The organism is Oceanobacillus bengalensis, from assembly GCF_003628445.1.
GTDB classification, from domain to species: domain Bacteria; phylum Bacillota; class Bacilli; order Bacillales; family Amphibacillaceae; genus Oceanobacillus; species Oceanobacillus bengalensis.
Genome location: NZ_RBZO01000030.1, coordinates 1 through 48,691 on the forward strand (window position 1 = coordinate 1; position 48,691 = coordinate 48,691).

A 48,691-nucleotide genomic window follows, 5' to 3' on the forward strand; every position below is an offset into this window, starting at 1 on the left:
TAATTCAAGAGGAATGTGCGAATAAAGTGAAATAACCGTAAATCCAATTTAAAAATCATGGATTCACGGTTATTTGTCATGTTTACTTTGAAAAGTGCACTTTTTTATAATTCGGGCTTACGTTCAAGAAAGGTTTAGAAGTGTTAAAGAACTAGGAGATAAGACAATACAACAATTGTCAGAAGATGATATACACTGGGCCTTAAATCAATCTTCTAATAATATTGCAATCATCGTGAAGCATTTAAGTGGAAATATGATTTCAAGATGGACTGATTTCTTAACTTCTGATGGTGAAAAGGTCAATAGGGAACGTGACCAAGAATTCGCAAACACTATATCTTCAAAGCAAGAAATGATTTCTATTTGGGAAAAAGGTTGGAGTACTCTTAATAAAACAATTAATAATTTAAATGAAGAGGATTTATTAAAAAATATTTATATTCGTGGCGAAAGCCATACGGTTATTGATGCGATTGAAAGGCAAATGGCTCATTACGGTTATCATATCGGACAAATTGTTTATATTGGTAAGCAAATTAAAAGTGAGGAATGGGAAAGCCTTAGTATTCCTAAAGGAAAATCAGAAGAATATTTGCGACAAATGCTAAAAAATCAACGAAAGTTAAAGTGATATAAGTTTTCTTATCCAGCTAAAAATAGAAGGTCGTTTCTTGTTGTATTATCTGGTGCATTAAATATACTAGGAGTGATTTTTTGAAAAAACATAATAGGACAGGAAAATTGTTATATTTTATAGGAATACTTCTATTCGCTATTGGATTTACACTTAATCAGACGATAGGAATAATAGAAGCACCAGAACCATACACATCATTTTCTATTCCCTTAATTGTAATAGGCATAATATTATTGGTAGCATCAAACTTCTTCAAGAGCAGCAAATAAAAACTTAAAATGTGTTAAGCTAAATTGCAGAATACTTAAACTAGATTATATGGAAAAATTACAATTGAAAAAGTTTAAGGAAGGGGTAAGCAATGTTAGGTGATAACTTTTATAGGCAAGTCCAAGAAAAACGATTAAGTTTTCTGGTTATGAGTATTATAGCAATTGTTTTTACTGCTAGCATAACCTTTACTTTTGTGATTCCTGGATTAAAAGGTTTTGAATGGTCTTTCTTATTTATTGCACTATTGTTTTATTTTGTTGTTGCGAATATATTCATAGGGTTATTTAAAGGGCGTCCTCTACTGATATTTATAGTTAGCTTATTACTTAGTGCTTTAGGAATGGGATGGCGTTTGTGGCTTGAATGGGGAGAGTTTAGTTTAGTTGAACACACGAATCCAATTGTGTTAATTAGTTATCCTTTTATTATCGCAATTATAATTTTACTTATTTATTATTTATCTTCCAAATTTAATTTAACAAGATAAAGTATGTGAAATGTTGTTCTGAAAGTAACTGGTGCTTTTCTTCAATAAGATTTTTTTGTTTATTGTTGCACAAGATAGTAAAAGCCGATTTTCTTAAAACTAGAAAAATCGGCTTGATCATTTAATTCCTTCTTGACTGTTCCCAAACAGGTAGTGACCATTGGGGGAGGTTTGTTGCTTCGAAAGTAATTATCCCATTATTTACTTCAAGTACAATTTCCCCATTATCCTCACTGTTATCAATTAAAACAAGGTTGTCAATCATATAGGCATAGTCATAAAGATGTTTAAAAGAAGTTTTATTCCTTCTGATAATATCTTCAGTTGGGATTTGATGACCACCATTCTTTACTCTCATTGCAACCCTTTCAATGTTTTGGTTGACATTACTAAGTGCAACATAAAACATCGTGATTTCATATCCCATCTCTTTTGCATGTTTCATTTGTTTAATAGCATTTTTACCAGCAAGGGTTGTTTCAATTGAAAAGTCTTTACCCTCTTTAATGTACTTATTGACAGATCTAATGACTTCCTTACCAGCTGATACTCTATTATTCTCAGGGTTTTTTGGATCAATTCTTCGAGCGATAGCATCAGGATCAATATTTATATCAACGCCAATTTTATCAATAATTAAGCTGCGTAACGTGCTTTTACCACTTCCGTTATTACCCGCAAATACAAAGAAAATTGGTTTGTGGCTATCCATTACGCTTCACCGTCTTTGTCCAAGGGAACAATGTCACCATTTGGAAATTCCTTTACTAGCTTTCCATCTTTTTCATATACGATATATGTGTTATTTACTTTTGCATCAATTCTAGCACGTTCACCAGTCATTTTAGCCCATTTACTTAACCATTCATATTTTCTTTTAGGTTCATTGTTTTGTTCTTCTAACATATGGAACACCACCTTTATATAAATTATATCAGATTAGTTATTAAATTTATAAGCGATTCTAAATCCGGTGGTACTATAAAATTGTGAAGATATTCACTTAAACGATCTGGTGAATTTCTTAAATAACAACAGGAATGAAGAGGAGGGCGGTTATGTTGAAAGAAATTACTGATACTAATGAGTTTGAAAGTTTTGAAAGTACTATTGATGCTGTTAAAAAACCTTACAGAAGAGGAAGCTAAATCACTGTTAAAGTTAATTTATGGATTTGTTAATAGTGCTATGACTGGAAATGTGGAGATAAAATGAAGTTAGAGGTTTATTTGGCATGTATTTTTAGTATGTCATGAGAAATTTAATATTTTTTAGAGAAAAATATTGACAACTATTAGCTGGTTTAGTTAAATTACATTTATTTAAGATACCGAAACACTAATCAGTTTTTTTAGGAATCTTATTACCCCTAAATCGTTTAAATCTGGAATGAGTTTAATAAATTCTAACAAACATATTCGTCTTGCATATCCTCGGTATAGACTTAGTTTATTCATTGGACAAACTAACGATAAGTTGTTACAATAAATATGTAAACAGTTACAATGAATGCATGCTGGGACGAAATAATAATGGCTTATTTTAATGATATTCATATTTTTCCTCCCACGATGTGGATACCGCACCAATAGGATCAACTTTAAGAGAGTCGAATCAAAACGTAGATATTATTGTTACAATGATCAAAGATGCATGAAAGATAGCAAAACAAAATTACTTTGGAACACAGGGAATAACTTCAGTAATCAACGCTTTGTTCAAGGTGCAGCAAATTCTAGCAATGCCGATGTCTTCGCTTAATCAGCTGCTAAAGTGAAAATAGGTTTAGAAGTTGGGAAAGTGTTAGGTGCAGAAAACGATGCATTCATTTATATACGACAACTCTAGCAATGTATGAAATTTTGAAAAATGGTGGACTTGGCCGTGATGGACAGCTTTGCAGTAGGTCTAAAAGTTGCGTAAAAACTAATTGATGATAACGTACTTGATAGTATTGTTGAAGATCGTTATAGCAGCTACAAAGATGGTATTGGTTTAGAAATCGTTGAAAACAAAACAGACTTCCATAAACTAGAAGACGATGCACTAGGACTAAACGAGATTAAGTATAAATCCGGTAAACTAGAACGCATTAAAGCTATGATCAATCCGCGCGTATGCTGAAGAGTAATCTATAGAATTGGTAGACCAACCAGACCTGCAGGATGCTGGTTCTACCACATATTGACATACGTTATTCATTTCGATTGCTATATAATAGGTTTTAAGAAAGCGCTTTAAAAGGTTGAAGCACAAGAACTAGATAAATATGCCTGTTTATTAAAAACTGAAAGCGATTTAATTAAATTAAAATAAATACAACATGTGATTTTATGACAAAATGGTAGGTGGAGATAAAAATGGAAAGCTTGAAACAAGAATTGCATGAAACAAAAAATACAACAACAGTAAGAACGCCAAAACTAAAAATGATGGAAAAGCTAACATTTGGTTTAGGGGATTTTGGAGCCAACTATAGCTGGACGTTTATTGCTTCTTTCATAACCATCTATATGACAGACACTGTAGGAATTAGTGCTGGTATTATCGGTACAATTATATTATTAGCTCGTGTATTCGATGGTGTTAGTGATATTTTTATGGGAACAATTATTGATAATACAAACTCTAGATGGGGTAAAGCAAGGCCGTGGGTGTTTATGACTGCACCAATTCTAGGAATCCTAACTTTTATGTTATTTAATGTACCAAGTGGATTTGGACAAACTGGAAAAATAACATATGTCTTCATCGTATATTTTCTTATTTCAGTAATTTTCTATACTGCAAATAATGTTGCATATTCTTCGCTGACTTCCTTCATGACAACAGATGAGAAAGACCGTGTATCACTAGGTAGTATTCGCTTTATTTTTGCAAACATTGCCGTACTATCGATTAGTTCTTTTACAACGGTTTTAGTAGATAACTTTGGTGGTGGACAACAAGGTTGGACAATTACAGCAGCAATTTATGGACTTTTATGTGCTGTGCCATTGATGATTACAGGATGGTTTGTAAAAGAAAGAAACGTTGCAGAGAAGAAAAATGAAAAACAAAAAACTTCATTTATTCCAATTATAAAAGTTTTATTTGCCAATAAATACTTTGTGCTAGCAATCATATTATACCTGCTCTGGTATTTAAGACAAACAGAGACAGGTGTACGTATCTACTATGCAACATACATTTTTGAGAATCCAAATGTAATGGGGATTTTGAGTACAGCGTCCCTATTGCCGTTAATTATTGGTTTGTTCTTTGCACCACAAATTGTTGGTATGTACGGACTAAGAAAAAGTGTCAATGCAGGGTTAATGGTTTCAGTAGTTGGTTCAGGTTTCATGATGATTTTCTCAGAAAACTTAACAGGTTTAGTAGTCGCTACTGTAATCAATGCGTTGGGATTAGTTTTATTACAAGCTGGACTTAGTGCAATCGTTGCAGATGTTGGTGACTTGGTATACTGGCAATCAGGTGTACCAGTTCAAGGATCCGTATTTAGTTTAACAAGTGCCGGTATGAAAATTGGCCAAGGTTTAACAGCAGCATTAGTTGGTTGGGCACTTCAATTTGGTGGTTACATCGCAAATTCAGCAATCCAGCCAGAAAGTGCTACCTTTGCAATAAAAGCAATGTTTATCTATTTCCCACTATTAATGATTGTTTTAATGATTATTACTGTTGCAGCAATGAATTATGAAAAATTCATGCCACGAATTAGACAAGAAATTCTAGAAGGTAGAGTTGGAGAAGATCGTGATAAAAGTATAATGTAACGTTTATTAGGGCCTTTGGAGGTAGTGCTGACTATCTTGGAGGGTCCTTTTTTTGTTTGCTGTTTTCTAAAAGATTGTTGTTTTTTCAGCTATTGTAAATTTAATTTATAGTTGATGTAAAATACGTAGTAACCTGAGATAGTACTCTACCACCGTTCCGGCAATACACTTCGCTTTCCGTGGGCGGCTGGTGAGCCTCCTCCGTGCTGACGCACTACGTAGTCTCACCTAGGCCTGTCCTCCCACAGGAGTCTGCGTGTATTGCCTCCACTAGGTTTGTGCTATTCAACTTACTAATAATATTATTGCTAGTATGTGGTTGATTGGAGCGGAGGGCAGCCAGTCGACTCCTGCGGGAAAAGCACGTGTCTGAAGACTCCAGAAGAAGCGCTCTTTGCTTCTTTGGAGGCTGAGGCCGTGCCCGCGGAAAGCGTACTGGCTGCCCGGAGCGGAAATCAACAAAGCACTTACTGCGCATTTTACATCAAATGTCAATTCTAAAAAAGCAACAAATTATGCGAAAAAAGCCTTTTGTTTAATGAATATAAGTGTTCCAGAATATACATCTGAACTAGTAGTTAAGTCCTCTTCGAAAAACATAATTTATCTAAATGTTTAAAAAATATATTGATATCTATAAAGTCATGAAGTGTAATAGATGTACGTATAAGATAATTAAAAGGTACATATTGTACGTATAATTGAATATATCTATTATAAGACCAAATGAAAGCGCTATCCAGTTTGGGTCTTATAATAGATATATAGGATGAGGGAGGATTTAATCATGAGAAAGATTGTCTTGTTTGTCTCAATGTTGGTACTATCATTGGCACTTGTAGGATGTAGTAATGATGCAAGTGGCGGTGAAGGTGGCGATGACGTGAAGACAGTAGGAATCGCAATGCCAACGAAATCTTCAGAAAGATGGGTTGATGATGGTAATAATATGGTAGAGCAGCTTGAGAGTTTGGGCTATGAAACAGATCTACAATATGCGGAAGATGTTGTGGAAAATCAAGTTTCTCAAATTGAAAACATGATCACAAAAGGGGTAGACATTCTTGTAATTGCTTCAATTGATGGGGAGGCACTTACAGAAGTGCTAGAACAAGCGAAGAATCAAGACATTCCAGTTATTTCTTATGACCGATTACTTATGAATAGTGACCATGTTAGTTATTATGCAACATTTGATAACTTCCAAGTTGGTGTGCTACAAGGTGAATACATTGAGGAACAGCTAGGCTTAGCTGATGGGGAAGGTCCATTTAATATCGAATTATTCGCAGGATCTCCTGATGACAACAATGCATATTTCTTTTGGGATGGTGCGATGTCTATCCTCCAGCCGTATATTGACAATGGGCAACTTGTTGTAAGAAGCGAGCAAACAACATTCGAACAAGGTGCAACATTACGTTGGGATGGTGCAGAAGCTCAAAAACGTATGGATAATTTATTAAGTGCGCATTATTCAGGTGAAAAAATAGATGTTGTTTATTCTCCATTTGATGGAATAAGCCGTGGAGTTATCTCTTCATTGAAAGCAGTAGGATATGGGTCAGCAGATAATCCAATGCCAATCGTAACTGGGCAGGACGCCGAGTTAGCTTCGATCAAATCGATAATAGCTGGGGAACAAACGCAAACTATTTTTAAAGACACGAGGGAATTAGCTAAAAGTGCAGTAAATATGGTTGAATCCGTACTTAATGGTGAAGAACCTGAAATAAATGATACAGAAACATATGACAATGGGGACAAAGTAGTGCCTTCTAACTTATTAATACCGGTTTCTGTAGATGTTGATAATTATAAGGAAGTACTTGTTGACACTGGGTATTACACAGAAGAAGAATTGCAATAAGAATCTCTCATTGTGATTGAGGATGGTTTAGCGTATGAGCTAAATCGTCCTAACCATTATCTTTTAAAGGTGTGATAAATGATGACCTCTACAATTTTAGAAATGAAAAGCATAACAAAGACATTTCCAGGAGTTAAAGCGCTTGACGATGTTAATCTCCAAGTACAAGAGGGAGAAATACATGCTTTAATTGGTGAAAATGGTGCAGGTAAGTCAACTTTGATGAAAGTATTAAGTGGTGTCCATCCATATGGTACATATTCAGGAGATATCGTTTATAAAGGGAATACATGTGAATTTAAGAATATTAATGACAGTGAAAATCTCGGTATCGTCATTGTTCACCAGGAATTAGCATTAATTCCTGAATTATCAATTGCAGAGAATATATTCTTGGGGAATGAACGAGCAAAAAACGGAATCATTAATTGGAATGAGACAAGAAGGAAAACGAGAGAATTACTTACGAAGGTAGGGCTTCATGTAAACGCTGAGGAGCAAATAAAGAATATTGGTGTTGGGCAACAACAGTTAGTAGAAATTGCTAAAGCACTATCAAAAGAAGTGGAATTATTAATTCTGGATGAACCTACAGCTGCATTAAATGAAAAGGATACAGAGAACTTTTTGCAATTATTACTAGAATTTAAAAAACAAGGTATTACCTCTATTCTAATTTCCCATAAGTTAAAAGAGCTATTCAAAGTATCCGATAACATAACCGTTTTACGAGATGGGAAAACGATTAGTTCCTATTCACTGAAGAATGGTGATATAACAGAAAAACATATCATTAAAGATATGGTTGGACGTGACTTAGCAAACTTATACCCAGAGAGAAATCCGAATATAAAAGATGAAGTCGTATTCGAAATAAAAGATTGGTCTGTTTATCATCCACTAGATTCCGAGAGACAAATATTACATGACGTTAATTTGAAAGTGAAGCGTGGAGAAATCGTTGGATTGGCAGGGCTAATGGGGGCAGGCAGAACAGAGCTTGCCATGAGTGTTTTTGGAAAGTCATATGGTAAAAAAATCACTGGACAACTATTAAAAGATGGGAAAGAAATTGTGTTAAATCATGTTGATCAAGCGATAAAAAACGGGCTTGCATATGTTTCAGAAGATAGAAAAGAGTATGGTCTGATATTGATTGACTCCGTTAAAGACAATGTTACGTTGGCAAATCTTGAAAAGGTATCAAAGAAAAATATGATTGATAAAAATCTAGAGGTCACTCAAGCAGAAGAAATTAAATCGAAAATAAATATAAAAGCGCCAACCATCTATCAAAATACGGGTAACTTAAGTGGTGGTAACCAGCAGAAAGTAGTATTAGGGAAATGGATATTTACCGACCCAGATATTTTAATTTTAGATGAGCCTACACGAGGGATAGATGTTGGGGCCAAATATGAAATATATAAAATTATTAATGACCTTGCTGAACAAGGTAAAAGCATTATTGTCATTTCATCTGAATTGCCTGAACTTCTTGGGATATGTGATCGGATATATACGCTATGTGAAGGCAGGGTAACTGGAAGCCATGATAAAGAAGATGCAAGTCAGGAATCACTAATGACGTACATGACGGAAGTTGGAGGTCATTATAATGGATAATATAAAACAATTCATTAACAATAATGTCAAACAATATGGAATGATCATTGCTCTAGTAGGTATTGTCATTTTGTTTCAAATACTAACGGATGGTATCTTACTAACGCCTCTAAATATAACAAATATAATTATGCAAAATAGTTATATTATCGTATTAGCTATCGGTATGTTAATTGTAATTATTACGGGAGAAATTGACTTATCAGTAGGTTCTGTCGCAGCATTTGTTGGGGCAATGGCAGGGATATTATTAGTAAATCAAGACTTGCCTATCATACTTTCGATTGTTCTATGTTTAGTTGTTGGTGCAGCTATTGGAGCATGGCAAGGTTTCTGGGTTGCATATGTAAGTATACCGTCATTCATCGTTACATTGGCAGGTATGTTGATTTTCCGTGGGTTAACATTGGTTGCGTTGCAAGGCCAAACCATCGCACCGTTTCCAGATGGTTTCCGTAGTTTAAGTTCCTCATTCTTACCAGAAGCGTTTGGTGGGGGAGAGCTTCATCTTCTAACACTATTAATTGGGGTAGTACTCTCGGTCATTTATATAGTAAATGAAATAAAATTACGTAAATCAGATAGACAGTACAATATACAAGTACCATCGGCTATTCTATTTGCTACGAAGCTCGCATTATTTGTTATCGTCATTAATTTATTTACGTATATGTTGGCATTGTATGAAGGAATCCCTTATGTTCTAATCATATTACTTGTCCTTGTTCTTGGATATACGTTTATGATGAATAAAACGATTTTAGGTAGACATATCTATTCCGTTGGTGGTAATGAAAAAGCTGCAAAATTATCTGGTGTAAAAACAGCTAAAGTTAAATTCATCGCCTTCGTTAACATGGGCATCATGGCAGCACTTGCAGGACTTATATTTGCTGGACGATTGAATGCAGCTACACCTCAAGCGGGTAACTTGTTTGAACTAGATGCAATTGCAGCAGCTGTTATCGGTGGTGCATCATTTACCGGGGGTGTTGGTCGAGTATTCGGTGCAGTCATTGGTGCGTTAGTAATGGGTGTACTCAATAACGGGATGTCGTTAATGGGGATTGGTATTGACTGGCAGCAAGCGATTAAAGGATTAGTTTTATTAGCTGCAGTAGCTTTTGATGTTTTAAGTAAAAAGAAATAAGATTAGTAGAGAAAGCTAGTAGTTTTATAGCTTTCTTTTGCTTTGTATATCATCTAAACTGACAGTATTAGCGTGGTTGTATTAATTTGTACAAACGTTTGTTTTAATTCATTGAGGAGGATAAGTCATGGAAAAAATAAAATGGGGAATTTTAAGTACAGCAAATATTGCGCAAAAGGAGTTGTTTCCTGCTTTTATGCGTTCAACAAATGCGGAGGTTGTTGCAATAGCTAGTAGAAACGGGAATAGAGCTAGAGCAGTAGCCGATAAGTTCCAAATTGAGACTGTTTATAATAGTTATGATGAATTATTAAATGACCCAGCCATTCAAGCGGTTTACATTCCATTACCAAATCATTTACATAAAGAATGGGTAATAAAGGCAGCGGAAAAAGGGAAGCATGTTTTATGCGAGAAACCAGCTGGCTTGGATGCAAATGAGGTAAAAGAAATGATTGCTGTTTGTGAGGAAAACAATGTTCTTTTTATGGAGGCATTTATGTATCATTTCCATCCTCAGCATGAGCGTGTGCGACAGATTATCGATGTGGGGGAAATTGGAGAGGTTAAGTATATGCGTGCTGCATTTTCATTCTACTTGCGTGACAAGGAAGACAATATTCGCATGGGTCATGTGAAAGGTGGAGGAAGTTTATATGATGTTGGATGTTATTGCATCCATTCCATCAGGAACATTTTTCGTGAAGAACCAGAAATAGTGTACGCTGATGCGGTAGTAGACCCACACTATACTGTTGATACGGATGTTTATGGGCAATTACTATTTGCTAGTGGAAAGAGAGCAACCTTTGATGCGAGTTTTGGATTGGTTAATCGGAATGAATATGAGGTTATAGGGACAAAAGGAAAAATTGTCGTTCCTAGAGCATACCGTCCTGACAAAAAGGGTGGAGATGGAATCGTAATTGTCGAAAAACCTGAAGTTACTCGGAAGGAAATCGTTAACGGTGATCAATATCGTAATGAAATTGAACATCTTTCAGAAGCGATTCAACAGGGGGAAAAGCATTTGAAGCTAAGTCATACAAATACGATTAATAATATGAAGGTAATGGATGCATGCTTTGAATCAATGAAAACCGCAGAAAAGTATAAAATGTAGTTTAGGAGCTGGGTAGGTGGAATTGTGTGGACGGGTGCGGTGAATTGGGAATCGCGTACGGCGAGGGGGGGGGGGGATCGAGCATACTCGTGGAAAAATCGCGCAAGGCGAGCGTGAAATCGAGCGCACTCGTGGAAAAATCGCGCAAGGTGAGCGTGAAATCGAGTATACTCGTGGAAAAATCGCGCAAGGTGAGCGTGAAATCGAGCATACTCGTGGGTGAAATCGCGCAAGGTGAGCTTGAAATCGAGCGCACTCGTGGGTGAAATCGCGCAAGGCGAGTGTGAAATCGAGCATACTCGGGGGGAGAAATCGCGCAAGGTGAATGGGAAATCGAGCGCACTCGGGGGGAGAAATCGCGCAAGGTGAATGGGAAATCGAGCGCACTCGTGGGAAAATCGCGCAAGGTGAGCGTGAACTCGAGCATACTCGTGGAAAAATCGCGCAAGGCGAGCGTGAACTCGAGCGCACTCGGGGGGAGAAATCGCGCAAGGTAAGTGTGAAATCGAGCATACTCGTGGAAAAATCGCGCAAGGTGAGTGAGAAATCGAGCATACTCAGTGAGAAATCGCGCATGAGCTCTAGTAATTCGCGCACCCTCATGAGAAAATCGATTGTGAGCTCCACAAAATCGCGCATGCACACTAATAATTCGAGTGTCATTAAATAAAAAATAAATTCTCTAAAATTAAAAAACACCAATTATAAAAAGATTAGTTTTCCTATTTCTCTTAAGTCATTACGCAAATTTCACACTGTTGAATCAACAAGAAATAAAGATTCCTCCTTTTGACGAATATGCACCAGTTGCTAAACTAAAAGAAAGGAGGAATTTTATGAATATCAAAAAGCTACGCTATCCAATCGTTCTAAGAAAATACGAAATTTTATATCAACGTTTAATTAATAAACAAGCAGAAATTGAATATGAATTGGCTAAGCAGCGAAAGGGTTATGCTGGTGAAGTTAATTTCAGCTATTATCTTAATCTTTTGGCATATAAATTTACAGCACTTCAGGATGTTTGTCTCGTGATTAATAGCCAGCAAACGCAAATCGACAACATCGTTATTAGCCCAAATGCTATTCACATCATAGAAGTAAAAAATTATATAGATATAATTACCTTTGACCACAATCTAAAGCAATTGATTCTTGCTGATGGCGAGAAGGAGAGTGGCATTACCTACCCCATTTCCCAAGTAGAAATTCAAGCAATAAAACTCAAGCTTTGGCTTCGGGAACAAGGGCTTCCTTCCATACCAATCTACTATTATGTTGCGATTAGCAAACCGAGTACAAAGATCAAAGTTATTGGAGATCAAGAGGAGGTTGCTAGAATTGTAACTCATGCAGAAGATATTCCTTCAAAGATATTACTGAATGAAGAAAGTTTCTCAAGCACTGCGAATTTTCCCCATCAAAAAATCGGCTACGCAATCAAAAACGCCTCCACTGAATACAATTTCGATGTGATGAAAAGACATGAAATAAACTATTCAGATTTAGTTAAAGGTGTAATCTGTCCTGACTGTAAAGCGATAGGAATTACGCGCGTACATGGTGGATGGTACTGCAGAAGATGCCAACGGAAATATAGGAACGCACATATTTCTGCTATTAATGATTATTTACTCCTGGTTAAGCCCTGGATAAGGAATTTTGAATGTGTAGATTGGCTAAATATTAATTCTAGGAATGTAGCAACAAGAATCCTAAGAAACGCAGCATTAACCTATGACTCTGAAAAAGGGTATTGGAGATAGGGTTGGGGGTTGGGGGTACAGAAAATGCGCAGATTTTAGGAGAATTCGCGCGAGATCATAGAAAGTTCGAGCGAGGAACGCGGAAACTCGCGCACCACCACCCACGAAAAATCGAGCGAGGGTCGCGGAAACTCGCGCGCCACCACCTACGAGAAAACGAGCGAGGAACGCGGAAACTCGCGCACCACCACCCACGAAAAATCGAGCGAGGGTCGCGGAAACTCGCGCGCCACCACCTACGAGAAAACGAGCGAGGAACGCGGAAACTCGCGCGCCACCCACGAAAAATCGAGCGAGGGTCGCGGAAAATCGCGCGTCACCCACGAAAAATCGAGCAAGGAACGCGGAAAATCGCGCGCCACCAACGAAAAATCGAGCGAGGAACGCGGAAAATCGCGCACTACCCACGAAAAATCGAGCGGGGATCGCGGAAACTCGCGCATCACCTCCCACGAGAAACCGAGTGAGGAACGCGGAAAATCGCGCATCACCACCCACGAAAAATCGAGCGGGGATCGCGGGAAATCGCGCGCCACCCACGAAAAACCGAGCGAGGAACGCGGAAACTCGCGCACAACCCACGAGAAACCGAGCGAGTATCGCGGGAAATCGCGCACCACCACCCACGAAAAATCGAGCGGGGATCGCGGAAACTCGCGCATCACCCACGAGAAACCGAGCGAGGAACGCGGAAACTCGCGCACTACCCACGAGAAATCGAGCGAGTATCGCGGAAACTCGCGCATCACCATCCACGAAAAATCGAGCGAGGATCGCAAAAATTCGCGCACCACCCACGAAAAATCGAGCGAGTATCGCGGAAACTCGCGCGCCACCCACGAAAAATCGAGCAAGGAACGCGAAAAATCGCGCGCCACCCAAGAAAAATCGAGCGAGGATCGTGAAAATTCGCGCACCACCCACGAAAACTCGCGCACCACCACAACCACATTCACCCGCCCGCACCACCCTTGCCCATCATCAAACCGAAACAATAAATAAAACCCAACTCCAAAACATTAATTAATTTAACTAACTATGATATAATAAAGCTAAGAGTAATCATTAGTTTGGAGGGTTTTTCATGCAGCAACGTGGTACATTTCAATTAATGAAGTCAGTAAATAAATCAATTATTTTAAATAAGATTCGTACTTCTGAACCAATTTCAAGGGCGCAAATTGCGAAGGAGACGAGTCTTACCCCTCCAACAGTCAGTAGTATTGTGAAGGAACTGATTGAGCAGGGATTGGTGAGGGAGAGTACGCTTGGAACGTCCAGTGGTGGTAGGAAGCCGACGATGTTACATATTAACAATGATGCTTTTTATGTTATTGGAGTAGATGCGGGGCCAGAGACGGTGGAATGCATTCTTTCTGATTTGAAGGGGCAGGTTTTTCAGCGGACGTCAAGTTCGATTAAGAGTCAGTTAACAAATGATGAATTTGTTTCGATTTTAAAACAGAACATCCATGCACTACTGCAGCTATCAAGCGTTGATCATGAGAAGATTATTGGTATTGGGGTTGCGATGCATGGGGTAGTTGATGTGGAGACGGGAATGTCCCTTGTTGCTCCAAATCTAAACTTACGTGATATCCCAATCAAGGATAGGTTGGAAGAGGAATTCCATATTACGGTTAAAGTTGAGAATGATGCGCGTGCGATGGCGCTAGGGGAATCCTGGTTTGGTGGCCATGATGATGTAGATAGCATGGTTGCTGTAAATATTGGACGTGGTGTTGGTGCGGGTGTTGTGATTGGTGGGAAGCTATATCATGGGGCACAGGATATTGCCGGTGAGCTTGGTCATATGACAATTGATTTGCATGGCGCCATTTGTGAGTGCGGAAATCCTGGTTGCCTGCAAACATTCGTAAGTGGAGATGCAATCGTTGAGCGTGCGAGAAAACAAGCAGAAGATATGAACATTCGAACTGGTCATGATGTGTACAAAGAAGCAAAACAAGGCAATGAGAGCTACATCCATATATTGCAAGAAACAGGTGGAATTATTGGTATTGGCTTAACAAACCTTATTCATCTAATTAACCCAAGAAAAATTGTGTTAGGTGGTGGGGTGTTGAAAAGTGAAGAATTTATGATGCCAAAAATTATTGAAACCATTCAGCAAAGAGCTCTAACCCATAAAGCAAGACAGACAGAGGTGGTAGTGACCCAGCTTGGAGATGATGCAACATTACTTGGAGCTGTGTCGTTACTATTAGTAGAATTATTCGATCCGGTTTGAAAATAAATAAGCGGAAGCCACTCAATAATGGCTTCCGCTTATTTATTTTAACCCTCTACACCAAACGTAAATACTGTCTGCCTCTTATAAACCTCTTCCGCATTCAAAATCACACTCGGAAAACCTTCATGATGTAAGGAGGCAGGGGAGGCTTGTGTCTCGAAACAAACTCCAAGGTATTTCTCGGAAAAAGCCTCTTTAAATTCTAAGCTATCATCTAGCATGTTGGAAGTATACATAACGACGCCTGGTTGATTTGTATGAACAGTTAGAACGCGTCCACTTTGCTCATCGCGCACAACGATCTTTTCTTCACGATTATCGTCAAAAATAAAGTAATGATCATAGCCATTTCCGGCAATTTTATTTTGCTCAAAACCAGACTCAAATCCAGTCCGAAGCAAATTTCCACGACGAAAATCATATGGAGTGCCATCTACTTCAAGTAGCTTGCCAGTAGGTATCAACTGTTCATCAAGTTCCACAAATTTACTGCTTTCCATTGTCACATGATGTCCTCCAACAGGACTCCTTAAATTCCCACTAAGGTTAAAATAGGAATGATTCGTCATTGTGAATGCTGTTTTTTGATCACTATTTGCTGTATATGTTAAGCTAAGCTGATTGGCGTTGTTTAATTCATAGGTAACGGTTATATCAACGTTTCCAGGGTATCCACCTTCACCGCAGGCACTATGATAATGAAGGTTCAATCCAATCGTTTCTGCTGTTTCAAAGGGCACAACTTCCCAAATGACGGAATGAAAACCTGCTGGCCCACCGTGTAAGTGGTTCTCGCCATCATTTTCTTCCAAATGGTATGTTTTACCATCAAGCTCAAAAGAAGCGCCTTGTATTCTTCCCGCAACTCGACCTACAAGTGCACCGAAAAAGTTCGAATCTGAAACATAATGTTGATAATCCTTGTACCCAAGGACGACATTTTCTAGCATACCGTCTCTATCGGGTACTAGTATTCTAGTAATGATCCCGCCATAGTTTAGAATACTAACAGCCATTCCCTGGTCATTTGTTAGCGTAAATTCTTTCCATTTTCCTAAAATTTCTTTCGTTTCTATCTTCATATTCACACCTACTTATTTATTTCTTTAATAAATCTTTTAAATGCTGCCCGGTCCTTGAACACACCAGCATCTTCTAGTACTCTGACAAATTTTTTCCCTAGTTCTTTTTCCACAACGTTCTGTGCCTGATCTAAATCAGAAAGGGTGCCATATTCAGCCTTTAGTTGTTCTGCCCATTCGATATGATAGTCTGCTACATCACAAGTCTCACCTAACAAAAATGCGCGAATTTCAGCTAGTTCATTTTTCAGGCGAGGTGGTAATACAGCAAGCCCCATCACTTCAATTAGTCCGATATTTTCCTTCTTAATATGATGCACCTCTGCATGTGGATGGAAAATGCCAAGAGGATGTTCAGCAGTTGTGCGATTGTTTCGTAACACAAGGTCGAGCTCGAACCTAGCCTCCCGTTTTCTAGCAATTGGTGTAATCGTATTATGTGGCGTATCCCCACTAAAGGATAAGATATCTGCAGATTCGTCAGAATAGTTTCTCCATGTCCTTAGAATATGGTCAGCTGCTTCTACTAAATGCTCTTTCTGATTGGACCTCAGGCGGATGACAGACATTGGCCATTTAACAACTGATGCTTCAATCGAAGGGAATGCATCTAATTCAAAAGTAAATGCATCGCGAGCCTGAGTCATTGCAAATTCATAGCGCCCTGCCTGGTAATGGTCATGACTTAAGATAGATCCACCAACTATTGGTAAATCTGCATTTGAGCCAATGAAATAATGTGGGAACCTTTCTACAAAAGTGAGCAGTCTAGTAAACGCATCTCGGTCAATCTTCATGTTACGATGTGTTCCAGAAAGTAAAATACTATGCTCGTTATAGTAAACGTACGGGGAATATTGTAAATACCAATCTTCACCAAGTAAAGGTACATGAATGATGCGGTGGTTGGCACGTGCTGGATAAGCCGTGCGCCCTGTATATCCCTCATTTTCCTTACATAACAGACATTTTGGATAGTTGACCGCTGTTTGCTTCATTTCTCGCTCACGCTTGATTTGTTCCGGATCCTTTTCTGGCTTGGATAAGTTAATGGTAATATCCATCTGGCCATAGTCGGTTTCTGCTTTATACGAAATATTTTTATTGATCCGGTTCATCTGAATGTAATTGCTATCCTTACTCAACTTGTAAAAGTAATTCGTTGCAGCTTCTGGTGATTCCTCGTATTTTTGAAAAAAAATTGCATTAACAGTGGAAGGACGCGCAACAAAACAGTTCATTATATTTGCGGATAAAATTTCTTTTTCATCAAAGACATCATAAATGACACCTTCACGTACCGCATAAGCAATGAGTTTCTCCAATATATCAGGAATCGTTTCATCTGGCTGAGATTCGACGTTCTCAGGAAAAGTATCCATTTGTAAAAGATGCATCACTTGGTTGCGAACGTAATTCGTATCTACGGATTCGATTAAACCTGCTTCGAGCGCCCTATGAATAAGTGCTGCAATGTCCTTAGCAATCATGTTACCCTTCCTTTCCATAGCCTTCTGGATGAGAGTGATGCCAGTTCCATGCATCTTCAAAAATCTTCGTGACAGAAGTGCGAGTCGGATTCCAACCGAGGATTTCCTTTGCTTTTTCCGAACTTGCAATTAATGTACTTGGGTCACCTGCACGGCGCGGTCCAACTTGTGCGGGTATTTCTTTTGCCGTTACTTTACGGGCAGCGTCAATCATTTCTTTCACGGAAAACCCTTCATTACTTCCAAGGTTGAAAATATTGCTTTCTGCCCCTTTACGTAAATAGTTAAGTGCTAATAGATGGGCATCAATCAAGTCTTCTACATGAACATAGTCACGAATACAAGTGCCGTCTGGTGTATCATAATCTTCACCAAAAATCGTTATATGTTCGCGCTGTCCAAGTGCTGTCTGTAAAATGATCGGAACCAAATGTGATTCCGGACGATGGTCTTCACCGATTTCTGCTGTTTCACGTGCACCAGCTACATTGAAATACCTTAACGAAACAAATGTAATGCCATGTGCTTGTTCCGTCCATTTCATCATTTTCTCCATTGTAAGCTTTGTTTCTCCGTACGTGCTTGTCGGATTCGCCGTCATTGTTTCTGTAATTGGTACCGTTTCAGGTTCACCGTAAGTTGCAGCAGTGGAGGAGAAGACGATATGTTTCACACCAGCTTCCACCATTGCCTGAAGGACAACTTGGGTTCCGTACACATTGTTATCAAAGTATTTTAATGGTTTTTCCATCGATTCCCCTACAAGTGAATTAGCTGCAAAATGAATGACCGCTTCTATGGATTCTTTTTCAAATACAGTACGAAGAAAGTCAATTTTACGTATGTCACCTTCGTAAAAGGTTGCTTTCGGATGTACGGCACTCCTATGCCCCGTTTCTAAATTATCAACGACAACAACTTCTTCACCTTGATCGATTAATTGGTAGACTGCATGGGAGCCGATGTATCCAGCCCCACCTAAAACTAAAATACTCATTTTAACACTCCTTCCGATATCTCTTTTGCACCATCACCGATTGTTGCGATATAGAATGTTGCATCATAGCCAACTCTTTCATGGTAGATGGCGTTTACATTTTCTTTAAACGCTTCGACCTTATCTTTTTCAACAATCGCAATCGCACAACCACCAAATCCAGCACCAGTCATCCGTGCACCAACAACGCCATCTTGTTCCCAAGCAACTTCAACAATCGTATCAAGCTCGGTGCCTGTCACCTCATAATCATCTCTTAAGGAAATGTGCGATGCATTCATCAGTTTTCCGAAGGCTTCAAGTTCACCTTGTTGTAAATGCTCTAGAGCTTCCACTGTACGTGCGTTTTCGTATACTGCATGTGTTGCGCGTCTTTGATTGGTTTCATTCGTAATGAGGTGTTTATGCTCCTCAAATGCTTCCTTGCTTAGCTCGCCTAAGCTATTAATAGAAAGTTCTTTTTGTAAATCCTTTAATGCTGCTTCACATTCGCTACGTCGCTCATTGTATTTAGAGACAGCGAGGGTACGTTGTTTATTTGTATTAATAATAACAATAACATGATTTTCTAACACGATTGGTGCGTATTGATAATCTAACGTGTTGCAGTCTAGAAGGATGGCGTGATCTTTCTTGCCCATTCCAATCGCAAATTGATCCATGATGCCACTGTTAACGCCAATGTATTCATTTTCTACCTTTTTCCCGATTTTTATCAGTTCGAAGCGGTCGATATTGAAGTCATATAACCCTTCTAATAAAACACCTGTTGCAAGTTCAATCGATGCAGATGAGGAAAGACCAGCACCATTCGGGATGTTTCCGTAAAATAATATATCTGCTCCGGTCGAGATGTCATATCCTGCTTGTTTTAGATAAAGTAGCATTCCCTTTGGATAATTCGCCCAAGTATCTGCTTTATCATAAGTTAAATAGGATAAATCACACTCGATGATACCAATTTCCTCGAAGTTTATTGAATAAAAACGGACAATTTGATCGTCCCGTTTTACACCAAGTGCATAGGTCCCGAACGAGATGGAAGCAGGGAAGACATGCCCACCATTGTAATCGGTGTGTTCGCCGATGAGATTGATTCTTCCTGGGGCGAAGAAGGTTCTTGGTTGTTTGGTTGTTTGGAAAATGTTTTTGAATGTTGATATTAGTGATGAAATATTCATAATGATTTTCCTCCATAATGTAATGAAAAGATTTTGTTACCGATGCCAGTTTAATATATTAATTAATTTAATTAAGTTTAGGTTACTATGTTTTTTATAAAAGTTCAAGAGGAAATGTTGTAGACATTATCTTGCAGATGCGAGAACAAGAGAGTTTGCTTTCCATAATTGCTTTATCCAGGAAATTAAGGATAGAGACGCATTTTTTGATTATCTCGTATTATCCTAGGACCTAAGTACCAAATGTATAGACAATGGGAAAACAAGACCTTTGTATAGATAAAATCAATCTTTATAATAGACTTTTAAAAAAATAAACTAAGCATCTTATAACACATAGGAGCAAGTATATTAATACTAATTTGCCTTTGTAATATTTCTTTTAAATTATTCTAATAATTATATTGACAAGTTAAAAAATTGCGTTTATCATTTAGATAGTTAATTAATTTAATTAATGTGATGATGAAGGTTTATTGTGACAGTCAAGGGTTTTTATTTTTTTATCCTATTTGGAAGCGGATTCATAAGGGAGGTCTGTCTATTCATTAATTTATAATCTTATGAAGGTAGTTAAAAAAAGAATCTATACATTTGTAATTATTGAATAAAAAGGGGAGATTCAATGATGAAGAAGAGGTTAATTTTACTTATTGGAATCGTTTTAACTGCTATCACACTTGCAGCATGTTCTGGCGGAGGATCAGATGATGCTGGTGGTGATGTTGAGGTGCCAGAGGGTGCTACAGAGGTTGTTATGTGGAACCTATTTGGAGGTGGTGATGCGGCGTTTATGCAGGAAATTGTTGATGAATTTAACGCAAGTCAGGATGCGATTTTCGTTAACAATGTTCAACAAGAATTTGAAGAGTATTATACAAAATTGATTACGAGTGTTTCTGCAGGTAAAGGGCCGGATTTGGCTGTTTCCCATGCGAGTGTACTTCCAGAATTGGTAAGTCAGGGACTTGTACAGGAATTAGATACATATGGTGAAGAAGTTGGTGTAAACTGGGGTGAATTCAATCAAAACATTCTAGAATCGACGGTTTTCGATGAGCAACACTATGCTATACCAATCGATACACACCCACATATCTTTTTCGTGAATAATAAGCTTGTCGGTGATGCTGGTCTTATGAATGAGGATGGCAGTGTGAAAATGGAACAGACACCAGAAGGGTTTGTTGAGTTCATGACCACACTTAAAGAAGAATTACCGGAAGATAAATTTCCAATGTCGTTTTCTACTGCTGGTGTAGATTCCTATCGGTTATGGTTTTCTTTCTATACCCAATTAGGTGGAGAAAATATTGTAACAGATGACTTAGAAAATCCTGAATATGTACTTGATGTTGACAAAGCGATTGAAGCTGCAGAATATATGCATGATTTATGGCATGAACATGAAGTAATTCCACTGAATTTAGCAGATTTCTATGCTGATTTCCAATCTGGTAATGCAGCCACTACATCTACTGGGGTATGGGCAACTGGTACTTGGGAAGCTACGGAAGAATTAGAATTTACAGCATTACCTGCACCAAATATATTTGGTCAGGACGCTGCATTTGGCAATTCGCATACCTTTGTGGTTCCTACTAGTCAGGATGCAGACCCTGAAGTTCAAAAAGGTGCTATTGAATTTATGGACTACGCCACAGATAAAGGTGTCATTTGGGCAGAAGCAGGACATATTCCATCAAAAACAACTGTTGTTGAATCAGAAGAATATGCAGAACTTCCATATCGTAGTGATTACGTAGAAGTAGCAAACTATGTTAATTTTCCAGACCAAACCGTTCATGCACGTGGTATCGAGGATATAATGATTCGCAATCTTGATCTTATCTGGACAGATGAGGAGTCTCCTGAAGAAGCATTTAAATTGATTGAAGATGAAGTAAAAGCGTTAATAGGAGGATAATTTAAACAGTCTTAGCTCCTAATTTCCTTTAGGAGCTTTTGACCTTTAATGGGAAAGGGGTTTATTTATGAAAAACAAGTTATTGTTACAGGATATGAAGGCAGTTCCTTTTCTTTTGCCCTTTTTTATCGTATACATGATCTTCACTATATTTCCTGTAATCAAAGGGCTGGAAATGAGCTTCTATGATTGGTCATTAATTGGAAAACTGGACTTCGTTGGGTTGGAAAACTTTACGGTCATGTTTAGTGATCCTTTTTTCTGGAGAAGTCTTTGGAATACAACATTATTTGTTATTTTAACAACACCAACAATGATGTTGCTTGCACTAGGGCTGGCATTACTCGCTAACTTAAATACGAAGCTTCAAACCTTTTTCAGAGGGGCTTATTTTCTCCCAAGTATTTTATCCGTTGCAGTTATTTCCTTTCTGGCAATCTTTATGCTGCAACCATATAACGGATTCGTTAATACCATTCTTCATAGCATAGGGATCGAAGCAGAGCCTTTTTGGCTGGCTGATAAATATCTGGCTTGGATTACGATTGTAGTTGTTACATTATGGTGGACGGTAGGAACGAATATGATTTTATTTCTTGTCGCATTACAGGATATTCCAGAATCATTGTACGAGGCAAGTGAAATCGATGGAGCAACTCGCTGGCAGCAGTTTTGGTACATTACATTGCCGCAACTGAAGCCAATTTCAAAAGTTATTTTGCTGTTGCAGGTCCTTGCCTCATTTAAAGTGTTTGCACAAATTATGTTAATTACTGGCGGTGGTCCTGGTGGTGCGACTAGACCTCTCATTCAATATATCTATGAATCTGGCTTTACACAAAATAATTTAGGGTATGCTGCTGCGATGTCCTTTGCGCTCTTCTTTATCCTATTAATTTTGTCGATTATTCAGCTAAGACCGCAGAGATCGGAGGAGAGTTAACATGGGACAACCTAATCCAATCCCAAATATAGATGTAGAAAAGCCATTAGAAAAAAGGAATAAGCAACCGAATGATAAAAAGAAACATTCAACACAATTGAACAGGAGTCGTGATCCTTTTCACCCTGTTAAAATTACGGTAGCGATTGCAGTTGGACTCTTGTTTGTTCTTCCTATTATATGGATGATCCTTGTTTCTTTGAAACCAGATGGATTCAGTACAACGAATCCACTTGAATGGTTTTTACCACCATTTACATTTTCTAATTACACAAATATTATTTCTGACACTTTAATACTTCGCTGGACGTTTAATAGTTTTATTGTCGCGCTTATTACAACGATTTTAACGTTAATCGTGACATCATTAGCATCGTTTGCAATATCGCAAATGAAATTTCGTTTCAAAAGAACGATTTTTATATTCTTCCTGGTAGGCTTAATGATACCAGGGGAAGCAACCATTATTCCGTTATATGAAACAGCGAAGAGTTTAAACTTGATTGATAGTTATGCAGGACTGATTCTACCGATGATTGCTTCACCACTAGGTGTAATCATATTAAAGAGCTTCTTTGATGGGATACCGAAAGAATTATTTGAAAGTGCAAAAATGGATGGATGTTCCAATATTAAACTGTTTTATAAAATAGCCTTGCCCCTTGCCAAGCCAGCTTTGGCAGCAATAGCTATCTTTACATTTATTGGGTCCTGGAATAATTTCCTATGGCCATACTTGTCTATCTTATCTGAAGAACTCTATACGTTACCAGTAGGTCTTCCGGTATTTAATTCTAGCTATTCGCAAGCCTATGTACTGCCAATGACAGCGAATGCCATTGCATCCATACCAGTTATTATTGTGTTCTTACTCTTTCAAAAACAAATTATTAAAGGAATTAGCTTCACAGGGCTTAAAGGATAAAACTGTGAGAATAAGAGGATATGAGCTTACGATGAAATAGCAGCATAGATAGAATCCATTAATGGAACGAGGAGAAACTTTCTATGAAAAAAATTATTTCACTGCTAGTTGTAGCAGCATTTGGCAGTATCTTGTATGCACCACAAACATCTTTTTCATATAGTAACCCTTTGGATATACCAGATTCTTGGGTATGGGATCATGGAGACTTTTATGGGGAAGGTGATCCATATATTCTAAAGCACAATGGAATATATTATCTTTATGCGAGTACCGTGGACGATAAAAGTGGAGTGAAGGCATGGTGGTCGACGGATTTAATCGACTGGACCTATGGTGGGCTAGTTACAGAAGAGCCTAGTACAAAAGCGGCATATGCACCTGAGGTAACGTATTGGAATGGAGCTTTTTATATGTACACATCTCCAGGTGGAAATGGACATTACGTTTATAAAAGTTCTAGTCCACTTGGGCCTTTTGTTAAGGAGACTAACAATTTAGGCATGGGGATCGATGGAAGTGTTTTTATCGATGATGATGGTCAGTGGTATTTTTATAGTACTGGCACGAATAGCATTATGGCAAGACCTATGGACGACCCATATACATTTGGGGAGGCTATCGATACGGGAGCATCAATGAATGGCTGGACTGAGGGATCAACAGTACTGAAAAGAAATGGAAAGTACTTTATGACATATACGGGAAATCATATTTGGAATAAAGCATATCGGGTTGATTATGGCAGCAGTGATTCACCAATAGAAGGATTTACAAACGAAACAGGGCAAAATCCTATTTTGATTAACACGGAAGGCTCACATGTTGGACTGGGTCACAATTCAATCGTCCGTGGTCCTGATCTGGACACACATTATATGGTATATCATAGTCATGCAAATCCCGGCCGTGAAACGAATCTCGATCGAATTGTCTGGAATGGTGACAAAATGCTTTTACTTGGACCAACGACTTTTAAACAACAAAATCCTGATATGCCGGATTTCAGTGATCGTTTCGGGCGTAGTGAAATAGGAAATGATTGGTTAACGGTAAATGGGGGAAACTGGAGTATTTCAAACGATTGGTTACAACAGGAATCCATTGGTGATACGAAGTGGTATCGGCAGGTTACAGCAAACACTACTGAAGAAAACTATACTGCAGAATTTAATGCGGAAATGATTAATCAAGGTTCCAGTTCCAATCCAAGATTTGGTGCAGTATTTTCTTATTCCGATGAAGATAACTATGGAATAGCTGTATTAAGTCCTAATAAAAATAGACTTGAAACATTTTTTCGGGTAGATGGAGTTGATCAGGGTTGGGAAACTTCTGAACTTCCGTCTGATTACGATTATTCTTACCTGCATCAAATAAGGGTGGAAAAAGCAGACACAGAATTTCGAATATATGTCGATGGAATGTTAAAACAAACGAGAGAAATTAGTGGACTGAGTGGTGGGAAAATAGGTTATACCACTTCCGATGTTCATGCAGAATTTGGTTTTATTGCTTCCAGTAGTAAAGTAGACGGAAGCAGTGCGTATGATGCATACAAACCTTTACCAGGTTCCATTGAAGCCGTCCATTATAATACTGGTGGTGAGGGGAAAGCGTATCATGAAATTACAAATGAGAGGAATGAGGAGTACAGACAAGATAGCGTAGACATTCAAGCAAATCCTGAGGGCGGCTTTAAAATAAGTTCATATCAGGAAGGTGAATGGCTGAAATATAATGCCAATATAGAGGAAAGTGGCGGATACGACGTCAGTTTAAGGGTAGCAACATCGGAGGAGGACGCCCGGGTCAGGCTTTGGTTAGATGACGATACGGATTTAACAGGTGTTGTTCCGGTTCCAAATACTGGAGGTAGTGATCAATGGGAGAACATATTCATTGATGGGGTTTCTTTGCCAGAAGGGAATCACACGATTAAGGTGGAAGTTGTCCAAGGAGAATTTGATTTTGCAAGTATGAGTGTTAATAAGCGCAAAATTGTATCTGTTCTCTTCGATGACTTTAACGATGGAAGTGATGATGGTTGGACACCACATGATGGTTTCTGGAAGGTGGGTACAAATTCAGATGCACCAAGTGTTTTTGATACCCCTAAACCATTACCTGGAGTAATAGAAGCCGCCTACTATAAGTCGGGGGGCGAAGGAGTAGCCTATCACGACACGACACCTGAAAATATTGGAGGAGCCCTTCGAGGGGATGCCGTTGATATTCGGAATAGGCCACAAGGTGGTACTGCTGTTGGCTGGAATCAGACGGATGAATGGTTAAAATACAATGTCAATGTAAAAGAAAACGGCCTATATAATTTAAGGCTTAATGCTGCAACCACTTTTACGGAGGCAAAAGTAAGATTATGGCTAAATGATGAAATTGATTTAACAGGTGTCATAGATGTTCCGAGTACAGGAGATTGGAATAACTTTCAGCCTATAACAAAGGAAGGGATAACCCTACCAGAGGGTGAGCATACGATCACAGTTGAGTTTGTTAATGGAGAGTTCGATTTTTCTGGATTCAGTTTCACTTCTTATGATATCCATAAACCATTGCCTGGAGTAATCGAGGCTGAGGATTATAATCTAGGTGGCGAAGGAGTAGCCTATCATGATAATACAGATGAAAATAGTGGTGGAGAATATCGTAACGATAGTGTAGATATCCGTTCGACAGCTGATGATGGCTTTGCTGTTGAAAACTATGAAAAAGGAGAATGGCTCAACTATAACGTTGATATAGCAGAAGAAGGTAATTACGGTATTGATTTGATTGTTGCCTCCACACAGGATAATGCCCAATTAAAAGTAGTCTTGGATGATACAGAACTGACAGAAGTTATTGATATCCCGAACAGTGGTGATAAGAATAATTGGCAAACGATTACAGTAAAGGATGTTAATTTACCAAAAGGCAAGCATACGCTAAGGGTTGAGGCAGTTCGAGGAGAGTTCGACTTCTCAAAAATGATTTTCCAAACGTTTGATGAATATAAAAGCCTGCCAGGTAAAGTGATGGCAGTTGATTATATAACAGGCGGAGAAGGCGTTGCTTATCATGACAACACTGCTGAAAATATCGGTCATATTTACAGGCAGGATGGTGTCGACATCAGAAACCATCCGGACGGGACGTATACTATTGGATGGAATCAGACAGGAGAATGGTATAAATACAATGTAAATATAGACGAGAGTGGTAATTTTAACATGAAGATGAATGTAGCAACGAACTTGGAAGGTGCTCAGGTGAGGTTGTGGCTTGATGACGACATCGACCTTACAGGAGTTATCGATGTTCCCCGTACAGGAGAATGGGATAATTGGTCCGATGTTGTTAAGGAAGATATCTCCCTTCCTAAAGGTAACCATTCGATTACGGTAGAAACAGTGAATGGGGAATTTGATTTTCACAGTATAGAATTCTATGAGGGTACAGAGGAAGATACGAATGAAACCGAAACCGAGGGCATATATACGTCAAGTTCAGGAACTTTTGGGAAGTCTGTAATAGGTGAAAAGGAATGGAAGGATTATCGTGTAGAAGCAGATATTAAACTTGTTGATGGTGTTGGAGATGGGGGGATTATTTTTAGAGTAAATAATCCAGCAAATGGGATGGAACGAGCTCAGAATAATCCTGATTTTATGCAGGGCTATGTTGCATATCTGAATGATGAAGGAGTCCATCTTGGAAAGCAAAATTACAATTGGGAGTATCTGACAGGTACAGAAATGACTGATATAGAAGACACTTGGCAGCATATGAAAGTAGTTGTGATTGGTTCGAACATTAAAGTATATGTGGGAGATATGAACAATCCCAAAATTGATTATACCGACAATAGTATTACTGCATTTACTCACGGTAAGGTTGGGGTAAGAAGCCATTTTAGTAATGCAAAGTATGATAATTTCCTTGTGAAACCTATCGAACCAAGTCTGGGTTCATTACAGAAGTCACTTGAATTAAACAGGGATACAGGCAATATCAATAACTCACTTTATAAGAAACTGCATAACAAATTAAAACAATCACAGCATCATAAGGATAAAGGTGATCTGGATAAGGCAAGTAAACATCTGAGTGATTTCCTTGAGCACCTGGAAAAAAATAAAGCTAATGTTCCTGTACGTGTATATGAAGAATTCTATGCAGATGCTAACAGCTTAATCGTTTCGTTAGAGCAGGAATGATGCACATATTTCCTTGAAGGAGTCAGTAATTTTGATATCAACCCTGGATGTATATGTTTAACATATTATTATGAAATTACGGGAGAACGTTAAATATTCCATCCAGGTACACTTCTTATATGCAAAAAAGGCGTCCACCATTTTCATATGAAACGACTTAACTTAAAGGGGTTGTGGCGAATGCGAGCGAAGGAGAAAGAAACACGTTCATGTTGCTCTGTAAACAGATCGGATATTTCTAAACATCATCATGAAATTTCCCCTTCAGATTACCGGGGAGAAACTGTCAGATTTAAAGACAAAATGGTGTATATACCTGGTGGCGAATTTTTAATGGGAACGGATGATAACGAGGGGTTTCCGTCTGACAGGGAAGGTCCAGTAAGAAATGTAAAGGTGGAACCGTTTTACATAGATAGTCATGCCGTTAGTAACAGGGAATTCAAACGATTTGTTGAAGAAACGAGTTATCAGACAGTTGCTGAGAAGTTCGGCTGGTCCTTTGTGTTTCATGAATTTTTGACTCTTGAGCAATTGAACAATGAACAGCAATTACAAGACGTGCCATGGTGGTATGCTGTGAGAGATGCTTTTTGGTATCAACCAGAAGGAAAAGGGTCGACGATTGAGCAGCGTTTGGATCATCCTGTCGTACAGGTAACCTGGTATGATGCTGCTGCTTTTTGCGAATGGGCTGGAAAGCGGCTGCCGACAGAGCGTGAATGGGAATTTGCTGCTCGTGGTGGGCTTGAACAGAAAAAGTATCCTTGGGGAGATGAGCTGACGCCAGATGGAAAGCATTACTGCAATATTTGGCAGGGAAAGTTTCCGCAGTATAATTCAAAAGAAGATGGCTATTTAGGTACAGCGCCCGCAAAGTCGTTTCCTCCAAATAATTATGGGCTTTATAATATGTCCGGAAATGTATGGGAATGGTGTTCAGATTGGTTCAGTAAGGATATAGAAGATTCAAAGCAAATAAATAACCAGACTCAGAAGAGCATGCGCGGTGGATCTTATCTATGCCATAAATCCTATTGCAATCGTTATCGTGTAGCTGCAAGGAGTTCCAATACGATGGACAGCTCAGCAGGGAATATAGGTTTTCGTTGTGTAAGTGATGTATGAAATAGACGGACAGGGCTTCCAGAGCGAAACGATATCATTAGATTGTTCTGCCAAACGGAGATGATATAAATAGTTATTCTATATTTTCTAATCGGATTTATTTCTTCCGTAATTGGTGCAATGGCTGGTTTAGGTGGAGGGACAATCATCAAGCCAGTTCTGGATTTTGCTGGACATTACGATCTGGAAACAATCGGGATCTTATCTGCATCAACCGTTATGGCAATGTCCACTATGTCATTGGTACTCATGAAAACAACAGAAGAAAAGGTAGATTTCAAGGTTAGCTTATTGATTGCTGCAGGATCGATAATAGGTGGTCTGATTGGCAAAGGTGTGTTTAATTTTTATGTGGTTAATCTAGAGTCAGCCGATATGATTGGTATCATACAATCAGGATTACTAGCATTATTATTGATAATCATCTATGTCTATTTTAAATTGGATAGATTTGTAACGAGTTACAAGATTACGAATAAAGTCATAATCTTTTCAACTGGACTCCTATTGGGCCTGCTATCCGCATTTCTAGGGATTGGAGGTGGCCCCTTAAATGTTGCTATACTTGCATTGCTATTTTCAATGACTGGTAGAGAAGCTGTAATTAATTCGACATTCATTATATTCTTTTCACAGTTCGCATCGTTAGTATTGGTGACTTTCACTACCAGCTTTCAGGGGATAGACCTGACTATGCTTCCATATATGATTATCGGAGGAATAGCTGGTGGATGTGCTGGGAATATTCTACTGTTTCGGCTATCCAGCAAGGCAATTAGAAGTATTTTTAGCCTTACAATTTTAGTTATTGTGTTAGTAAATATTTATAACTTGGTAAAAGGAGTGTGATTGGCGGTTGGAAGAATGAATGGAATTCTTTGGCTGGCATTTCAGTGAATAATAGAACCTAAGAGTTATTGCATGTTAGATGATAATTTTCAAACTTGGAGGGGTGGAAATGGTGAAAAATAAACCGAATATATTGTTAATATTAGCAGATGATTTAGGATTTTCTGATTTAGGTAGTTTTGGAGGTGAAATCAGTACACCAAATCTGGATCAATTGGCTAAGAAAGGGTTACGCTTCACCCAAATTTATAATTCAGCTCGCTGTTGCCCGAGCCGTGCTTCTCTCTTAACTGGATTATATCCACATCAAGCTGGTATAGGGTTAATGGATGAGGACCTGGAAACACCAGGATACCGTGGTTATTTGAAAGACCAGAGTGTCACCCTTGCAGAGGTATTAAGAGAAGGTGGCTATCACACCTATTTATCAGGCAAATGGCATGTTGGGGAACGTATGCCAATTGAACGTGGGTTTGATGACTTTTATGGATTATTAGGAGGATTTGCAAGTTTTTGGGACAAGAAAAACTATGTTCGCTTACCTGAAGGTCGACCAGAACGAAGCTATTCCGAGGGTGAATTTTATGCTACAGATGCAATTACGGATCATGCATTAGATTTCATCGAGGAGTCTCGCGGCGATGAACAGCCTTATTTTCTATATCTATCCTATAATGCACCACATTTTCCGTTGCAGGCACCGAAAGAAGACATTCTCAAATATGAAAAACGATATGAAAAAGGCTGGGATAAGATACGGGAAGAACGGCTAGCACGAATGAAACAATTACAGACAGTGGATGAGGATATGCAGTTGCCCCCACGCTCTGAATATTGGGATCGTGATCGTAATATTAGTGGGGTTAATCCAGCCTGGGAAACCATTGATCCAGATAGGAAAAAAGATTTGATACGGCGAATGGCAATATATGCTGCCATGGTAGACCGTATGGACCAGAATATCGGTCGGGTGATCGAAAATCTTCGGGATAACAATGAACTTGAAAATACATTGATACTGTTTTGTTCCGATAACGGAGCATGTGCAGAATGGGACCCGTGGGGATTTGACAATTGGATAACGACTTCAAATATTTTGCATCGAAAAGAGGATTTGGATCGGATGGGAGGACCCGACTCTTATCATAGTTACGGGTCTGGTTGGGCAAATGCTTCCAGTACGCCATTTCGCATGTATAAGCACTATTCCCATGAAGCTGGAATTAGTACGCCATTAATTGTCCACTGGCCAGAAGAGATAAAACGAAGTGGAGAGATTGATCACTATTCAGGCCACTTTATTGATTTTATGGCAACATTTGTTGATATTACTGGAGCTACGTATCCAAAGGAATACCAAGGACATCAAATACTCCCAATGGAAGGAAAGAGCTTACTGCCTGTTTTCAAAGGAGAGCCAACCGAACCTCGAACATTGTGTTTCGAACATGAGGAGCATTGTGCCATTCGTGATGGTGAGTGGAAGCTTGTGAAAATAAAAGAAAGAGACTGGGAGTTATACAACATGAATAATGACCGGACAGAGATGAATAATCTGGCAAATGATTATCCCGAACTGGTAGAAAAGTTGAAGCAAAGGTGGAAGGAATGGGCTGATAGAACGGACGTATATCCGCGTTCTAAAGTGAATTGATTGTTAATTAATATGGGCTTGATATTGAAGTATTAATCTGATTAAAAAGGTATTTATTTTGTTTTATCATTAAAACCATAAAAGGAGTAGATTTACATGACAAAAACAATTGCAACTTATCAAAGAACAGAATACCCACGTCCACAATTTCAAAGAAATTCATGGAAAAACTTGAATGGAACTTGGAAGTTTGCATTTGATGATGAGAATATTGGTGAGAAAGAACAATGGACGAATCAACCCAGTTTTACAACGGATATTCAGGTACCGTTTACGTATGAAACAAAGGCAAGTGGAATTGGTGAAGAGGCATTCCATCCCAATGTCTGGTATCAAAGGACATTTGAAATTCCAGAAGATGAAATAGGAAAACGGACAATCTTGAGATTTCAGGCATCGGATTATTTAACGAAGGTATGGGTTAATGGTAAATATATTGGTAATCATATTGGTGGGAATGCTGCTTTTTCATTTGATATTACGAATGAAGTTGACTATAAGCAGAAGAACGAACTTGTTGTAAAAGTAGAAGATAGTATGAGCTGCTACCAGCCAAGAGGAAAACAACGGTGGAGAGATGAAAACTTCGGATGCTGGTATGTACAGACTACAGGGATATGGCAAACGGTCTGGCTGGAGTTCCTAAACGAAGCTAGTATTGACAATGTGAAAATCACTCCTAATTTCGATGCGCATTCTGTTCATTTTGATTACGCATTGAGCGGTTCATTTAGTGAGGATTGGGCTTTAGAAACAACAATCAGTTTTGCTGGTGAAACGGTGAAACAATTTTCAATGACACCAGATCGTTCGAGCATGAGCTTTGGAGTGGACATTCATTCTGATCTACATGAGTGGAAAGTAATGCACTGGACACCACAGCATCCTAATTTATATGATGTTACATTTCGATTATATGAGAATGGGAGATTAATAGATGAAGTAGATTCCTATTTTGGTATGCGAAAAATTTCCATTAAGGATGGAAAAGTACTACTTAATAACGTACCAATCTACCAAAAACTCCTTTTAGATCAAGGATACTGGACAGATACGATGCTTACACCTCCATCGGATGACGCAATGATAGAAGATATTGAAAAAACGATTGAGATGGGCTTCAATGGGGTCCGTAAACATCAAAAACTGGAGGATGAACGCTTTTTATATTGGTGTGACAAAAAAGGTTTACTTGTCTGGTCAGAAATGGCTGCTACGTACGAGTTTTCGGATGAGGCTATCGAAAACTTTACGAAAGAGTGGCTAGAAATCGTTCAACAGCATTATAATCATCCTTCCATCATTACTTGGGTGCCATTTAATGAATCGTGGGGAATCCCAAATATTTCAACCGATAGAAAGCAGCAGCAATTTACGGAGTCTATATACTATTTAACAAAGTCCATTGATTCACAGCGTCCGGTTATTGTAAACGATGGCTGGGAACACACGATTTCAGATATTATTGCACTTCATGATTATGAAGAACTTGGGGAAGCATTCTTGGAACGTTATCAAGACAAAGATAAAATTTTGAATAATGAAATACCTCATAATAAACATAAGTATGCATTTGCAAATGGTTACGAATATAAAGGACAGCCTGTTATGATAACCGAATATGGCGGAATTGCGTTTAACGATGAAAGCGGCTGGGGATACGGAAATCAGGTGAATACAGAGGAAGAATTTTTAAACCGATACCGTAAGATCACAGATGCGATTAAATCGATACCTTATATAACTGGCTACTGCTACACACAAACAACAGATGTTCAACAAGAAATTAACGGGTTATTGAAAGAAGATCGAACACCTAAGATAGAATTAGAAAAGATAAAGGCAGTCAATGATTCAATTAAATAGTAGATGAAGATAAAATAGAGGGTTGTTCATAAAGTTTGACAACCCTTTATTGTGGTTTTTATTAGCTGAATATTGAAAGTATACTTAAAACGTGTCGGTGTGCATTGTATAACTAAAATATTTTGTAGAAGGGTTTGTTGGAGAAATGATTAAAGATGCATCCACTTCTAAGTTTTTAAACCCAATTAACACAGCTGGTGCAGATCCATATGTAATGTTACATTCAGACGGATACTATTACTTTACACGTACTTTAAGGAATCGTATTGATATATGGAAGTCAAGGACTCTCACAGGAATTGACCTAGGTGAGCGAAAAACAGTTTGGAAGAAGCCTGCAAATTTAAAGGATATTTGGGCTCCGGAAATTCATCATTATAATGGTAAATGGTATATCTACTATACGGCAAACACGGGGTGTGGAGATCAATGTCGTGGCGTTTACGTACTTGAAAACGCCTCTGCTGATCCATTAAAAGGAGAATGGGTAGAGAAAGGAAAGGTAAACACCCAATACAGTGGACTTGATGGATCAATATTTGAACATAAGGGTCTATTATATTTTTTGTATGGTGCATATGGTGACTGGTCTGGAAAGCATGGTAGCGCAGTTGCAATTGCACCAATGTCTAACCCGTGGACATTAAAAGGAGAAAACGTCATATTAACCTATCCTGAATATGACTGGGAAAAGAAAGGAATGGATGTCAACGAAGGAACTGTAATCCTTAAGCGAAATGGGAAAATATTTCTCGTCTATTCTGCTAGCGCTTGCTGGGAAGACGATTATGCAATTGGTATGTTAACCACTTCCGAGAATAGTAACTTATTAGACCAGAAATCTTGGTCGAAGTCAACAGTACCCGTATTTAGCAAATCGGAGGAAAATGGGGTTTATAATCCTGGACACAACTCATTTGTTAAATCTAAAGATGGTAAGGAAGATTGGATTGTGTACCATGGAAACAGTGGTCCTGGACAAGGCTGCACAGCCCGCCCAACAAGGGTGCAGAAGTTTACCTGGAATGATGATGGCACTCCGAATTTGGGTGTACCTTTAATTGGGCCAATAGAAGTCCCATCTGGTGAATATCGATTTGAAGCGGAACACGGTACGATGTACAACACAAAATTAAATGAAGTGGAAGATGTCTCAAACAAGAAAACGGTCTCTCTTAATAATAAAAACGGCCACTTGCTAATTGAAGATGTAAATGTTCCGGAGGCTGGGACATATACGATGACTGTTAAGTATTCTAATGATGCTAGCGCAGATGCCACAAACGATGTACATGTTAACGGGAGGCCTGCTTCAATACTGTCATATCCTAATACAGGTAATAGAAAATTCAAAGAGGTTACAATGAAAGTTGATCTCAATAAAGGCTACAACAACACAATCAAATTTATGAAGAAAGAACATATCGTCGAAATTGACTATATTGAGATTTCCGGAGAAGTACCATTTTTAATCGAATCAGGAAAAGACTACAAATTGATTAATCCAAATGGTGGTAAAGCATTAGATATTATGGATGATGGAACGAATAATGTTAGAACATGGGAGTCTGATGATAGCAGCACTTCTCAGATATGGAAATTGGTCGAATTGGGACAAGGAACATATAAAATTATAAATCCTGAAAGTGGCAATGTTTTATCTTTAGGAAACGACCAAACAGGGCAATCAGTAAGTGTAAATATTCAAAAATGGAAGGATTCAGCTTCTCAAAAGTGGGAAATTGCACATGTAGGTCAGGGTTACTTCAAATTGATCAATTTGTACAACGGAGAGGCATTGGATGTAAGTGGAGCTAGTATTGATAGCGGAGCAAATGTTGGTACTTGGGAAAATCTGCCTGGTGGCATAGCACAAATGTGGTTACTATATGTTTTAAAATAAAAAAATAATGGGACTCAAAACCAAAGAGAGATTCACTTATGCTATTTCATCAATTTGTTCTGTCGGAGAAAGCCAGTTAATCCTCTCGACAGAATATCTAGAAAAGTGAGGAAAGGTGAATATAAAGTAATTTATATTGTTTTTTTAACCCTGGGTGACTGTCACTTGTTGGGTTTGTCGAATATTCTAATGAGTGACAGGCACCTTTTGGTATTTAATTAAATTTCTATGATTATAAACATTTGATAGACCCCGTATATAAATGACAATGAAGCTATTGGTATATAATTTTCCTTGGGCCTTAATCAAACGTAGTAAAAAACCAATTAATAAGGCTCCGATAAAAGGTATTCCAAAAGTTTTAATCAAGCCAAAACCTATCGTATTTAACGAACTCTCTAATGGACTAAAATCTATTTCCATATTGCACCTCCGATAAATACCACAATATGCTAGTACATTTTTCCGTGCCGCACGGCTTGGAGCAATATGGTGGTGCTGCATGGGGAACGCGGGATGTAAGCCAAGGCCCTGCAGAGTACTTTATGGCTACACAACATGATGAAGCCGTTCGTGAAATTATCAAAACAACATATTCTCATCAATATGAGGATAATGGAAACTGGCCACAATGGTTTATGTTCGATAAATATTTACATGTTCAGCAAAAAGATAGCCATGGGGATATCATCGTATGGCCACTTAAAGTGGTTAGTGACTACATCGAAGCATCACATGATTACGATGTTTTGAAAGAAAGGGTCCCTTATACGAATCCAGAAGATTTCACGTTTACCAATGAGGAAGTATCCATTCTTGATCATGTGAAAAAAGAAGTGGAATATATCAAGGAACATTTTCTGCATGATACATTCCTATCTGCTTATGATGATGGGGACTGGGATGATACCCTTCAACCAGCAAACCAAAATTTGAAACAATATATGGTTTCAAGTTGGACAGTTGCGTTGACCTATGAAGCAGTTAGTAAAATGGCAAATGTTCTAGCGCAAGTGGATAAGGAAACATCAAACGAGCTATATGGTATGGCAGAAGGGATAAAACAAGATTTTAATGATTATATCCTTCAATCTGATGTGATCCCTGGTTTTGTCTATATGGAAGATCCTGATGACGTGGAATTAATGCTTCATCCGACCGATACAAAAACGGGAATTCATTATCGCTTGTTGCCAATGCAACAAAGCATCATTAGTGAATTATTTGACTGTGAGCAAGCGGATAAGCATTACCAAATTATAAAAGAACACTTATTCTTCCCAGACGGTGTTCGATTGATGAACCGTCCAGCAAACTATACTGGAGGTGTAAGTACACATTTCAAACGTGCGGAACAAGCATCCAACTTTGGGAGAGAAGTAGGCTTACAGTATGTGCATGCGCATATTCGGTATGTAGAAGCTATGGCAAAAATGGGACATCGTGATGAAGTGTGGAGTGGGTTAGCTACAATTAATCCGATACAGATTCAAGAGGTTGTACCAAATGCCGAAATCAGACAAAGTAATGCATATTTCAGCAGCTCGGATGGGAAATTCAATACACGCTACGATGCACAAGAACATTTTGGAAAACTACGTGATGGCTCCGTTCAAGTAAAAGGTGGATGGAGAATCTACTCAAGCGGTCCTGGAATTTATATGAACCAATTAATTTCAAATGCCCTAGGAATACGGAGAAAACAAGGAAGCTTAGTCATTGATCCAGTATTACCGGTAGAACTAGATGGTTTGGAATTTGAATTTACTTTCATGAATCGTCCGATTATATTTAACTATCACTTAGATGGAACGAAACAACAAGTAGTTATTAATGGAATGGTAGTAGAAACTGAATTACTAGCAAACCCATATCGAGAAGGCGGATTCTTCGTTAAACAAAAAGACTTAGAAAATCTACTTACAAACGATAAAAATGTAATAGATATTTATATGTAAGACTCCTTTTAGGTGCCTGTCACTTGTCGGAATTTGTCGGAAATCGAACAGTGCCAGGCACCTTGTATCAAAACAGTGCCAGGCACCCAAAAGCGCCTGGCACTAACTCAAACCTCCCGCACCACAATAACCTTCGAATAACTAACAACTCGGCAACCTTCAAGATCGTTCTCTTCTAACAATCCCAGGTCAATTGCACCTTTAATCTTAGCGTCATCAGGCTTTTTCACCACTTTTATCAAGTCATTCAGTTTTAACTCTTCTAGCCGATTCACGGTGTCTTCCTCTTGGAATTTCTCCGTTTTTCGTATTTGCCTTTGGAGTTTATACTTCCCTTCTAGTACTTCACCTTTCTTATTAGAGCCAACCGCGCTATCAAAATATATATGAAAGGCATCCTTTAATTGATTCATCTCGGATTCAATTTCCTTTTTCATTTTACTAAGGTCAAAATAACGCTCAATCATATCCTTTGAAACTTTGGTTGTCGTACTCATGATAATCCCTCCTCAATAAGCATGTCTATAAAACATATTTTTATAGTGGTAAGAATATTACTAAAAAATATTCCAGTGCCTGTTCAGGTGCCTCTTCGGGTGCCTGTCACCTGTCGAGAAATGTCGAAAACCGAACGGTGACAGGCACCTTTAAACGGCACCGTAAAAGGGGACCACCAAAAAAAGGCATCCCGCAAAAAAAATGTTGCATCCGCTTTCAAGTTATGCTAATATAGGTTGCGTAAACGTTTACTTATTATTGAAGGGGTAACTACAAAATGTCTATTACAATTAAAGATGTTGCAAAGAAGGCGAATGTTTCAATTGCAACAGTATCACGAATTTTAAATAATAAACCAGGCTATTCGAAAAAGACGGAAGAGATAGTCTTGAAAGTAATAGAAGAGTTGGGTTATCACCCGAACAGTATTGCAAGGGGTCTCATTAATAAACGGACACATACGATTGGAGTATTGCTTCCCAAGATATCAAGTATGTTAATGAATGAAATCATTCGAGGGATAGAGGATACGACACACCAATATGGTTCGAGTGTCATTGTTTGTCACACAGAGTCCAATGGTCAGAAAACGATGCAATATTTGCAGTTACTTCATGAAAAACAAGTGGATGGAATTATTTTTACAAGTGAAACGTTAAAAGAAGAATACTACCAATTTGTGAAAAAAATGAATATACCGATGGTGCTTCTTTCAACCGAGTCGTATACGTTTCCTGTACCATTCGTTAAGGTAAATGACAAGCATGCAGCGTACTCAGCGACAGAATACCTGATCAAGAATGGTCACAAAACGATTGGAATGATTAGTGGAAAAAAGGAAGATTTGGTTGCTGGTCAGCCAAGAATCGATGGTTTTCTCCAAGCAATGAAAGCGTATGAATTACCTGTTTCAGACAATCACGTTGTTTGTGAAGATGGATTTAGTTTTGAAGATGGTGTTAGTGGCTTTCATAACTTGCAAAAACAGCTACCTGATATGACAGCTATTTTTGCAGCAAGTGATGAAATTGCTTTAGGTATTATTTCAACAGCATACCAGATGAACATCCGCGTACCTGAACAACTATCAGTAATTGGATATGACAATTTAACGATAGCAGAAATGAGTATTCCACCACTAACGACTGTAGGTCAGCCATTGTATGAAATGGGCGAAAAGGCAACAGAGATGGTGTTTGAAATGTTTGAAAAGAAACAAACTGTAGAAAGTCGTATTTTTCCACATGAAATTGTGGAAAGGAAAAGTGTAAAAAACGTCACGAAAGCGTGACTCACTTTTTTTACATTTTACGTAAACGTTTACGTAAAAGATTTGTGTTTGAAGTGGGATTATAACTCTAGTAGATTGTATTTAATCATCTGTAACTATATGGTTTTATAAAGACTTTTTTACGTAAATTACGTAAACGTTTTAGTACGGGCAAACGGCGGTGCCGCGGAGGTGCCTGTCACTTGTCGAAGGATGTCGAAAAGGTGAGCGAAGACAGGCAGCTTAACAGGTGTATCACAACAGGCGCCTCGAAACTAGGCGCATAATTAATCAATTTAGAAAGACAATAACTATAAAACAACTGGAGGGTCAACAATGAATAAAATCGTTAAAGGATTATTAACCGTTACTATCGGATCATCATTACTTCTAACTGCTTGTGGTGGTGGCGGAGATGAAGGAGAGAGCGCAGATGGAAAGGTACAACTAGAGCTTTTCTCCAATAAATCCGAAAGTATTGACACATATAATGGATTAATTGAGAAATTCGAAGCGGAAAACCCAGATATCGATATTAATCTGGAAGCACCGCCAGAAGCAGAGACCGTTTTGAAAACAAGATTAACGAAAGACGATTTGCCTGACATCATGTCAATCGGTGGAAATGCAACTTATGGTGAATTAGCAAGAGAAGGCGTTTTCCATGATTTCACGGATTCTGAATCGATTGGTAAAATTCAATCATCATATGTTGACATGCTAAGCCAATTAGTAGGTCCTGAAGATGATGCAGCATATGGTATCCCATATGCAACAAATGCAAACACCGTTATTTACAACAAAGAAAAAGTGGAAGAATTAGGCATTGAAATCCCAACAAACTGGGATGAATTTGTTGCAGCATTAGAAACAGCGAAAGATGCTGGCGAAACACCGATTTACTTTACACTACAAGAAGCTTGGACTGGAATGTCTGTTTGGAACGGTGTAGCAGGTAACTTAGTAGCAGACGATTTTGCAGAAAGAAAAACTGCTGGTGAAGCAACATTTGTAGAAGAGTATGATGAAGTTGCAGACAAAATGTTAGAACTGCTTAACTATGGACATGCAGATAACTTTGGTATTGGCTATGGTGATGGAAATAGCGCATTCGCTAATGGTGAAGGTGTGTTCTACATCCAAGGTAACTGGGCAATTCCTGAAATTCTAAAAACAAATCCAGATGTTCAATTAGGTACATTTGCACTTCCATCAAATGATGATGCTGCGAACAATAACTTGGTTTCTGGTGTAGACGTTGCGTTAACAGTGAGTGAAACAACAGAACACAAAGAAGAAGCATTGAAATTTATTGAGTTCATGATTAGTGAAGAAACAGCAAAAACATATATTGAAGAACAAAAAGCATTCTCTGCTGTTGAAGGTGTATATCAAGAGGATCCAGTATTTGAAGGAATCCAAAAACACTTTGAAGAAGGAACACTAACAAGCTTCGTTGACCATTACTACCCAGCAGGTATGGGTACAGAAAACTTAGTTCAAGAATTCCTTATTAGTGGAGATAAAGCAGCAGGACTTGAAACATTAGATAATGAGTGGGATAAGGTTATTAACAGATAAATTATTGGTAGGGCTTTTAGGGATAGTTGGTTTAGATTGTAGCGGATTACGATAACTTGGTCTTGGAAGAGCGTATCAAGATACTTTTGGAGTCATGGGTGCTCCCGGATGAACTAGAGAGAGCATATCAAGATACTTTTGGAGTCTTGAGCGGGTGCAAACGAACTAGAGAGGGCTTATCAAGATACTTTCGTAGCCATGATCGGCCCCAAACGAACTAGAGAGGGCTTATCAAGATACTTTTGGAGCATGATCGCCCCCAAACGAACTAGAGAGGGCGTATCAAGATACTTTTGGAGTCTTGAGCGGGTGCAAACGAACTAGAGAGGGCTTATCAAGATACTTTCGTAGCCATGATCGGCCCCAAACGAACTAGAGAGGGCGTATCAAGATGCTTTTGAAGCCATGATCGCTCCCAAACGAACTAGAGAGGGCTTATCAAGATACTTTTGAAGCATGATCGGCCCCAAATGAACTAGAGAGAGCGTATCAAGATACTTTCGTAGCTATGAGCGCTCTCAAAAGAACTAGAGAGAGCGTATCAAGATACTTTTGGAGCATGATCGGCCCCAAATGAACTAGAGAGAGCGTATCAAGATACTTTCGTAGCTATGAGCGCTCTCAAACGAACTAGAGAGCGGGTATCAAGATACTTTTGGAGCATGATCGGCCCCAAATGAACTAGAGAGGGCGTATCAAGATGCTTTTGTGGCGATGAGCTCTCCGAAACAATCTAGAGAGAGCTCATCAAGTCATTTACAAACCCAGAGCACTCCCAAGCGGTCTAGAACCTAAGGAATTCACACACACAGCTTATAAAAGAAAAGCTCAAACCAACATTAAAACGAGGAGAGATTATCATGGTGAATAAGAAGCGCACATTTATGATAATGGTTATTCCTGCATTTTTATTATTCTTCACTTTTCATACATATCCAGTTATACAGGGAATTTTCTATAGTTTTACTGATTATAAAGGGTATGGAACGTGGGATTTTGTAGGACTTAGTAACTATCTAAATGTATTTCAAGATGGTCGTGCGCTAGGTGCATACGGTTTTACCTTTCAATTTGCTATCGTTTCTACGGTACTTGTAAATATAATTAGTTTATTAATTGCAATTGGACTTAATGCTAACATTAAATTCCGCAAGACACTAAGGGCAACCTACTTCTTGCCATATATCTTGAGTGTGTTAATTGTTGGTTATATCTTCAAATTTATGTTTACACACTTACTTCCGGAGATTGGTCAACTATTAAACATTGAATTCCTTTCCTCAAATATTTTAGGTAGTCCAGATTTAGCTTGGATTGGAATTGTTATTGTTGCGGTATGGCAATCAACTGCATTTAATACCCTTCTCTATTTAGCTGGTCTTTCAACCATTGATCAACAAGTTTATGAAGCGGCAGACATTGATGGTGCAGGACCTTGGGCGAAATTCTGGAAAATTACCTTCCCACTCGTTGCACCGTTCTTTACGATTAACATGGTTGTTGCAATGAAGAACTTCTTAATGGCATTTGACCAAATTGTCGCTTTAACGGGTGGTGGACCTGGTCAAGCAACCGAATCCATTTCCCTACTCATCTATCGTGGTGGGTTCCAAGGTGGAGAATTTGCATACCAATCAGCGAATGCGGTTATTTACTTTATCGTCATCGTTGCAATTTCGATTATTCAACTACGTGTACTTGAACGAAGAGAGGTGAAATAAAGATGGTAGGAAATAAAATCAATTGGAAAATAACGACATTATTAATACTTGGTGGATTATTCATCATCCTACCACTTTATTTAACAATTACAATTGCATTTAAGACACCTCAAGAGATGTCAGGTAATTTATTTGCTTTACCAGAATCATGGTCGATTCAAAACTTCCTTGATGCAATTGAAATGACGAATTTCTTCCAGGCATTAGGAAATAGTGTGTTTGTTACGGTAATCACGGTTGTTTTAGTATTACTTACGCATTCCCTTGTTGCCTACGCGATCGCAAGAAATATGCATAAGAAGTTTTATAAATTCCTTTATTTCTATTTTATCAGTGCGATGTTTATTCCGTTTCCTATCATCATGCTTCCTTTAGTAAAACAAACAGCTATGTGGGGTATGGATAATATTATTGGACTAGCAATCTTGAATGCTGTAATGCAATTGGCGTTTAATGTATTTATTTACGTTGGATTTGTGAAGACGATACCGAAAGAATTGGAAGAAGCGGCCATCATTGATGGTGCGAGCACATGGCAGGTTTTCTGGAAAATTATTTTCCCATTAATGAAACCAATGCATGCAACAGTTGCGATTCTTACAGCACTAGCTGCATGGAATGATTTCATGTTGCCACTCGTTATCCTAAGTGATTCGAGTCAATATACATTGCCACTTGTACAATATGCATTCCAAGGGCAATTTAGCACGGATTATAACCTTGCTTTTGCATCTTACTTAATGGCAATGTTACCAATGATTCTCATCTACATTTTTGCACAGAAATGGATTATCGGTGGCGTTATGCGTGGTTCGATTAAATAAAAAAATAAATGGTAGCTTCCCTCAGTATGGAGGGAAGCTGCTAGTTTGGGTACATAGAAGAAGGGTTGCTGACTTTTGCTTTTGTTAAACTCAGTGTATTGCCGGAACGGTAGGAAGACCATTATCTCAAATTAATTCGCATCTTATCTCAATAGTAACAATTAATAAAAAAACACTTTAGGAGGAATTTACATCATGCAGAAACAATGGTGGAAAGAGCAAGTTGTTTATCAAATTTACCCGAGAAGTTTTAATGATAGTAATGGCGATGGAATTGGTGACATAAAAGGGATTACGGAGAAATTGGATTACTTAAAAAAGCTTGGGGTCGACGTTATTTGGTTATCACCAGTATATAAGTCACCAAATGATGATAATGGGTACGATATTGCCGATTATAAAGCAATCATGGATGAATTTGGGACGATGGAAGATTGGGAAGAAATGCTTGAGGAAATCCATAATCGCGGCATGAAACTGATGATGGACCTTGTTGTCAACCACTCATCCGATGAGCATCAGTGGTTCCAGGAATCTCGTAAATCGAAGGACAATCCATACCGTGATTACTACATTTGGCGTCCAGGAAAAGACGGGAAAGAGCCAAATAATTGGGCATCAACGTTTAGTGGGTCAGCATGGAAATACGATGAACAAACAGATGAATATTTCCTACATTTATTTAGTAAAAAACAACCAGATCTTAACTGGGAAAATCCGAAACTGCGCAGGGAAGTATACGACATGATGGAATGGTGGTTGGAGAAAGGAATTGACGGGTTCCGTATGGATGTAATTAACTTTATCTCCAAAGTACCTGGTCTTCCTGATGCACCAAATCCAGAGGGCAAGAAATATGTCGGTGGAAGCAAATACTTTATGAATGGGCCGCGTATTCATGAATTTTTACAAGAAATGAATGAAGAGGTTCTGTCGAAATATGACATCATGACAGTCGGCGAAATGCCTGGTGTAAGTGTCGAACAGGCGAAGGATTATACGGGGGAAGAACGGAAAGAACTGCAAATGGTGTTCCAATTTGAGCACATGGATTTAGATTCTGGTCCAAACGGAAAATGGGATTTGAAGCCGTTAGATTTGCGTGACTTAAAAACAAGTATCTCTAGATGGCAAACAGGGCTTAATGGTGTTGGCTGGAATAGCTTGTATTTGAATAATCATGATCAACCACGTATCGTTTCCCGATTTGGGGATGACAAGGAATATCGCGTTATTTCGGCTAAAATGCTTGGAACGTTCCTGCATATGCTTCAAGGGACACCGTACATTTATCAAGGGGAAGAAATTGGTATGACAAATATCAAATTCGACTCGATTGATGATTATAAGGATATTGAAATTTTAAATATGTATAAGGAAAAAATTGCAGAAGGTGCTGACCCTAAGAAAGTAATGGAATCGATTTATGTGAAGGGTCGCGACAATGCAAGAACGCCTGTCCAATGGGATGCGTCAGAAAATGCTGGATTTACAACAGGCGAGCCGTGGATCAAAGTAAACGAAAATTACAAAGAAATCAACGCAGAGCAAGTGGTAGCAGATGAGGATTCGATCTATCATTATTACCGCGAGCTTATCCAATTGCGTAAGAAACACCCAATCATTGTGTACGGAGACTACACTTTAATTTTACCTGAACATGATAAGCTTTACGCATATACCCGCACATATGAAGGGGAAAAATTACTCGTTGTCACGAACTTTAGTGGGGAAAATGTTGGATTTGAGCTTCCTCATGATGTTGCTTTTGAAGCGCAGGAGCAGCTGATTAGCAATTATCCAGAAACAGGGCATGGCGATTACCGTTCATTCACATTAAGACCATACGAAGCAAGGGTATTTAAAGGAAAATAATAGGAGAAAAAGCAGTCCCCCAACCACCTCTGGCTTGGGGGTTCGCTGCTATCGGATTAGGAGGAACAATACATGGCAAAACATCCATCCGCATTTATTTTTGACCTTGACGGTGTCATTACAGATACAGCGGAATTTCATTATTTAGCTTGGAAGCAACTGGCTGATGGGCTTGGTGTAACGATTGATCGAGAATTTAATGAGCAATTAAAGGGCATTAGTAGAATGGATTCATTGGAGAAAATAGTAGCGTTAGATCCTGCGTTGGGCGGTCTATCGGCCGATGAAAAGGAACGTCTTGCAACGGAAAAAAATGAGCATTATATAAAGCTCATTGCAGAAGTAACGCCAGCCCATATTTTGCCTGGGATGGAGTCGTTGTTAAAAGATATTCAAGCACACGGAATCAAAATTGCGCTCGGCTCAGCTAGTAAAAATGCCAAGATGGTGTTGGAGCAGCTGGAATTAACAGATTACTTTGATTATATTGTTGATGCTGCCCAAGTTTCGAAAGGGAAGCCAGACCCTGAAACATTTACCACTGCTGCAGATTACTTTGGTTTTGCTTATGCGGATTGTATTGGCGTAGAGGACGCTGAGGCTGGGGTGGAAGCGTTGAAGCGAGCAGGGATGTTTGCTGTTGGTGTTGGTTTGAGTTTGTCGGAAGCGGATTACATAGTAGCGGATACTGGGACATTGCATTTTGACTCGGTTATCACACATTATAATGAAAGGAGTGACAGCTGATGACATGGAAAATTACGAAATCAGAGCTTGATCATCACCATCTCTTAATCAATGAGAGTCTTCTATCGTTAGGGAATGGTTACCTTGGTGTACGGGGGAACTTTGAGGAAGGCTACAAGGAAGGCGAACAGTCGATTCGCGGTACATACATTAACGCTTTCCATGATGAGACGGAAATTAGCTATGGGGAGAAGCTTTATGGTTTTCCAGATAAACAGCAGAAGCTATTGAATGTCATCGATGCACAAGGTGTAGCTATTTATTTGGATGGAGAACGCTTTAGCTTGTTTGACGGGGAAGTAGTGGAATTTGCGCGTCATTTGTATCTTGATAAAGGCTATGCAGAGCGTGTGATTCGCTGGAAATCACCAAGTGGAAAGGAAGCGAATCTTCATTTTAGAAGATTTATTTCTTTTGTTACGAGGGAATTATTTGCAATCGATGTGAAGGTTGCGCCCATTCAGGGAATCGAACAGGTGAAAATTGTTTCAACTGTAAATGGCGATGTATCTAATTTTGTCGATAAAAATGATCCGCGCGTTGCATCGGGACATGCGAAACGATTAAATGTGACGGACGTACGAAAAGAGGGGAACTTGAGCATTATTAAAGATAGAACCTATACAACAAATTTAGAAGTTGTTTGTACAACGACTACACATGTTGATGTTGATGGGGATTATGTTTATGAACGTGCAGTTTCAGATTATGCGATTGAAGAGACGTATGTGGCAAGTGGGGCTGCGGTTCAGTTCACGAAATATAACGTATATACGGATACATTGAGACATCATGAAGCAGTTGGCACGCGTGGTGTTGAGATTCAGCAGCAGTTGCAGGAGCGGACTTTTGACGAATTGTTAGATGAACAAAAGGTTTACATGGATGCCTTTTGGAAGACTTCAGATGTGAAAATTGAAGGGGATTCGCGCTTGCAAGAGGGAATTCGTTTCAATCTGTATCACCTGTTACAATCAGTTGGGAAGGATCCTGTTAGTAATATAGCAGCGAAGGGCCTTTCTGGTGAAGGTTATGAGGGCCATTATTTCTGGGATACGGAAATTTATATTTTCCCAGTGTTCCTTATGACGAATCCTGAAATTGCGAAAAATCTATTGCTGCATCGATATTCGATTCTGGATAGTGCAAGAGAGCGTGCACGCGTGATGGGACACAGCCAGGGGGCACTGTTCCCATGGCGGACGATCACTGGTGGGGAGAGCTCGGCCTATTTCCCAGCAGGAACCGCGCAGTACCATATTAGTGCGGACATTGCGTATAGTTACATTCAATATTATTTGGTAACGAAAGATGAGGAATTTTTGAAGGATTATATGGCGGAAGTGCTGTTTGAAACGGCAAGGCTTTGGATTGATACAGGGCATTTTAAAGACGGTGTGTTCCGAATTGATGATGTGACAGGGCCGGATGAGTATACGTGTATTGTAAACAATAATTACTATACAAATGTCATGGCAAAGCATAATTTACTTTGGGCACAGAAAGTATATGAACGGTTGCGTGTTGATGGTACATTGGATGGATTAGCTGAAAAGTTGGCATTATCGGAAGCGGATGCGGATGCGTGGCTGGAAGCTGGTGAGAAGATGTATCTTCCGTATGATGAAGACATGGGAATCCAAGCACAAGATGACAGCTTTTTACAAAAACAACGCTGGAATCTTGAACATACACCGAAGGAAAAATTCCCGCTTCTATTAAATTACCATCCATTAACATTGTATCGCTATCAAGTATGTAAACAGGCGGACACGGTTCTTGCGCATTTTCTATTAGAAGATGAAACGGATGCGGAAACAATCAAGAAATCCTATGATTATTATGAAAAGATTACGACACATGATTCATCTTTGTCGTATTGTGTGTTCAGTATTATGGCATCAAAATTGGGTTACAAGGATAAAGCGTACAACTATTTCAATGAAACAGCACGGCTTGATTTAGATAATACCCATGGTAACACGAGAGACGGCCTCCATATGGCAAATATGGGCGGTGCCTGGCTTGCAATTGTCTATGGATTTGCAGGCGTGCGTGTGAAAGAAAGTGGCCTATCCCTAGCGCCACAATTACCTGAAGCATGGGGTTCATTGGCATTTCATTTAAGGTATCAAGGGCGATTGATTCAGGTATTAATGGAGAAAGATGCCGTTACATATGTGCTTGAAGAAGGCGATGCTTTGACGATAAGTCATAAAGGGCAGGATATATTACTAGATCTAGGAGTTAAAGTCCGAATTTAGTAGGTGCCTTTTAGCGGGACGCGGTTGTGGAGGGTGCCCCTGTGGAGGGTGCCTTCCTGGAGGGTGCCTGTCACTTGTCGAGGATTGTTGGAATTTGTCGAAAACCGAACGGTGACAGGCACCTTGTGAGAAGGTGAACGATAGTAAGCACGTTGCGTTCGCGCGGGCGGTGCGTGGAGATCGGGTCGCCCGGGTGTACGATGGAATCGCGCGTTAGTCGGTGGAAATCGCGCGGCAGTCCGAGGAAGTCGCGCGGTGGCACGAGGAAATCGCGCGGTGGCACGAGAAAATCGCGCGGGAGCACGAGAAAATCGCGCGCCAGCACGAGGAAATCGCGCGGCAGCACGGGAAAATCGCGCGCCAGTCCGAGGAAATCGCGCGTCAGCACGAGGAAATCGCGCGTCAGCACGTGGAAATCGCGCGCCACCACGGGAAAATCGAGCGCCAGCACGAGAAAATCGCGCGTCAGTCCGTGGAAATCGCGCGCCAGCACGAGAAAATCGCGCGTCAGCACGAGGAAATCGTGCGTCAGTCCGTGGGAATCGCGCACCAGTCCGAGGAAATCGCGCGTCAGTCCGGGAAAATCGCGCGCCAGCACGGGAAAATCGCGCGTCATCACGAGAAAATCGCGCGGTGGCACGTGGAGATCGCGCGGTGGCACGAGAAAATCGCGCGTCAGCACGAGGAAATCGCGCGCCAGCAAGTCAAGTCCAAAATCCTGTGTAAATTAAGTTACAATGTTTTTTAAATACAAGGCAGAAGATTCAGTCAGAATTACCAAGCTATAGAAAAACAAGCATCTTTATACAATTTGATATGGAGG

37 protein-coding genes and 2 pseudogenes are annotated in these 48,691 nt (G+C 39.0%); 29 read left to right on the forward strand and 10 right to left on the reverse strand.

Annotation, left to right across the window (positions count from 1 at the left end; genetic code table 11):
• Nucleotides 1–94: 94 nt before the first annotated feature.
• From D8M05_RS15920 to D8M05_RS15930, 3 genes are all read left to right on the forward strand, one after another.
• On the forward strand, nt 95–634 hold the full coding sequence (locus D8M05_RS15920) for a DUF1572 family protein (protein ID WP_121133570.1): 540 nt from the start codon (nt 95–97) through the stop codon (nt 632–634).
• An 83-nt stretch (nt 635–717) separates the two neighbouring features.
• The gene (locus D8M05_RS20275; RefSeq protein WP_121133572.1) at nt 718–909 is read left to right on the forward strand and encodes a hypothetical protein; all 192 of its coding nucleotides are present in this window, start codon (nt 718–720) and stop codon (nt 907–909) included.
• Between the two features lie 92 nt (nt 910–1,001).
• Nucleotides 1,002–1,400, forward strand: coding sequence for an ABC transporter permease (locus D8M05_RS15930; RefSeq protein WP_121133574.1), 399 nt, complete (start codon nt 1,002–1,004; stop codon nt 1,398–1,400).
• Between the two features lie 121 nt (nt 1,401–1,521).
• Here the strand turns inward: D8M05_RS15930 and D8M05_RS15935 are convergent, their stop codons facing one another.
• Nucleotides 1,522–2,112: an ATPase gene (locus D8M05_RS15935; RefSeq protein WP_121133576.1), complete on the reverse strand. Its 591-nt coding sequence runs from the start codon at nt 2,110–2,112 to the stop codon at nt 1,522–1,524.
• Nucleotides 2,112–2,306 carry a hypothetical protein gene (locus D8M05_RS15940; RefSeq protein WP_121133578.1) on the reverse strand — a complete coding sequence of 65 codons (195 nt, stop codon included), beginning with the start codon at nt 2,304–2,306 and terminating at the stop codon, nt 2,112–2,114. Before D8M05_RS15940 ends, D8M05_RS15935 begins: the two co-directional genes overlap by 1 nt.
• 649 nt (nt 2,307–2,955) lie before the next feature.
• Between D8M05_RS15940 and D8M05_RS20620 the strand changes: the two are divergent.
• The 8 genes and pseudogenes from D8M05_RS20620 to D8M05_RS15985 all read left to right on the forward strand — a co-directional run.
• Nucleotides 2,956–3,524, forward strand: a pseudogene (locus D8M05_RS20620) (apurinic/apyrimidinic endonuclease family protein); the annotation flags it as partial.
• Between the two features lie 236 nt (nt 3,525–3,760).
• Nucleotides 3,761–5,179: an MFS transporter gene (locus D8M05_RS15950; RefSeq protein ID WP_121133580.1), complete on the forward strand. Its 1,419-nt coding sequence runs from the start codon at nt 3,761–3,763 to the stop codon at nt 5,177–5,179.
• 787 nt (nt 5,180–5,966) lie between these two features.
• Nucleotides 5,967–7,049, forward strand: a complete 1,083-nt coding sequence (gene chvE, locus D8M05_RS15955; RefSeq protein WP_121133582.1) for a multiple monosaccharide ABC transporter substrate-binding protein — start codon at nt 5,967–5,969, stop codon at nt 7,047–7,049.
• Nucleotides 7,050–7,130: 81 nt separating this feature from the next.
• Nucleotides 7,131–8,675, forward strand: a complete 1,545-nt coding sequence (gene mmsA, locus D8M05_RS15960; RefSeq protein WP_121133584.1) for a multiple monosaccharide ABC transporter ATP-binding protein — start codon at nt 7,131–7,133, stop codon at nt 8,673–8,675.
• Nucleotides 8,668–9,825, forward strand: a complete 1,158-nt coding sequence (gene mmsB, locus D8M05_RS15965; protein WP_121133586.1) for a multiple monosaccharide ABC transporter permease — start codon at nt 8,668–8,670, stop codon at nt 9,823–9,825. Before mmsA ends, mmsB begins: the two co-directional genes overlap by 8 nt.
• A gap of 127 nt (nt 9,826–9,952) precedes the next feature.
• Nucleotides 9,953–10,948, forward strand: a complete 996-nt coding sequence (locus D8M05_RS15970) for a Gfo/Idh/MocA family protein (protein ID WP_121133588.1) — start codon at nt 9,953–9,955, stop codon at nt 10,946–10,948.
• A gap of 89 nt (nt 10,949–11,037) precedes the next feature.
• Nucleotides 11,038–11,214: a hypothetical protein gene (locus D8M05_RS20280; protein WP_183072830.1), complete on the forward strand. Its 177-nt coding sequence runs from the start codon at nt 11,038–11,040 to the stop codon at nt 11,212–11,214.
• A gap of 570 nt (nt 11,215–11,784) precedes the next feature.
• Nucleotides 11,785–12,714, forward strand: a complete 930-nt coding sequence (locus tag D8M05_RS15985; RefSeq protein WP_121133594.1) for a nuclease-related domain-containing protein — start codon at nt 11,785–11,787, stop codon at nt 12,712–12,714.
• Nucleotides 12,715–12,950: 236 nt separating this feature from the next.
• On the opposite strand, the gene D8M05_RS15990 is transcribed toward D8M05_RS15985, so the two are convergent.
• A complete protein-coding gene (locus D8M05_RS15990; protein ID WP_147405191.1) occupies nt 12,951–13,670 on the reverse strand; it encodes a hypothetical protein in 720 nt (239 codons plus the stop codon).
• A 128-nt stretch (nt 13,671–13,798) separates the two neighbouring features.
• On the opposite strand from D8M05_RS15990, the gene D8M05_RS15995 reads away from it, so the two are divergent.
• Complete coding sequence (locus tag D8M05_RS15995) at nt 13,799–14,965, forward strand: ROK family transcriptional regulator (RefSeq protein ID WP_121133598.1); 1,167 nt, start codon at nt 13,799–13,801, stop codon at nt 14,963–14,965.
• A gap of 47 nt (nt 14,966–15,012) precedes the next feature.
• Here the strand turns inward: D8M05_RS15995 and D8M05_RS16000 are convergent, their stop codons facing one another.
• From D8M05_RS16000 to D8M05_RS16015, 4 genes are read right to left on the reverse strand one after another with little or no spacing between them, the layout of a single operon-like run.
• The gene (locus tag D8M05_RS16000; RefSeq protein ID WP_121133600.1) at nt 15,013–16,050 is read right to left on the reverse strand and encodes an aldose epimerase family protein; all 1,038 of its coding nucleotides are present in this window, start codon (nt 16,048–16,050) and stop codon (nt 15,013–15,015) included.
• Nucleotides 16,051–16,058: 8 nt separating this feature from the next.
• The gene (gene galT, locus D8M05_RS16005) at nt 16,059–17,540 is read right to left on the reverse strand and encodes a UDP-glucose--hexose-1-phosphate uridylyltransferase (RefSeq protein WP_121133601.1); all 1,482 of its coding nucleotides are present in this window, start codon (nt 17,538–17,540) and stop codon (nt 16,059–16,061) included.
• Nucleotide 17,541: 1 nt separating this feature from the next.
• Nucleotides 17,542–18,537 (reverse strand): UDP-glucose 4-epimerase GalE, encoded by a 996-nt coding sequence (gene galE / locus D8M05_RS16010; protein WP_121133603.1) that lies wholly within the window; start codon nt 18,535–18,537, stop codon nt 17,542–17,544.
• Entirely contained in the window at nt 18,534–19,718 is a 1,185-nt protein-coding gene (locus D8M05_RS16015) for a galactokinase (protein WP_121133605.1), read from the reverse strand. Before D8M05_RS16015 ends, galE begins: the two co-directional genes overlap by 4 nt.
• A 625-nt stretch (nt 19,719–20,343) precedes the next feature.
• Between D8M05_RS16015 and D8M05_RS16020 the strand changes: the two genes are divergently transcribed.
• From D8M05_RS16020 to D8M05_RS20840, 9 genes are all read left to right on the forward strand, one after another.
• Nucleotides 20,344–21,645, forward strand: coding sequence for an extracellular solute-binding protein (locus D8M05_RS16020; protein WP_245985442.1), 1,302 nt, complete (start codon nt 20,344–20,346; stop codon nt 21,643–21,645).
• 67 nt (nt 21,646–21,712) lie between these two features.
• A complete protein-coding gene (locus tag D8M05_RS16025; RefSeq protein ID WP_121133607.1) occupies nt 21,713–22,588 on the forward strand; it encodes a carbohydrate ABC transporter permease in 876 nt (291 codons plus the stop codon).
• A 1-nt stretch (nt 22,589) separates the two neighbouring features.
• Nucleotides 22,590–23,513 carry a carbohydrate ABC transporter permease gene (locus D8M05_RS16030; RefSeq protein ID WP_121133609.1) on the forward strand — a complete coding sequence of 308 codons (924 nt, stop codon included), beginning with the start codon at nt 22,590–22,592 and terminating at the stop codon, nt 23,511–23,513.
• A gap of 83 nt (nt 23,514–23,596) precedes the next feature.
• Nucleotides 23,597–27,730 (forward strand): carbohydrate-binding protein, encoded by a 4,134-nt coding sequence (locus D8M05_RS16035; RefSeq protein ID WP_121133611.1) that lies wholly within the window; start codon nt 23,597–23,599, stop codon nt 27,728–27,730.
• Nucleotides 27,731–27,910: 180 nt separating this feature from the next.
• Complete coding sequence (locus D8M05_RS16040) at nt 27,911–28,858, forward strand: formylglycine-generating enzyme family protein (RefSeq protein ID WP_121133612.1); 948 nt, start codon at nt 27,911–27,913, stop codon at nt 28,856–28,858.
• Nucleotides 28,859–28,948: 90 nt separating this feature from the next.
• Nucleotides 28,949–29,707 carry a TSUP family transporter gene (locus D8M05_RS16045; protein WP_281271925.1) on the forward strand — a complete coding sequence of 253 codons (759 nt, stop codon included), beginning with the start codon at nt 28,949–28,951 and terminating at the stop codon, nt 29,705–29,707.
• 109 nt (nt 29,708–29,816) lie between these two features.
• Nucleotides 29,817–31,361 (forward strand): arylsulfatase, encoded by a 1,545-nt coding sequence (locus tag D8M05_RS16050; RefSeq protein WP_245985451.1) that lies wholly within the window; start codon nt 29,817–29,819, stop codon nt 31,359–31,361.
• Nucleotides 31,362–31,457: 96 nt separating this feature from the next.
• Complete coding sequence (locus tag D8M05_RS16055; RefSeq protein WP_121133616.1) at nt 31,458–33,227, forward strand: glycoside hydrolase family 2 protein; 1,770 nt, start codon at nt 31,458–31,460, stop codon at nt 33,225–33,227.
• 145 nt (nt 33,228–33,372) lie between these two features.
• Nucleotides 33,373–35,130 carry a family 43 glycosylhydrolase gene (locus tag D8M05_RS20840; RefSeq protein ID WP_121133618.1) on the forward strand — a complete coding sequence of 586 codons (1,758 nt, stop codon included), beginning with the start codon at nt 33,373–33,375 and terminating at the stop codon, nt 35,128–35,130.
• A 186-nt stretch (nt 35,131–35,316) separates the two neighbouring features.
• Here D8M05_RS20840 and D8M05_RS16065 read toward each other — a convergent pair whose 3' ends face one another.
• Entirely contained in the window at nt 35,317–35,553 is a 237-nt protein-coding gene (locus tag D8M05_RS16065) for a hypothetical protein (RefSeq protein WP_121133620.1), read from the reverse strand.
• A gap of 20 nt (nt 35,554–35,573) precedes the next feature.
• Here D8M05_RS16065 and D8M05_RS16070 point away from each other — a divergent pair.
• Nucleotides 35,574–37,088: pseudogene (locus D8M05_RS16070) on the forward strand (GH36-type glycosyl hydrolase domain-containing protein); the annotation flags it as partial.
• Between the two features lie 107 nt (nt 37,089–37,195).
• Here D8M05_RS16070 and D8M05_RS16075 read toward each other — a convergent pair.
• Entirely contained in the window at nt 37,196–37,585 is a 390-nt protein-coding gene (locus D8M05_RS16075) for a hypothetical protein (RefSeq protein ID WP_121133624.1), read from the reverse strand.
• 278 nt (nt 37,586–37,863) lie between these two features.
• Between D8M05_RS16075 and D8M05_RS16080 the strand changes: the two genes are divergently transcribed.
• The 7 genes from D8M05_RS16080 to D8M05_RS16110 all read left to right on the forward strand — a co-directional run bounded on the left by D8M05_RS16080 (nt 37,864) and on the right by D8M05_RS16110 (nt 47,868).
• On the forward strand, nt 37,864–38,877 hold the full coding sequence (locus tag D8M05_RS16080) for a LacI family DNA-binding transcriptional regulator (protein ID WP_121133626.1): 1,014 nt from the start codon (nt 37,864–37,866) through the stop codon (nt 38,875–38,877).
• Between the two features lie 315 nt (nt 38,878–39,192).
• Nucleotides 39,193–40,437: an ABC transporter substrate-binding protein gene (locus tag D8M05_RS16085; protein ID WP_121133628.1), complete on the forward strand. Its 1,245-nt coding sequence runs from the start codon at nt 39,193–39,195 to the stop codon at nt 40,435–40,437.
• Nucleotides 40,438–41,297: 860 nt separating this feature from the next.
• On the forward strand, nt 41,298–42,158 hold the full coding sequence (locus D8M05_RS16090) for a carbohydrate ABC transporter permease (RefSeq protein WP_183072831.1): 861 nt from the start codon (nt 41,298–41,300) through the stop codon (nt 42,156–42,158).
• Between the two features lie 2 nt (nt 42,159–42,160).
• The gene (locus D8M05_RS16095; protein WP_121133630.1) at nt 42,161–42,982 is read left to right on the forward strand and encodes a carbohydrate ABC transporter permease; all 822 of its coding nucleotides are present in this window, start codon (nt 42,161–42,163) and stop codon (nt 42,980–42,982) included.
• Nucleotides 42,983–43,177: 195 nt separating this feature from the next.
• Nucleotides 43,178–44,857 (forward strand): glycoside hydrolase family 13 protein, encoded by a 1,680-nt coding sequence (locus D8M05_RS16100; protein WP_121133632.1) that lies wholly within the window; start codon nt 43,178–43,180, stop codon nt 44,855–44,857.
• A gap of 72 nt (nt 44,858–44,929) precedes the next feature.
• Entirely contained in the window at nt 44,930–45,604 is a 675-nt protein-coding gene (gene pgmB, locus D8M05_RS16105) for a beta-phosphoglucomutase (protein ID WP_121133634.1), read from the forward strand.
• Nucleotides 45,604–47,868: a glycoside hydrolase family 65 protein gene (locus tag D8M05_RS16110; protein WP_121133636.1), complete on the forward strand. Its 2,265-nt coding sequence runs from the start codon at nt 45,604–45,606 to the stop codon at nt 47,866–47,868. Before pgmB ends, D8M05_RS16110 begins: the two co-directional genes overlap by 1 nt.
• Nucleotides 47,869–47,938: 70 nt before the next feature.
• Here the strand turns inward: D8M05_RS16110 and D8M05_RS20285 are convergent, their stop codons facing one another.
• Nucleotides 47,939–48,571: a hypothetical protein gene (locus tag D8M05_RS20285; protein ID WP_183072832.1), complete on the reverse strand. Its 633-nt coding sequence runs from the start codon at nt 48,569–48,571 to the stop codon at nt 47,939–47,941.
• Nucleotides 48,572–48,691 lie beyond the last annotated feature (120 nt).

Bases quoted from the DNA above. Each gene is read 5' to 3' on its own strand.
- D8M05_RS15930 (WP_121133574.1), top strand. From the start codon at position 1,002: ATGTTAGGTGATAACTTTTATAGGCAAGTCCAAGAAAAACGATTAAGT.
- D8M05_RS15935 (WP_121133576.1), bottom strand. From the start codon at position 2,112: ATGGATAGCCACAAACCAATTTTCTTTGTATTTGCGGGTAATAACGGA.
- D8M05_RS15940 (WP_121133578.1), bottom strand. From the start codon at position 2,306: ATGTTAGAAGAACAAAACAATGAACCTAAAAGAAAATATGAATGGTTA.
- D8M05_RS15950 (WP_121133580.1), top strand. From the start codon at position 3,761: ATGGAAAGCTTGAAACAAGAATTGCATGAAACAAAAAATACAACAACA.
- chvE (WP_121133582.1), top strand. From the start codon at position 5,967: ATGAGAAAGATTGTCTTGTTTGTCTCAATGTTGGTACTATCATTGGCA.
- mmsA (WP_121133584.1), top strand. From the start codon at position 7,131: ATGACCTCTACAATTTTAGAAATGAAAAGCATAACAAAGACATTTCCA.
- mmsB (WP_121133586.1), top strand. From the start codon at position 8,668: ATGGATAATATAAAACAATTCATTAACAATAATGTCAAACAATATGGA.
- D8M05_RS15970 (WP_121133588.1), top strand. From the start codon at position 9,953: ATGGAAAAAATAAAATGGGGAATTTTAAGTACAGCAAATATTGCGCAA.
- D8M05_RS15985 (WP_121133594.1), top strand. From the start codon at position 11,785: ATGAATATCAAAAAGCTACGCTATCCAATCGTTCTAAGAAAATACGAA.
- D8M05_RS15995 (WP_121133598.1), top strand. From the start codon at position 13,799: ATGCAGCAACGTGGTACATTTCAATTAATGAAGTCAGTAAATAAATCA.
- D8M05_RS16000 (WP_121133600.1), bottom strand. From the start codon at position 16,050: ATGAAGATAGAAACGAAAGAAATTTTAGGAAAATGGAAAGAATTTACG.
- galT (WP_121133601.1), bottom strand. From the start codon at position 17,540: ATGATTGCTAAGGACATTGCAGCACTTATTCATAGGGCGCTCGAAGCA.
- galE (WP_121133603.1), bottom strand. From the start codon at position 18,537: ATGAGTATTTTAGTTTTAGGTGGGGCTGGATACATCGGCTCCCATGCA.
- D8M05_RS16015 (WP_121133605.1), bottom strand. From the start codon at position 19,718: ATGAATATTTCATCACTAATATCAACATTCAAAAACATTTTCCAAACA.
- D8M05_RS16020 (WP_245985442.1), top strand. From the start codon at position 20,344: ATGATGAAGAAGAGGTTAATTTTACTTATTGGAATCGTTTTAACTGCT.
- D8M05_RS16025 (WP_121133607.1), top strand. From the start codon at position 21,713: ATGAAAAACAAGTTATTGTTACAGGATATGAAGGCAGTTCCTTTTCTT.
- D8M05_RS16030 (WP_121133609.1), top strand. From the start codon at position 22,590: ATGGGACAACCTAATCCAATCCCAAATATAGATGTAGAAAAGCCATTA.
- D8M05_RS16035 (WP_121133611.1), top strand. From the start codon at position 23,597: ATGAAAAAAATTATTTCACTGCTAGTTGTAGCAGCATTTGGCAGTATC.
- D8M05_RS16040 (WP_121133612.1), top strand. From the start codon at position 27,911: ATGCGAGCGAAGGAGAAAGAAACACGTTCATGTTGCTCTGTAAACAGA.
- D8M05_RS16050 (WP_245985451.1), top strand. From the start codon at position 29,817: ATGGTGAAAAATAAACCGAATATATTGTTAATATTAGCAGATGATTTA.
- D8M05_RS16055 (WP_121133616.1), top strand. From the start codon at position 31,458: ATGACAAAAACAATTGCAACTTATCAAAGAACAGAATACCCACGTCCA.
- D8M05_RS20840 (WP_121133618.1), top strand. From the start codon at position 33,373: ATGATTAAAGATGCATCCACTTCTAAGTTTTTAAACCCAATTAACACA.
- D8M05_RS16065 (WP_121133620.1), bottom strand. From the start codon at position 35,553: ATGGAAATAGATTTTAGTCCATTAGAGAGTTCGTTAAATACGATAGGT.
- D8M05_RS16075 (WP_121133624.1), bottom strand. From the start codon at position 37,585: ATGAGTACGACAACCAAAGTTTCAAAGGATATGATTGAGCGTTATTTT.
- D8M05_RS16080 (WP_121133626.1), top strand. From the start codon at position 37,864: ATGTCTATTACAATTAAAGATGTTGCAAAGAAGGCGAATGTTTCAATT.
- D8M05_RS16085 (WP_121133628.1), top strand. From the start codon at position 39,193: ATGAATAAAATCGTTAAAGGATTATTAACCGTTACTATCGGATCATCA.
- D8M05_RS16090 (WP_183072831.1), top strand. From the start codon at position 41,298: ATGGTGAATAAGAAGCGCACATTTATGATAATGGTTATTCCTGCATTT.
- D8M05_RS16095 (WP_121133630.1), top strand. From the start codon at position 42,161: ATGGTAGGAAATAAAATCAATTGGAAAATAACGACATTATTAATACTT.
- D8M05_RS16100 (WP_121133632.1), top strand. From the start codon at position 43,178: ATGCAGAAACAATGGTGGAAAGAGCAAGTTGTTTATCAAATTTACCCG.
- pgmB (WP_121133634.1), top strand. From the start codon at position 44,930: ATGGCAAAACATCCATCCGCATTTATTTTTGACCTTGACGGTGTCATT.
- D8M05_RS16110 (WP_121133636.1), top strand. From the start codon at position 45,604: ATGACATGGAAAATTACGAAATCAGAGCTTGATCATCACCATCTCTTA.